We start from the raw sequence: 56,794 nt of genomic DNA, 5'->3' as shown, positions 1-56,794 counted from the left end.
TTCCGCGGCCAGCGTTTTTGGATCGGCCAGCAAAACAATATCCCCCATGATGGCATTCAGCTCGAAATTCTTGGGCGTATAGACTTTGGCAACACCCATCGATCTGAGGCGATCCGCATCCTCGTCCGGGATGATGCCTCCGACGACAACTGGAATATCACCCAGACCTGCTTCTCGAAGGCGTGTCATCACTTCTTGAACCAGCGGCAGGTGGCTGCCCGACAGGATCGACAGGCCGATCACATGGGCTTGCTGCTCGATGGCCGAAGCGACGATTTCGTCGGGGGTCAGGCGGATGCCGTCATAGGTGATGTCCATGCCGCAATCGCGGGCGCGGAAGGCGATCTGTTCGGCGCCGTTGGAATGACCGTCCAGACCCGGCTTGCCGACCAGGAATTTCAGGCGACGCCCCAGGCGGTCGCTGACCGCATCCACCGCCGCCCGCAGGTCGTCCAAGCCTTCGGTCTTGTTCGAGACCGACCCCGAAACGCCCGTCGGGCCGCGATAGGTGCCAAAGACGCGGCGCATCTCTTCTGCCCATTCGCCGGTGGTGACACCGGCCTTGGCCGCGGCGATCGAGGGCTCCATGATGTTGGCGCCCGATTGCGCGGCGGCGCGCAGATCGGCCAGCGCCGCGACCACGGCGGCGTCATCGCGGGCGGCACGCCAGACGTTCAGGCGATCGATCTGTTCCTGTTCGACCGCCGGATCGACGACCATGATCCCGCCATCCTCGGTCTGCAGCGGCGAGGGCTCACCCTCGGTCCAGCGGTTCACGCCGACGACGATGGTCTCATTGCGCTCGATCCGGTTGAGCCGCTCGGCGTTGGAATCCACCAGCCGCGATTTCATGTAGTCGATCGCCGCAACCGCACCGCCCATCGACTCCAGATTGGCCAGCTCGGCCCGGGCGCCCTGCTTCAGTTCCTCGACTTTGGCATCGACCACCGGGTTGCCGTCGAACAGGTCGTCATATTCCAGCAGGTCTGTCTCATAGGCCAGGATTTGTTGCATTCGCATCGACCATTGCTGGTCCCACGGGCGCGGCAGGCCCAAGGCCTCGTTCCAGGCGGGCAGCTGCACCGCCCGGGCACGCGCCTTTTTCGACAGGGTCACGGCTAGCATCTCGATCAGGATGCGATAGACGTTGTTCTCGGGCTGCTGCTCGGTCAGGCCCAGCGAGTTGACCTGAACGCCATAGCGGAATCGGCGGAACTTGGGGTTTTCCACCCCATAACGTTGTTGCAGGATTTCATCCCAGAGGTCGACAAAGGCCCGCATTTTGCACATTTCGGTGACAAACCGGATGCCCGCATTCACGAAGAACGAGATACGGCCGCACAGCGCCGCAAAGTCCTCGGCCGGAACGCGGGGGCGCAGCTCGTCCAGAACCGCGATGGCGGTGGCCAGCGCATAGGCGAGCTCCTGCTCGGGCGTCGCGCCGGCCTCTTGCAGGTGATAGGAACACACGTTCATCGGGTTCCATTTCGGTACGTTCGAATAACAGTACTCGGCAACATCCGCGATCATCTTGAGCGAGGGTTTGGGCGGGCAGACATAAGTGCCGCGGCTCAGGTATTCCTTGATCAGGTCATTCTGCACCGTGCCCTGCAGCTTGGACACATTCGCGCCCTGTTCCTCCGCCACCGCGATATACAACGCCAGCAGCCAAGGGGCTGTGGCGTTGATAGTCATCGACGTGTTCATCTGCTCCAGCGGGATCTGGTCGAACAGCACCCGCATGTCGCCCAGGTGGCAGACCGGCACACCGACCTTGCCGACCTCGCCCCGGGCCAGGGTGTGATCACTGTCGTATCCGGTCTGCGTCGGCAGATCGAAGGCCACCGACAGGCCGGTCTGCCCTTTGGCCAAGTTGGACCGGTACAGTGCGTTCGAGGCCTTGGCCGTGGAATGACCGGCATAGGTTCGGATGAGCCAGGGGCGGTCTTTCTGCGTCTGCGTCATGGTCAGAGCCTCATGCGTCAATGGGTAACAATATTTCTCTCATGGGTTCTAAAGCGCAATTTTCAGCACATGTCAATTCGCTGCGTTGCGGCATGTACGGCGTGCTGCCGATTGTGACAGCGGCGGTTTGATGGCACTGTGCGGGCATGACGCAGACCGTTGAGTTACCGATTTGGCTGTTTGTTCTGATCGTGGTGTTTGCCGCGGTCACCTTCGCCTCGCATTTCCTGTTCCCGTCGGTGCGCTGGTTCTTTCGCCGCCGGCTTGAACGGGCTGTTGAACGGTTGAACCAGCGCCTGCAACGGCCGATCCAGCCGTTCAAACTGGCCGAGCGTCATGACATGATCCAACGCCTGATCTATGACCCGCAGGTTGGTCAGGCTGTTCAGCACCACGCCGAAGAACATGGAATCCCCGAAGCGGTCGCGTTCGAGCAGGCCCGGCGATACGCCCGGGAAATCGTCCCGTCGTTTTCAGCCTTCATGTATTTCAGCTTTGCCATTCGGTTGGCACGGTGGTTGAGCAACGCGTTCTACGATGTCCGCCTCAGCCACGAGGACGAGGCCGCATTGAAGGAGATCGACCCCAAAGCAACCGTGGTCTTTGTGATGAATCACCGGAGCAACATGGATTATGTTCTGGTGACCTATTTGGCCGCGCAACAGTCGGCGCTGTCCTATGCGGTGGGCGAGTGGGCACGGGTCTGGCCGCTCAGCCGGTTGATCCGCGCGATGGGAGCCTATTTCATCCGGCGCAAGTCCGGCAGCGAACTCTACCGGCAGGTTCTGGCCAGCTATGTGCGCCTGGCCACCAATGCCGGTGTGACGCAGGCGATGTTCCCCGAGGGCGGTCTGAGCCTCACCGGGTCTTTGGGGCGACCCAAACTGGGACTGCTGAAATACATCATCGACGGCACCAGCCCCGATGGGCGGGATGTGGTGTTCGTGCCGGTTGCGCTGAACTATGACCGGGTGCTGGAGGATACGATTCTGACCGCCGCCGCCCTGGGCAGCGAACGGCGGTTCCGCGCGCGGATCGGCGTGATCACAAGGTGGAGCCTGAAACAGATATGGCGCCGTGTCATCGGGCGTTACAAACGGTTCGGTCTTGCCTCGGTTCGATACGGCCTGCCCATTTCGCTGCAGGAGTTCCGCGAACAAGCTGGCCCGGACTTGATGACGGATCTGGCCCGAGAACTGATGCGCCGGATTGGCCGGGCGATTCCTTTGGTTCCAGCGCCCGCCGCGTGTTGGCTCGTTCGAGAAAACGGCACCATCTCCGAGTCTGACGTTCAGTCACGGATCGCCGAGCTGATGCGCCGGGAGGGCGCCACGGACGAAGATCTGAAAGCCATCCCGCCAGCGATCGAACAACTGGTCGAACGTCGAATACTGAGCAGAAACAACGGTATGCTGTCGCCATCGGTCGAGCGGCTGGATTTGATGAAGTATTATGCGGCCTCAGCGCCCATCGGCGAAGACCCGGATGGTTCTGCGAGTGCAAAAGAAATTTCTGCGGCCGCTGGGTCATAAAATTTCAATAATGGTCCGAAATGGGTTGCAAAATTACTCGTAGGCCAATATTCCAGCCTATGAAGCGCGCGATTCTGCGTCGCGGCGAACATGTTTGACAGAGGAGGCCACAATGGCTTTGGACACCGACGGCGGCATCGCGTCCTACGAGGCACCGGAAAAAGACCTCTACGAGATGGGTGAAATCCCTCCGATGGGATATGTGCCCAAACAGATGTATGCATGGGCCATCCGCAAGGAGCGCCACGGTGAGCCCGACACTGCAATGCAGTTGGAAGTGGTCGATGTGCCCAAGCTGGACAGCCACGAAGTGCTGGTTCTGGTGATGGCGGCAGGCGTCAATTACAACGGCGTCTGGGCCTCGCTCGGCAAGCCGATCAGCCCCTTCGATGGTCACCAGGCCCCGTATCACATTGCCGGATCGGATGCTTCGGGCATCGTCTGGGCGGTGGGCGACAAGGTGAAACGCTGGAAGGTCGGCGACGAGGTCGTGATCCACTGCAACCAGGACGATGGCGACGATGAAGAGTGCAACGGCGGCGACCCGATGTATTCGCCCAGCCAGCGGATCTGGGGCTATGAAACGCCCGATGGGTCGTTTGCGCAATTTACCAACGTGCAGGCACAGCAGCTGATGCCGCGCCCCAAGCACCTGACCTGGGAGGAAAGCGCCTGCTACACGCTGACGCTGGCCACCGCCTATCGGATGCTGTTCGGGCATGAACCGCATGACCTGAAACCGGGCCAGAATGTTCTGGTTTGGGGCGCGTCGGGGGGGCTGGGCTCTTATGCGATCCAGCTGATCAATACGGCTGGCGCCAACGCGATCGGCGTGATCTCGGACGAAAGCAAGCGCGACTTCGTCATGGGGCTGGGCGCCAAGGGCGTCATCAACCGCAAGGACTTCAACTGCTGGGGCCAGTTGCCCACGGTAAACACGCCTGAATATGCCGAGTGGTTCAAAGAGGCCCGCAAGTTCGGCAAGGCGATCTGGGACATCACGGGCAAGGGCGTGAACGTCGACATGGTGTTCGAACACCCCGGCGAGAGCACCTTCCCGGTCTCGACCTTTGTCGTCAAAAAAGGCGGCATGGTCGTGATCTGCGCCGGGACCACCGGCTACAACCTGACCTTTGACGTTCGGTACATGTGGATGCACCAGAAGCGTCTGCAGGGTTCGCATTTCGCGCACCTAAAGCAGGCGTCCGCTGCAAACCGGCTGATGCTGGAGCGGCGTCTCGATCCCTGCATGTCCGAAGTGTTCACTTGGAAAGAACTGCCCGAGGCGCACATGAAAATGATGCGGAACGAGCACAAGCCGGGCAACATGTCTGTCTTGGTTCAGGCCCCGCGTACGGGCATGCGGACCTTGGAAGAGGTTCTGGACGCCCGCGGTTGATCACCGCGCTTTGAAAGCAAGCGCCCGCGAATCGCTTGGACGGTTCGCGGGCGTTTTGCGTTCGGAAGATGGGATATTGTTTTTCAATACCATGCACATTTGGGACCCGCTGTTTTTGGGGAGTAGAAAGCAGTGAATAGGCAAGAAAACAGCGTACATGTTATGGTTGTGTTAACCCTTCGTTAACTGTTTCGGAGAGACCATGATGGCGCGAAATGAGTGGATACTGGACGTATTGTCGGACCTCAACGCCTTCGCCGTTGCGAATGGGTTGACCGCGCTGGCCGAGCAGCTTGACGACACCAGGCTGATCGCCGCGGCCGAAATTGCGTCCCTGAACGATGAGGCAAAAGCGCCGTCGAATGGGAACACAGTTCGATTTGAGCCAGATCCTGGAGGATTTGGAAAACACCAGCACGCTTGACGAGCTGGGTGCGGTTGCTGTCCGCATCAGGGACAAACTGAAGGTCGATCACATCGTCTATCACTGGGTCGATGGCGCTGGCGATCAATATGGCTACACCACCTATCCGGATGCCTGGGCCGATCGATACCGTGAGCGCAACTATCACCGAATAGATCCCGTAATCCTGGGCTGCTTCCAGCGGTTTCATCCGGTCAACTGGAAATCTCTGAACTGGTCCGGCAAGGTCGCCAAAGCCTTTCTGCAAGATGCTTTGGATCATGGTGTCGGCAATCAGGGCTATTCGATCCCAATTCGTGGGCCGAATGGCCAGTTCGCGCTTTTTACTGTCAACCACAGTTGCAGCGACGAGGCTTGGGAAGCCTTCATCGTGACCTACAGCCGTGAGTTGATACTGTTCGCCCACTACTTCAACCGCAAAGCATTGGATTTCGAGCAGGACCGAAGACCTGAATCCGCGCGCGGCCTCTCTCCGCGCGAGATCGACGCGATGACGCTGCTGGCCTTGGGCTACAGCCGGGCGCAGGTCGCGCACTCCTTGTCTATTTCCGAGCACACATTGCGTGTCTATATTGAAAGCGCCCGGTCCAAGCTGGGTGCTCTGAATACAACCCATGCTATCGCCACTGCCCTCAGCAGAGGATTAATAGTGGTTTAAGGCCCGTGCGAGGGCCACACGGGAAATTAACCACGACTTTGTACCCCCTTCGTTCCAGCACTGGACGACAAGGGGAAAAGTCATGCTGCGTTATGTTTACGCTGACGAGCTTCATAAATATCCAAAATTGGCCGAGGGGATGTTTCGCGACCGCGCCGATCAATTCAAAACCCGCCTGGGATGGGATGTTCATGTCAATTTCAAAGGAGAGGAACGGGATCAGTATGATGATCTGAACCCGCTGTATGTCATCTGGGAAGAGCCGGACGGCAGTCACGGCGGATCGATGCGGGTATTGCCCACGACTGGCCCTGTCATGATAAACGAGGTGTTCGGGCATCTGACGGGCGGCAGCCCAATCCGCAGCCCGCTGATCTGGGAAGTGACACGGTTCTGCCTGTCCCGCACCGCTCATCCACACACGGCCGGGGCAATCATGCTGAGTGGGGGAGAGATCATGGAAGGCTTCGGTCTGACCCACATCGCCGGGGTCTTTGATGCAAGGATGATCCGTATCTATCGGCTGATCGGTTCCTCACCGGTGGTCTTGGGCTCGGAGGGGGCGGGCCGTGACCAGATCTCGGTCGGTCTTTGGCCCTATTCCGCTGACGATTGCAACCGCGTGGCCGAGCGGGCGGGCATCCCGCGTGAGCTGTCGCGATTGTGGTTCAAGACGGCGTTCGGGTCCGCCGCGCGGCATCGGTTCGCACTGTCTGCCTGACGTTGAATTCCGCATCTGGCGCAGGTTGGCGCGGCCCTGTAGGGTCGCGCCATGTCTCTGCCCAAGGTAACTTTTTCCGAAGATCAGGCTGCCGCGTTCGACAGCATTGCCCAGATGCTGAAAACCGCAGGCGTGGACCTGGAAGACGATGCGCTGCTCAAGCTGCCCGGCCAGGGCGAATCGGGCGTGATGGCGGTGATCGGCAAGGCCGGGTCGGGCAAAACCCTGCTGTTGGCCGAACTCTACAAGGCGCTGGCCGAGACCGGAGTTCAGATCGTCTCGGGCGATTATGAAAGCCGCAAATCGAAGGACAAGCGCAGCCTTGCCATTCTGGCCCCGACCAACAAGGCCGCCAGTGTGCTGCGGTTGCGCGGTGTTCCGGCCACCACCATTCACCGGATTCTCTACACACCCGTCTATGATCCGGAATACGAGCGGATCGCCGAATGGCTGGCCGGCAATGACGACCGCCCCGAGATCGAAGGCCTGACCGACGAGGCGCTGGACCGCGCGGCCGCGTTTTACGCCAACAACAAGTCCATCCCCGGTGCCCTTGCCGCCGCCGGCCTACGCGGATCGGATTTTATCACCGGCTGGAAACGGCGCGACGAGCCGTTGGATATCGGGTTCGTCGATGAGGCTTCGATGCTGGATGACCGGCAGTTCGAGGATCTCAAAGAGATCTTTCCCACCCTGCTGCTGTTCGGCGACCCGGCGCAGTTGGCACCGGTGAACCAGTCCGGGTCGATGGTGTTCGATGCTTTGCCGGAACCGCGCAAGCTGATCCTGCACCGGGTGCACCGGCAAGAGGCCGACAACCCCATTCTGGATCTTGCCCATGCGCTGGCCGATCCGGTCATGGGGTTCGAGGATTTCGAACGCCTTGTCGAGCAGACCGCCCGCACGGATGACCGCGTGGTCTGGGGCCAGCGGGTCGAGGTCGATCTTATGGCCCGCAGCCCGGTTCTGGTCTGGCGGAACGCGACGCGTATCCGGCTGATCCAGGCCTTCCGCCAGGTGCATGGGGCCCCCGAAACCGAGCTGTTGGAAGGCGAACCGTTGATCTGCGACGGGATCGAGCTGCCGCTGAAGCACCGCAAGAAGCGGCTCGACCTCGAGGCGCGCGGGCTGATCAAGGGGGCGCAGGTGATCTATCTGGGGCCGGGGCGCAAGCCGGGGTTCTCGCGGCTGCACGTCATGGGGGCCGAAGACCCACAGGTCAGCGCCGCCTCGATCGTGCAGATCGAAAAACCGGACGAGGAAGAGCCGTTCATCCCCTTTGCCGCGCGCATGGGGGCCACGTTTTTGCATGGGGCCGCCGTGACGATCCACAAGGCGCAAGGCTCGCAATGGGACACGGTGCAGGTCTTTGCCCCTGACCTTTATGCCGCCGCCCGCATGGGCCGGACCGAGGCCGGGCAACCCCTGTGGAAACGGCTGGCCTATGTGGCCATCACCCGCGCGCAAGAGCGGCTGATCTGGGTGGTGCGCAACCGGCTGTCCAAACCAAGCCACCCGTTGCGGGTTCACGACCTGCGCGCGGTCTCGGCCGCAAAACTTACGCTGGAGGCGGAGGAGACGTGAGGACGATCATTGTAACCGGGGCAAGTTCGGGCATTGGGCGGGCGACGGCCGAGCTGTTTCTGGACCAGGGTTGGAAGGTCGGCCTGCTGGCGCGCAGTGCGGACAAGCTGAGCCAGATGGCCGCAACGCGCAAAAACGCCATTCCCCTGGTGGCCGACGTAACCGACCCCCAAGCGGTGTCGGCGGCATTCGATGAATTTCAGGCGCAGGCTGGACGGTTGGATGTTCTGTTCAACAACGCGGGTATTTTCGCGCCCGCAGGCACGATCGACGAGATCGCGCTGGACGACTGGTATCAGAGCGTCAACGTGAACCTGAACGGGATGTTTCTGTGCGCCCGCGCGGCCTTTGGCCTGATGCGCAGACAGGTGCCCAAGGGGGGCCGCATCATCAACAACGGCTCGATCGCGGCACATGTATCGCGCCCGAATTCGGTGCACTACACCGCCACCAAACACGCGATAACCGGGCTGACACGAAGCCTGTCGCTTGACGGCCGAGCCCATGGGATCGCCTGTGGGCAGATCGACATCGGGAATGACAGAACCCAGATGGTGCAGACCCTGGTCGATAGGGCGGTTGCTGAAGGGCGAGAGCCTGATCCGACGATGGCGGTCGAAGATGCCGCGCGCTCGGTCCTGCACATGGCCAGCCTGCCGCCCGAAGCCAACGTCCAGTTCATGACCGTGATGGCAACGACGATGCCGTATATAGGGCGCGGGTAGCGGTCAGTTTTCGCGCAGCAGTCGGAAAGCCGTCGAAGCGCCCCAGCCTGCGGCGATGGCAATGACAAGGGACATCAACCCGTACCAGACCGGCTGTTGGCGCGACATGTTGTAGAGAAACCGCTCGAGCCCGACTTTCCGAACGTCGATAACCGTCTCGAACTGCGAAATGACTTCGCCATTCCGCATCAGGAAGATGCGGGTCAGGTAGTCGCCTTCGGTCAGGTCGGCCGGCATCTCGATGGAGGTGCGGAATAGCGTTTGCTCATCCACGGCAACCGTGTTCTCACGGATCGAATACAGGCCCTCATCCTCGCGGATCCTGACGACAGCCCGGGCGAAATTCTGCGCCTCCCGGATATGCATGGCCGCCCCGACGGACCGGATCGCGCGCCGGATCGAGATGCGATAGCGCAGGTCTTCGGTGTCGGTGATGATGTCCGTGAACGGCGCGCTTGTGGCGACTGCGTAGAAGCTGGGTGCGGAATCGACCAGAACGCTGTCGGTATTCACCCAGATGCCGAATTTCTTTTCCTTGCGCCGCACCATGACCGGCTCGGACGGGCCCGCGACTGCCACGATCACCTCAAGCGGAGGGCCGGGCGGGATCGGCGCTTCGCGCTTGACGGCGCCAAAGATCAGAATCTCGGATCCATCGAAATCGGCGGTGATGGCTACGCGATCCTGGCTGAGGCCAAGAACGACCTGCTCATCCGCAGCGTGGACGGGGATGGTCAGGAACACAAAGGCGATGAACCAGCGCAACACGTCAATGCCCCCCATCGGTGCCAAGCGAATAGAGCTCGGCTGGTTGCAACAAAAGATCCAGGGCCAGCTTGCCGCAAACCGCCAAAACAAGAGCGGCCAGCAGAACGCGCAGCTGCTCGGCCGGGATGCGTGCCCCCAGCACGGTCCCGATCTGAGCCCCGATCACCCCGCCAACCAACAGTAGGACAGCCAGCACGATATCGACCGTAAAGTTGGTCGTGGCGTGCAGCATGGTGGTGAAGCCAGTGACGAAAATAATCTGGAAAAGGGATGTCCCCACAACCACTTTGGTTGGCATTCCCAGCAGGTAGATCATGGCGGGCACCATGATGAACCCGCCGCCCACGCCCATGATCGCCGACAACACGCCGACGAACAGGCCGACAAGCACCGGCGGGATGACTGAGATATACAGCCCCGAGGTCCGGAACCGCATCTTGAACGGCAGGGCGTGGATCCACCCCCTCTGGCGCCGTTTGACAGGGACTGCACCGGCTTTTCGGGACCTGCGCAGTGCATTGAGGCTTTCAAAGAACATCAGCCCGCCAATGACGCCCAGAAAGACGACATAGCAAAGCTTGACCAGCAGATCGACCTGACCCAGGCTTTTGAGATAGTTGAAGAAGACAACGCCCACGGCGGCGCCAATCAGACCACCCACAAGAAGGACCGTGCCCATCTTCAGATCGACCGTCTTTCTTCGGAAATGCGCCAGCACGCCCGAGAATGACGAGGCAACGATCTGGTTCGCCTCGGTTGCCACGGCAACGGCGGGTGGAATGCCGATAAAGAACAGCAGCGGGGTCATCAAAAAGCCGCCACCGACACCGAACATGCCGGACAGGATTCCCACCATGCCGCCGAGGCCAAGCAGCAGAAAGGCGTTTACGGAAACTTCGGCGATAGGCAGGTAGATATGCATGTGGTCTAGCCGATCCGTGCTGCGGTGGACTGGTTACAACGATCAAAGGTGGGTGCGCTGCGTTGGGCGAGGGAATGCACTGGCGAGTACACGGCGGTTTCGAGGGAAAAACTGGTCACGGTCAAACCCCCGCCAATTCAGATAGCGAATAGTATTCTGTCGGAGCCACGATCAGTTCCAGCCCGACTTTTCCGGCCACGATCATGACCAGTACCGCCAGCAAAACCCGCAGCTGCTCAGCCTTCAACCGGGCGCCGACCATGCTGCCGAACTGGGCTCCAACGACACCCCCGATCAACAGGAACAAGGCCAGCACGATATCCACGCTGTAGTTGGTCGAAGCGTGTATCATCGTCGTGAACCCGGCCACGAAAATGATCTGAAACAGCGAGGTTCCGATCACCACCTTTGTTGGCATTCCCAGGATATAGATCATTGCCGGAACCATGATGAACCCGCCGCCAACGCCCATGATGGCCGACAGGATTCCGACGCCAAAGCCGACCAGGATGGGTGGAATGACCGAGATGTACAGGCTTGACTCGCGGAACCGCATTTTGAACGGCAGTGCATGAACCCAGGTGCGTTGGCGACGTGCGGTCGGTGGGGTGCCGCCCGCTGCTCGTGACCGGCGGATTGCACGCAGGCTCTCAACGAACATCAAGGTGCCGATGAGGCCAAGAAACACGACGTAACACAGCTGGACCGCCAGATCGACCTGCCCCAAATGCTTGAGATAGTTGAAGACGAGCATCCCCAGCGTCGCGCCCAGCAGGCCGCCACCCAGCAGAACCGATCCCATCTTCAGGTCTACGGTCCTGCGCTTGAGATGTGCCATCAGCCCCGAAAATGAGGATGCCACGACCTGGTTGGCCGATGTTGCCACGGCGACCGCCGGCGGAATACCGATCAGAAACAGCAGTGGCGTGATCAGAAAACCGCCTCCCACTCCGAACATGCCGGACAGAACGCCCACAGAAACACCAATCGCCAGCAGGACAAACGGGCTAACGGATACTTCGGCTATGGGAAGGTAGACGTGCATACCCTCTTAGAGCGCTTGCGGCATGCAAAATCAACTCTGCATGCCGCTTTGCAGCAAACAGGACTGAAAAGCAGTCCTGAACTGGCCTTATCAGCGCTCTTTCACATAGGGCTCGCCACCGGCCCTTGGCGGGACCGCTTTGCCGACGAAACCCGCCAGGATCACCACGGTCAGAATATAGGGCAGCGCGTCCATGACCTGAACGGGGATTATGATGCCGCCCAGGTCGATATTCTGGAACCGCAAAGCAACCGCCTGCAGCAGCCCGAACAGCAAACACGCCCACATGGCGTGCCACGGCCGCCACTTGGCGAAGATCAGTGCGGCCAGTGCGATAAAGCCCCGGCCGGCCGTCATGTCTTTGACGAACCCTGCCTGCAACGCGGTAGCCAAATAGGCCCCGGCGATGCCACATAGCACGCCACAGATGGCGACGGCCGCGTAGCGAAGCCCCACCACCGAGACGCCCGCGGTGTCCACTGCCGCCGGGTTTTCACCCACGGCGCGCAGGCGCAGGCCAAAGCGGGTGCGGAACAGCACCCACCAGGTGGCGGGCACCATCAGGAACGCCACGTAAACAAGAATCGAGTGGCCTGAGAGCAGCTCGGCATAGATGGGGCCGATGATCGGCACACCGCTCAGTGCCTCGGCGAAGGGGAAGTTGATTGGCTCGAACCGGCCGCCTCCGAACAGCGACGGCGTGCGGCCGCCTTGCTGGAACCAGTCCTGCGCCACCAGCACGGTCATGCCGGCAGCCAGAAAGTTGATGGCGACACCGGAAATCAGCTGGTTGCCCCGGAACGTGATCGAGGCAAGCCCGTGCAGGCCAGACAGCGCCAAGGACGATGCGATGCCGGCCAGCAGGCCCAGCCATACCGACCCGGTGACCGCGGCAACGGCGGCCGAAAAGAATGCCGCCATCAGCATCTTGCCTTCCAGCCCGATGTCGAAGATGCCAGCGCGTTCCGAATACAAGCCGGCCAGACAGGCCAGCAGCAGCGGCGTGGCCAGGCGAATGGTCGAGTCCAAAACCTGGACGATCGTCAGGAACAACTCCATCAGTTCGTCTCCTTCCGCAGGGCCAGGAACAGCTTTTCAAGCGGCATGCGGACCATGTTGTCCAGCGCCCCGGTGAAAAGGATCACCAGTGCCTGGATCACCACGATCAGTTCGCGCGGGATCGAGGTCCACAGGGCCAGTTCAGCGCCCCCCTGATAGAGGAAGCCAAACAGGATGGCCGCGAGGAATACGCCGAACGGGTGCGAGCGGCCCATCAGGGCCACCGCGATGCCGATGAAGCCCGCGCCCTCGGTCGAGTTCAGAACCAGCCGCTCGGCCTCACCCATGACGTTGTTGATTGCCATCAGGCCCGCCAGAGCGCCCGAAATCAGCATCGCCACGATGGTGATGCGCACCGGTGAGATACCGGCATAGACCGCACCGGTTTCCGAATGCCCATAAGCCCGAATTTCATAGCCCAGGCGAGTGCGCCAGATCAGCGCCCAGACTACGATGCAGGCGATGACCGCGATGATCAGCGAGATGTTGGCCGGAGCCGCCTTGGAGAAGTTGATCCCGATCGGGGCCAGCATCTCGTGCAGGGTGGGCAGATGTACCGCCTCGGCAAAGCGGGCGGTCGCCGGGTCCTGCGAGCCGGCCGGTCGCATCACGTTGACCAGCATGTAGTTCAGCAGCGCCGCAGCGATGAAGTTGAACATGATCGTGGTGATCACGATATGGCTGCCGCGCTTGGCCTGCAGATAGGCCGGTATCGCAGCCCAAGCCGCGCCGAACAGCATGCCGGCGGCCATCGCAGCCAGCAGAGCGATGCTCCAATGCGGCCACGGCACATAGAGGCACACCATGGCTACGCCCAGTCCGCCCAACATGGCCTGACCCTCGCCACCGATGTTGAACAGACGCGCGTGAAAGGCCACTGCAACCGCAAGGCCGGTGAACATGAAGTTGGTGGCATAATACAGGGTATAACCCCAGCCATAGGTCGACCCCAGCGCGCCGGTGACCATCAGGTTCACCGCCTCGACCGGGTTTTCGCCAATGGCCAGAATGACCAGTGTCGACAGGATTGCGGCCAGGATCAGACTGATGAGCGGGATCAGAATGACGTCGGCCCATTTGGGCATCTTATCCATGTTACGCGGCCTCCCCCGCAACACCGGCCATCAAAAGGCCCAGTTCTTTTTCATCCGTTTCATGGGGCAGGCGCTCGCCCATGATATGTCCGTCGAACATCACTGCAATCCGGTCGGACAGAGAGAAGATCTCTTCCAACTCGACCGAGACCAGCAGGATCGCCTTGCCCTGATCGCGCAGGGCGACGATCTGCTTGTGAATGAACTCGATCGCGCCGATGTCCACGCCGCGGGTCGGCTGGCCCACCAACAGCAAATCGGGGTTCCGCTCGATTTCGCGTGCAACCACGATCTTCTGCTGATTTCCACCCGAAAAGTTCTTGGCCGACAGCCAGCCATTAGGCGGACGCACGTCGAATTTCTCGATCTTGCGTTCTGTGTCGGCGCGCAGTGCGGCGTTGTTCATGAAAATCCCGCGCTGATAGGCGGGGTCGCGGTGATAGCCGAAGGCCACGTTTTCCCAGGCGTGGAAGTCCATGATCAGACCTTCGCGTTGCCGGTCTTCGGGCACATGGGCGATGCCTTGGGCGCGCCGGGCCTGACCGTCGGCCTCGGGTCCGCTGAGCGCCAGAGGCGTACCATTCAGTTTGATCACGCCTGATCCCGGGCGCATCCCGCCCAACACTTCGAGCAGCTCGGACTGCCCGTTGCCGGCGACGCCTGCGATGCCCACGATCTCGCCCGCGCGGACGGTCAGGTCGATACCTTTGACGCGCTCGACGCCCGCCGAATCCGTCACCCGCAGGTTCTCGATTTCCAATATGGGCTTGCCGGGTTTGGCCGGCACCTTGTCGACGCGCAACAGAACCTTGCGCCCGACCATCAGCTCGGCCAGTTCCTCGGGGTTGGTCTCGGCGGTCTTGACCGTTGCGGTCATCTGTCCGCGGCGCATCACCGACACTGTGTCGGTGGCTTCCATGATCTCGCGCAGCTTGTGGGTGATCAGGATGATGGTCTTCCCTTCGGCGCGCAGCCGGTCGAGGATGCGGAACAGCTGGTCGGCCTCGGCCGGGGTCAGCACCCCGGTGGGTTCGTCCAAAATCAGGATCTCCGCCTTGCGATACAGCGCCTTGAGGATTTCGACCCGCTGCTGCATTCCCACGCCGATCTCGTCGATGCGCTTGTCGGGGTCCACGAACAGCTCGTATTCTTCCTCGAGCTCTTTCAGCTCTTTTCGGGCCTTGGCCAGCGAGGGGGCCAGCAGCCCGCCATCTTCCGCGCCCAGAACGATGTTTTCCAGAACGGTGAAATTCTCGACCAACTTGAAATGCTGAAAGACCATGCCGATGCCCGCGGCGATCGCGGCCTGGCTGTCGGGGATGTCGGTCTTTTTACCGTTGATCCAGATTTCACCTTTGTCGGCCTTGTAGAAGCCGTACAGAATGCTCATCAGCGTGGATTTGCCCGCACCGTTTTCACCGATGATCCCGTGGATCGTGCCGGGGGCGACGCTGATCGAGATGTCCTTGTTCGCTTGAACTGGCCCAAAGGCTTTGGAAATCCCTTTGAGCTCGATGGCGGGGACTGTCATGTCTTGTCCTCGATTGCCGTAGAAGCTGCGCTGATTTCGCAATAATTCGGTCGTGGCGAAACAGCGGCATGAGTGGATGCGGGACGGGAGGTTTCCCCCGCCCTGCGCGATATCAGAACTGCAGTGCCGGGCAGCTGTCGTTCTCGTAGTAGCTGACGACGGTGACATTGCCGTCGATGATGTCGCGGCGCGCCTTTTCGACGGCGGCCTTCATCTCGTCGCTTACCAGCGAGGCGTTGTTTTCATCCATGGCAACGCCGACACCGTCCTGTGCCAGCCCCATGGTGAACTTGCCGGTCTCGACATCTTCGCCTGCTTTCATGGCGTCATAAACGGCCACATCCACGCGCTTGAGCATCGAGGTCAGGACCTTGCCCGGGTGCAGGTGGTTCTGGTTGCTGTCCACGCCGATCGACAGGATGCCTTCGTCGACCGCGGTCTGCAGAACACCGACGCCGGTACCGCCTGCGGCGGCGTAGATCACGTCAGCGCCTTGGCTGATCTGAGCTTTGGTCAGCTCAGAGCCCTTCACCGGGTCGTTCCATGCGGCCGGGGTGGTGCCGGTCATGTTGGCGACGACGTTGATGTCAGGGTTTACGGCCTTTGCGCCCTGGGCGTAGCCGCAACCAAAGTGCCGGATCAGCGGAATGTCCATGCCGCCGATGAAGCCGACGGTACCCGACTTGGATGCCATCGCGGCCATCATGCCGACCAGGTACGAGCCTTCATGCTCGGCGAACGAGACCTGGCGGATGTTCGGCGCGTCCAGCCAGCTGACGTCGACGGCGACGAACTTGGTGTCGGGATAGTCAGGTGCGACGGCGGCCAGCGGATCAGCCATGGCAAAGCCCATGGTGATGATCGGGTTTGCACCGGCTTCAGCGAAACGACGCAGGGCTTGTTCGCGCTGCGCTTCCGACTGCAGCTCGATTTCGCGATAAGACTTGCCGGTCTGGTCGGCCCAGCGCTTGGCGCCGTTATGGGCTGCTTCGTTGAACGATTTGTCGAACTTGCCGCCCAGATCGAAGATGATCGCTGGTTCGGCCAGCGCCGCTCCTGCGGTCAGTGCAAACGCGGCGGCCGCGCCCATCAAGGATTTCATCAGGGTCATCATATACTCCCGTTGTTTTTTATGGCTTCGGGGCAGGGGCTTTTGCCCAGCCCCGCTCAGAGCGAGCAGAACTGCTGTGATAGCGGCAATTAAGGCCGTCTGAAACAGCCATGGTCAACCGCTTTTTGACCATTTGGTCTCAGAAATGCCCGGCTTTCGTCAGGGTAGCGCGCGCTCCATCAAGATTGCATCTACTTTGTCAGCCTTGCCGCGTCGGTAATATCCCGGCCGAAGACCGCAGCGCGCATAGCCGCAACTTTGGTAGAGTGCAATGGCGGCCGCGTTGTCCGATGCCACCTCAAGAAACGCCCGGCGCGCACCCAGATCGCGAGCCCTGTCGTGCCATGCCTGCATGCAGACGCGGCCCAGACCCTGCCGCTGGTGATCGGGGTGCGTCGCGATGGTCAGCAGCTCGGCCTCGTCGCCGATGACCTGGATCAAGGCAAATGCTGTTTTGTTTCCAACGACATGGATGAAGCGGTTGGTAAGAAGCTCAGCAAATTCATCAGCGGTCCATGGGCGGGACTGGGTGAAAGCCGCGCCGTGGGTCTCGGCCATTTCCTGTGGGGTCATGGGTCCAGCAAAGGCGGCGGCGTATCGCGCGACGGGGCGGCGTCTGCTGCACGAACGTACAGGGGGGCAGGGGGATCTGACACAAGGTCAACACGTCCAGAAGCAATCCGGGCGATGGCCCGGACGACTGCATTCGCATCGTCGCACAAAAACAGGGCGCCAAGTGATTCTGCCTCTTCCTGCGTCATCAGTTGCGGCGTCCTGTCGGGCGCTTGCACATAAACTTGGTCGCGGGGGGCTGGAATGGCTGGGATCTGCCCTTCGGGTGCCAAGGCCGCCAAGGCTTCAAGGCCCGAAACGCCGATTGCCGGCTTGTTCAATCCAAGCGCCAGCCCTCGGGCGGCAGAGACCGAGATGCGAATTCCTGTGAAATTGCCCGGACCCGTCCCGACACCGATCGCGTCGATATCCGCCCAAGAAACCCCGCCTTCTGCCAGGATGTCCTGAAGCAGAGGCATCAGGCATTCCGCCTGGCCGCGGGTCATGGTTTCGGCGCGGCTCACGACGATGTCTGGCCCGCGCAGCAAAGCGGCCGCGCAATGCGCGGCCGATGTGTCAAATGCCAGAATTGTTTGATCAGACGGCAACAGGGCGAACCTCGGTCACCTCGGGGATGTAATGGCGGAGCAGGTTCTCGATTCCCATCTTCAGGGTCAGCGTTGAGGACGGGCACCCAGCGCAGGCGCCTTGCATATGCAGGTAGACGACGCCGCGGTCAAAGCCGTGGAAGGTGATATCACCGCCGTCCTGCGCCACGGCGGGGCGCACGCGGCTGTCCAGCAATTCCTTGATCTGGTTGACGATTTCCGAGTCCTCACCCGAATGTTCAGCATGACCGGACGCGGTTTCCACCCCGGCCCCCATCACCGGCTGGCCGGACTGGTAGTGCTCCATCACGGCGCCCAGGATGGCGGGTTTGATGTGGTCCCACTGCACGCCGTCGTCTTTGGTGACGGTCACGAAGTCATTGCCGAAGAAAACTCCGGTCACACCGCTGACCGCAAAGATGCGCTGCGCCAGAGGCGAGTTCTGCGCGGCTTCGGCAGTCGGGAAATCCGCTGTACCGGCCTCGAGCACGGTCTGACCGGGCAGGAATTTCAGCGTGGCCGGGTTGGGCGTGGATTCGGTCTGGATGAACATGGCGCGCTCCGTATCAGTTGGCTCTGATATGCGCGTCAGTGGCCGGGAAGTCAAGATTTGGAACGGTTCTAAATAGCTGCGGCCTGTCGGATTGCCATGTCCAGCCGGTCATCGCCCCAATAAAGCTCCTCATCCACGACAAAACTGGGGGCGCCGAAGATCCCCAGCGATTTGGCGCGGGCAACCTGTTCAAACAGAGAACTCTTGATGTCAGCGTCTGCGGTTCGGTCGATCATGTCCTCGGGGACGCCGGCGGCGGACAGGGCGCTGCGCAGGACAGGCTCTTCCGAAACATTAAGGCCTTGGCCAAATTGTGCGGCGAAAACGGCGCCGGAGAATGCCGCGCGCGCTTCACCTTGTGGGATGGCAAGGGCAAGGCGTGCAGCCTTCAGGCCGTTTTGCGGAAACTCGGCAGGTTGGGTCAGGGGCAGGTCACGCTGCCGGCATAGCCGTTCCATGTCGCGCCACATGTACCGCCCCTTGGCCGGATAGATGTTGAACGGCGAGGTTTTCCACCCCTGCTCGGCAAAAATGGGACCCAGAAGGAATGGCTGCCAGTCCACCTGCACGCCGCAGGCTGCCGCGTCCCGTTCGACCCGCATGGCGCTGAGGTAGGAATAGGTCGAGGCGAAATCGAACCAGAAGTGCAGGGTGGCGGGCATCAGGTGATCTCTTCGAGCTTCTCCTTGCTCAGGTCGCCCGGAACGATGGTGATCGGAATCGGCAAGCTGCCGGAATTCCGCGTCAACTGAGTGACCAGTGGACCCGGGCCCTTCTTGTCGGTACCCGCACCCAGAACAAGGACGCCGATCTCGGGATCCGAGCGGACATGCTCGATGATCTGCGGAACGGGCTCACCCTCGCGGATCGCCAGTTCCGGCTCGATCCCCTGCTTGTCGCGCATCCACTTTGCAAATACCTCGAAATGCGCATGGATACGCTCGCGGGCTTCCTCCCGCATCACTTCGGCCACGCCGATCCAGTGATTGAACTCGTCCGGAGGAATGACCGAGAGGATGGTCACCCCCCCGCCCGTATGCGCAGCACGCATCGCGGCGAAACGCATGGCGTTCAGGCACTCGCGGCTATCGTCAAGAACTACAAGGAACTTGCGCATGAATGTCCTCTTCGGTTTTCGGGATCATGCCCGAGCATTCGGTGTCTGGCAACTCGGGCCGCGACGGGCCTTCGCTTATTGGTTGCTGGCCGCCCAGTCCCAGTAGAGCGCGCGCGTGCGGCGCGTGATAGGGCCAATCTGATATTGCGTGTCGTCCAGTGCGGTCACGGGCGTGACCTTGTTCATGTTGCCGGACATGAACACTTCGTCCGCGTCGTGAAAATCGTCGAAGGTCAGAACAGTTTCGTGAACCGTCACACCGTCGCGCCGCAGATTGTCGATGTGCCGCGCACGGGTGATGCCTGCAAGGAAGGTGCCGTTCGGTGCCGGAGTAAACACCTCGCCATCCTTGGCCATGAAGATGTTGGCCGTTGCGGTTTCTGCCACGTTGCCCATGGCATCGGTCACCAATGCGTTTGAGAACCCCTTGGATCGTGCTTCCGCCAGCATTCGGGCGTTGTTTGGATAAAGGCACCCGGCCTTGGCGTTGACTACCGCGCTTTCCAGAACCGGGCGGCGGAAGCGGGTGGTCGTCAGCGTGACCGAGGCCGCCTCGGGCGCCATCGGGATTTCTTCGAGGCAGATGGCAAAGCCTGTGCTGTCAGCCTGCGGCACGATCGCCGTCGCGTCTCCGTCGATCCCCCAGTACATAGGGCGAATGTAGACGGCGGCCTCGGTCGGGTAAGCTTCAAGACCTTCGCGGATCAGTTCGACCATCTGTTCGGTGGTCACGGTCGGAGTGAGCATCAGCGCCTCGGCCGAGCGGTTCACCCGGTCGCAATGAGCGGCCAGATCCGGGGTCATGCCATCAAATCGGCGGGCTCCGTCAAACACTGACGAACCCAACCAGGCCCCGTGGTCCGCAGCCCGCATGATCGGGGCATCGCCATCGTGCCATTTGCCATCGAAATAAGTGCGGATATTCTTGCCGACTGCCATTTTGCCCTCCGTCAATTCCGCCGAACCGTAGGAGCGCGCGCGCCTGAGGTCCAGCAGATTATCCCGTCGCCATAGGCAACACGTCGCGCTTGACCATTGCGCGCAGGGCGAAGTTGGAGCGCAGGTTGCGGATGCCGGGAATCTGCATTAACCGGTTTTCCAGAAACGCGTCAAAGGCGGTCAGGTCACGCGCCACGACGCGCAGCAGGATGTCGCGCGAGCCGGTCATGAGGTAACACTCCATCACTTCATCACAGCGCAAAATGGCGCGTTCGAAAGCGTCGATGGCGTTGCGGTCCTGTTTCTCAAGTTCGACAGACACGAAAATCGTGACGCCAAAGCCCAGCTTCTCGGGGTCGACCTGCGCCGAATATCCGGTGATCACCTCGTCGCGGCGCAGGCGGTCCAGGCGTCGCGCGCAGGGTGTGGGCGAAAGGCCCACCTTTTCGGCCAGGTCCAGAACGGTTATGCGCCCGTCCTGCTGCAGCGCGCGCACGATCTTGCGGTCGATCTGATCCATGGGGAAAATCCCTAAAATTGTCGGCTCAGATTATTATTATCGCCAAGAGCAATGTGTTGGCCAGCACGTATTGGCGAAAATCGCTCGGTCGGATGTGGCAGACTCGATCTGTCATTCCGGAGGAGCAAAATGGAAATAACCACGATTGACGCGCCAGATCACGAGCGTGTGGTCGAATTCAAAGACGCCGCCAGCGGGCTTTCGGGCTTTGTGGCGATCCACTCCACGCAATTGGGGCCTGCAGCGGGTGGCGTGCGGATGCGCACCTATGGCCACCCGTCCGAGGCGCTGGACGATGCGCTGCGCCTGTCGCGGGGCATGACCTACAAGAACGCCGCGGCCGATCTGCCGCTGGGCGGGGGCAAGGCCGTGATCATCGGCGACCCGAGTGCGGACAAGACGCCCCGGTTGCTGCAGGCCTTCGGGCGCGTGGTCCAAAGCCTTGGCGGCCAATACTGGACTGCCGAGGACATGGGGATGACCCCGGCCGACATGGCCCAGATCGGCACCGAAACCGAATATGTCGCCGGTCTGCCCGATGGCCCGTTCGCCAGCGGCGACCCGTCGCCCATCACCGCCCGCGGGATCTTCAACGCCATCCGCGTGACTGCGCGGCATCGGTTCGGGTCCGCGGACCTGAGCGGCAAGACCGTCTCGGTGCAGGGGCTGGGCCATGTGGGCGAACATCTGTGCGCGCTGCTGAATGATGCCGGGGCGAAACTGGTGATCACCGACATCGATACGGGCCAGACCGCCCGGCTGGCGGACCGGTTCGCGGCGCAGGCCGTCGCGCCCAATGCGATCTATGCGGCCGAGGCGGATATTTTCGCGCCCTGCGCGATCGGTGGCATTCTGAACGAAACCAGCATTCCGTTGCTGAAGGTCGGCGCGGTGGCCGGTGGAGCCAACAACCAGCTGGCGACCGATGCCGACGCGCAGCGCCTGCATGACCGCGGCATCATCTACGCCCCGGATTTCGTGGCCAATGGCGGCGGGATCGTGAACGTCGCGACCGAGATCCTGAAGATCAAGGACCGCGAAGCCTGGGTCGGTCAGCGGCTCGAGGCGCTGGAGCGGACGATGGACCGCATCCTGACCCGCGCCAAGGTCGATGGCGTCAGCCCCCATGCGGTGGCCGAATCCATCGTCGAGGAAAAACTGCACCCGCAGGCCGCCTGACCTGCAACGAAAAACGCCGCCCCGGATAAGGGGCGGCGCTGCAGTTTCTGTCTGGTGCTCAGGCGCGGCCGGCGCCCACCATCCCCACGATCTCGTAGGTGCGGCTGAGGATCGGAGCCGCGATCTCCCGCGCCCGTTCGGCGCCACGGTCCAGGATCCTGTCGATCTCGGCCTGATCGCCCATCAGCCGCGCCATCTCGGTCGAGATCGGCGACAGCTTAGCGACCGCCAGATCGGCCAGCATCGGCTTGAATTCACCGAACTGCTTGCCACCGACCTCGGCCAGAATCTGCTCGACCGTCTGATCGCTGAGCGCGGCATAGATGTTGACCAGGTTGCGCGCCTCGGGGCGGCCTTCCAGCCCGTCCACCTCCGAGGGCAGGGCATCAGGGTCGGTCTTTGCCTTGCGGATCTTCTTGGCGATGGTGTCGGCATCGTCGGTCATGTTGATCCGGCTCATGTCGGACGGATCCGACTTGGACATTTTCTTGGCCCCGTCGCGCAGGCTCATCACGCGCGTCGCCGCGCCCTCGATCACCGGCTCGGTAGTCGGGAAGAAATCGACGCCATAGTCGTGGTTGAACTTGATGGCGATGTCGCGGGTCAGCTCAAGATGCTGTTTCTGGTCGTCGCCCACCGGGACATGGGTCGCGTGATAGACCAGAATGTCGGCGGCCATCAGCGAGGGATAGGCGAACAGGCCCAGCGAGGCGTTCTGCTGGTTCTTGCCCGCCTTGTCCTTCCACTGGGTCATGCGCTGCATCCAGCCCATGCGCGCGACACAGTTGAAGATCCAGGCCAGTTGCGCGTGCTCGGGCACCTGGGACTGGTTGAACAGGATCGACTGTTCCGGGTCGATGCCGGCGGCGATGAAGCCCGCGCACAGCTCGCGCGTGGAATGCGCCAGTTCCTTGGGATCCTGCCAGACGGTGATCGCGTGAAGATCGACCATGCAGTACACGGTCTCCATCTCCGGCCCCTGCATGTCCACAAAACGCTTGAGCGCACCAAGGTAGTTGCCAAGATGCAGGTTTCCCGAGGGTTGGATGCCGGAAAACACGCGCGGCGTGAACTTGGTCTCGGTCATGGAAGGGAACTCCCGTCTGGAAAAATAAGCCTCCGTCGCTTACCCATGAGGCAAAGGGACGTCAACAGCCGCGAAAGGCCCGCCCAATGAGCAGCGAGCATTACACACCCCCCGTGAACCCCCTGCCACCCGTGGTGGTGGCGCTGGTTTTGTTCATCATGGGGATCGAACTTGCCTTCACCCTCGGCACGCGGGGCCTGGTCGGCGGACCGGGCGCGGTAGGCTGGCGGCTGGAGGCGATCCAGCGCTATTCCTTCTCGGCGGACATCTTCGACTGGATGGTGATGAACGGGCGTTGGCCGGTCGAGCATGTGATCCGGTTTTTCACCTACCCCTTCGTGTCAGGCAGCTTTACCCAGGCGCTTTTTGTCTGCGTCTTTGTTTTGGCGATGGGCAAGATGGTGGGTGAGGTCTTTGGCGGTTTTGCGATGCTGGTGATCTTTGTGCTGTCCGGCGTGGGCGGGGCGCTGGCCTATGCGGTGCTGCTGGACCCGCGCTATCCGCTGGTCGGGGGCTTCCCGCCGGTCTACGGCCTGATCGGTGCGTTCACCTGGCTGCTATGGCGCAGGCTGTCGCTGGTCGGAGAGAACCAGGCGCGGGCGTTCCAGTTGATCGCGGTGCTGATGGGCATCCAACTGCTGTTCGGGCTGATCTTCGGCGGCACCTCGGATTGGGTGGCCGATCTGGGTGGGTTCGCGACCGGGTTCGGGCTGTCGTTTTTCGTGGCGCCGGGCGGATGGGCGCGGCTGGTGGGGCGTATCCGGCGGGACTGAGGTGGTCAGGACCTTCGCAGGGCGGACCGGAACTCGGGCAGACGGAACGCGCCCAGCAGGTGGCCCAGAAGGAAGTAAGATGCCGCGGCGACAACGATCAGGCCCAGCAAGGCCAGATAGCGCCAGCCCGGAACCTCGAACGTCCAACCGAACAGCTGCATCGATGCGATCAGCACCACGCCCATTCCGATTGAGGCGGCCAATATCCTGGGCGCGCGGCGTTTGAACCGGTCGTCGAAACGGGCTTCGTCGCCCATGCGCCGGGCGCCCAGTGCCAACAGCGCCACCATGCCCCACCCGGCGGCTGAGGCCGCGATGGCCGGGGCGATCCAGCCGACGATTGGGTACAGCCCAAAGGCCAGAACGGCGTTGATGACCATCGCCACCATGGCATACCGGAAGGGCGCGCGGGTATCCTCGCGGGCGAAGAACAGCGGTTGCAGCAGCTTTTGCAGCATGAAAGCCGGCAGTCCGATGCCATAGACCGCCACGGCCAGAGCGGTGGCAGCCGTGTCTTCGGGGGTGAACTGTCCACGTTCGAACAGGACCGAGACCAGCGGAACCGGGATGAGCACGAAAGCCACGGTGGCCGGAATGGTCAGCAACAGGGTGAACTCTCCGGCGCGGGAAAAGGCGTTGCGCGCGCCATCGCCGTCCCCCGCGCGCAGGCGGCGTGACAGGTCGGGCAACAGCACGATGCCCACGGCGATGCCGACCACGCCCAACGGCAGCTGATACAACCGGTCGGCGGCAAAGAGCCAGCTGATGGCCTTTTCGGTCTTTGATGCGACCAACTGCCCAACAACGAGATTCACCTGCGTCACACCCATGGCAAGTGCCGCCGGTACCGCGATCCGAACCATGTTGCGCATTTCAGGGCTGAGCTTCGGCCGGCCGAACCGGATGCGAATTCCGGCGCGTTCGGTGGCGACCCAAACCAGCGCCAGTTGAGCGACCCCGGCAATGGGTATGACGGCGATGAGCCAACGGATGACCTCGCCACCGGTTGCCGCGCCCACGATCAGTGCCGTGCAGGCGAAGATGTTCAGCAGGACCGGCGCCGCCGCCGCGGCCGCAAAGCGCCCCGTGGCATTGAGAACCCCGGAAAACAGCGCGGCCAAGGACATGAACAGGATGTAGGGAAAGACGACATATCCGTAGTCGACCGCCAGATCGAAACGTTCGTCGCCATAGAACCCCTCGGCCGTCAGCCAGACCAGCCCCGGCATGAACACCATGGCCAGCCCGACCAGCGCCAGAACGGCCGCCGCCAGCAGGTTGAACGCATCCTGCGCAAACCCTTGCGCGTCTTCGCCGCCCTCCAGCCGTTTCGAGAACATCGGAACAAAGGCCGCATTGAAAGCGCCCTCGGCGAAGAACCGGCGGAACATGTTGGGCAGGCGGAAGGCTGCGACAAAAGCATCCATGACCGGCCCCGGCCCGATATAGGCTGTCAGCAGAATTTCCCGCAGAAAGCCCAGAATACGGCTGGCAAGGGTCCAGAACCCGACCGTGAACAGGCCCGAGAACAGGCGGATCTGCTTCATGAGGCCGCTCGCTCGGCGCCTTCGGTGATCGCGGTGCGCAGCTTGGCTTCCAGCGTCCTCTGCTTGGCCTCCGAGTGGTATTTGAGCCCGAACATGTCCTTGACGTAGAACGTATCCACCACCTGCTCGCCATAGGTCGCGATCACGGCATTGGCGATATAGACATTGGCGGCGGCAAGGGTCCGGGCCAGATCATAGAGCAGGCCGGGCCGGTCGCGGGTATCGACTTCGATGATCGTGTAGATCTCGGACCCTTCATTGTCGAAGATGATGTGCGTCGGGACGTTGAACGCCTTTTCCCGCTTCTTGATCTTGTCGCGGGACCTGAGCGCCTCGCGGGCCACCACTTCGCCCTTGAGGGTGCGGTGGATCATCTGGGTCAGGCGCGGCAGACGCGACAACTCGAACGGGTGTCCGTCAGCGTCCTGAATCCAGAACGCGTCGGTCACGTAGCCGTCCTTGGTGGTATAGCTGCGGGCATCAACCACGTTTGCGCCCACGAGCGCCAGTGCGCCGGCGATGCGGGCAAAGATACCTGGGTGGTCGGCCATCGCGAAACAGGCGCGGGTGGCGTCGCGATCCTCGTCTGGTTGCAGGCGGATCTCCATCGCGCCAGGGTCACCATCGGCTTCCAGTGCGCGCAACATCTCAGCGAATTCGACATGGGTCGAGAGGTTGAGCCCCTGCCAATACGGATCATAGTGCCGCCCGGTTTCCGTCTTGAGATCGGCCTTGGACCAGGCAGACAACGCGTCACGCAGCGCTTTCTTGGCCTCGGCGCCACGATTGGCACGGTTGAGGTCCTCCATGCCGGTTTCCAGCGCGCGCTTGGTTTCCGCATGCAAGGCCCGTAGCAGGGTGGCCTTCCAGTTGTTCCAGGTGTTCGGCCCAACGCCGCGGATGTCGCAGACTGTCAGGACAGTCAGCAGATCCAGCCGTTTGACGGTCTGAACCGCCTTGGCAAAGTCGCGCACCGTGCGTGGGTCCGAGATGTCGCGCTTCTGTGCCATGTCCGACATCAGCAGGTGATAGCGCACCAGCCATTCGACGGTTTCGCATTCTTTCTTGTTCAGCCCCAGCCGAGGCGCGACCGTCCGTGCGATTTTGGCCCCCAGGATCGAGTGATCCTCGGGGCGGCCCTTGGCGATGTCGTGCAACAGCAAAGCGACGTAAAGCACACGCCGGTTCACTCCGCCCTCGAGGATCGACGAAGCCAGCGGCAGCGCTTCGACAAGTTCGCCCCGTTCGATCTGCGCCAGGTTGATGATGCACTGGATCGTATGCTCGTCCACCGTGTAGCTGTGGTACATGTTGAACTGCATCATCGCCACGATGGGCTCGAACTCGGGGATGAAGGCCGACAGAACGCCCAACTCGTTCATGCGGCGCAGCGCGCGTTCGGGATTGCCGTGTTTCAGCATCAGATCCAGAAAGATGCGCCTCGCCTCTTTGTCGTTGCGCATTTCGTCATCGATCAGGTGCAGGTTGGCCGTGACCAGCCGCATCGCATCGGGATGGATCAGCATTCCCGTGCGCAGACCTTCCTCGAACAGACGCAGTAGATTCAGCTTGTCGGACAGAAAGCTTTTGGGGTCGGCCACATCCAGCCGGCCATGTACAACCCTATAGCCCGCCTTGACCCGTGGCTTGCGGCTGAAGATGCGTTCCAGCAACGGCGCGTTTTTCATATGTGCTGCTTCAAGCTTGGTCAGGAAGATCCGTGTCAGCTCGCCCACTTGAGTGGCTTCTCGGAAATAGCGCTGCATGAAGATTTCGACGGCCCGGCGGCCCGCTCGGTCTTCGTAACCCATCCGGTCGGCCACCTCGACCTGCAGATCAAAGGTCAGCTGTTCGGTTGCGCGCCGTGTCACCAGATGAAGATGCGAACGTACGGCCCAAAGGAAGTCTTCGGCCTGCACGAACGTGTTGAATTCGTCTTGGGTGAACAGCCCCAGCGGGACAAGTTCAGCCACGTCGTGAACGCCGTAGATGTATTTGGCGATCCAATACAGCGACTGCAGGTCACGAAGGCCGCCTTTGCCTTCTTTCACGTTCGGTTCGACCATGTAACGCTCGCCCTGCTTGTGGTGGCGTTCGTCGCGTTCATGCAGTTTGGCTTCGATGAATTCGCGTTCGGTTCCTTTGAACAGCTCGGATTTCAGCCGGCTTTCCAGCTCATCGGCCAGGTCCCGATCACCGGCCAGATAGCGCTGTTCCAGCATCGCTGTCCGGATCGTGAAATCCTCGTCTCCCAGACGCAGGCAATCACGGATCGTGCGCGAGGAATGGCCGACTTTCAGCCGCAGATCCCAGAGAATGTACAGCATCGACTCGATCACGCTCTCGGCCCAGGCCGTGATCTTGTAGGGAGTCAGAAACAGCAGATCGACATCCGAAAACGGCGCCATCTCGCCGCGCCCATAGCCGCCCACCGCCAAAACCGCCATCTTCTCGCCCTGGGTCGGGTTGGCCAATGGATGCAGATGCTGTCCGGCCACAGTCATCGCGGCGCAGACCAGCCCATCGGTCAGATAGGTGTAGGATCGCGTCAAAGGCCGGGCGTCGAAGGGCCGGGCGGTGAACGCCTCCTCGATGGCCTGACGCCCGGATTTCTGAGCATCCCGCAGAATCCGGACGGCCTCGTTTCGGGCTGCGGCCGTCTCCGGAATGTCTTTCAGGGCCTTCGACAGCAGCGCGTTGACCTTTTCGCCATCGAAGATTTCGCTGGCGTCGCAGATCAATGCGCCAGCCGGCGCGGGGATCGTCACAAGCTGATCAGAAACCGGCGCCAGAGAAGCTTTGCGGGGCAGGGTCAATCACAACTACCTGTTTGTTCTGGATCGTGGCCACGGCCAGACCTCGTTCATTCGTACCGTTCGGGCGCAGACGGAAAATTCCGCCAACACCCTGGAACCCGGCATTCTGGGTCAGGGCCGCGGCGGAAAGGGCATTGGACTTCCCTTGGCTGGCCAGAGCGCCGATGGCGGCGATGCCGTCATAGGCCAGGCCGCTGATCGGATGCGGTGCCTCGCCATAGGTCGCGTTGTAGCGCACGCGATAGGCCTGGGCCTTGGCAGGGTCGGGCAAGGCAAACCACCCGCCTTGCACGCCCGGTAGTTCCAGCGTCTGGGCCGGAATATCCCAGCGGGTCAGGCCAATATATTGCACGGTTGCCGGTGAGACACCGGCCTCGGGCAGCAACTGGCTGAAGAGCGGCAGCGCGCCGGCGGTCGTGGCGGTCAAAAAGAGCGAATCCGCCCCCGTCGAGTCCACAGTTGCCTTGATTGCAGGGATGGCGTCGATCACACCCTGCTGAGATCGATCAAAACCGACCACACCCGCATTCGCCACACGGCTGTTGCCAAGTGCGTTCGAGATTGCCGCCTGGCCCAATTGGCCTGCCGCATCATTGCTGTGCACGATGACTGTGCTTTTCTTTCCCTGTTTGCCGGCGTAGCTGACAAGCCGGTTGGCCGTGTTGTCGAAGGTCGGGCCAAGGACAAACACGTTTCCGCCGGCAATGCTTGTATTGTTCGAGAAGGATAGAACGTTCACGTTCTTGCTCAGAACCGCAAGGCCCGCAGCATTTGCAGCCTGCGCGTAGACCGGCCCCAGAATGACCTTTGCGCCGTCGGCAACGGCCTGTTGTGCAACTGCGGCTGCCGTGTTCGGATTGCCGGCAGTGTCATAGACGCGAAGATCGATCTTGACGTTGTTCAGATCGGCCATGGCCAGCCGGGCAGCGTTCTCAAGGCTTTGCGCCAACGCGGCGTCGCCCGATTTGGGCACCAGCAGGGCTACGGGGATCGGCTCTGACGTATCTATCGACGGTCCGCGCCCGGTGGCGCCGGGTTCGCAGGCGGCCAAAAATGCCGCCGCGGTCAGGCCGATGGCGATTTTCGCCAGTTTGCGAACGGGCTTGCAAACGGTAAACATCTAAATGAAAACTCCCTGATCCGGCGGCAAAGAACGCTGCTGTTCTATCACGCCGCGATAATAAACGTCACGCTGCGAGGGTCCAGCTTTGAATTTCCAAAAGGTAAGATTGGCTGGGGGGCTGTATTTTGTTGCCACTCCGATCGGAACGGCGCGCGACATTACGCTCAGGGCGCTGGACGTTCTGGCCTCGGCGGATGTGATTGCGGCGGAAGATACACGCAGCCTGCGCAGACTGATGGAGATTCACGGTGTACCCCTCGAAGGGCGGCGCATCCTGGCCTATCACGACCACAGCGGCACGGCTGCGCGTGAAAAACTGATTGCCGAACTGTCAAAGGGCAAGTCCGTGGCCTACGCGTCCGAGGCCGGCATGCCCCTGATCGCCGATCCGGGATACGACCTGGGCAAACAGGCGGCCGAGGCCGGATTCACCGTGACCTGCGCGCCGGGACCCTCGGCGGCGCTGACCGCCCTGACGCTTGCCGGGTTGCCGACCGATGCCTTCTTCTTTGCAGGGTTCCTACCGAATGCGGCCGGCGCGCGCCGGTCGCGGATCGAGGCGCTGCGGGACATTCCGGGGACACTTGTGTTTTACGAATCCCCCAAACGCCTGGCGGCGTGCCTGGCGGACCTGGCGCAGGTTCTGGGCGGTGATCGGCAGGCGGCCATGTGCCGGGAACTGACCAAGAAGTTCGAGGAAGTCCGGCGGGGTAGCCTGGCAGAGCTGTCCGAACAGTATCGAGATGCCACTGTGAAGGGCGAGATCGTCTTGCTGGTGGACCGTGCCCATTCACAAGCCGTTAACGATTCAGATGTAGAAGAAGCGTTGCGACAGGCTCTGGAAACGCACTCGGTCCGGGATGCGGCAGATCTGGTGTCCAGGATGTATGATTTGCCAAGGCGGCCGATTTACCAGAAGGCCTTGCAACTGGGAAAGGGATGACATGGCGCGACGGTCGGTCCAAGGCTCGGTTTCCTATCACGCCGGGCAGGCGGCCGAGCACAGCGTCGCTGCCGACTACGAAAGCCGAGGGTTCAAGGTCTGTCACAGGCGCTGGCGCGGCGCCGGGGGCGAGATCGACCTGATCGTTCGGGATGCGCAGGGCCTTGTTTTCGTCGAGGTCAAGAAAAGCCAAAGCTTTGACACTGCCGCCGCGCGGATCAGCAAGCGTCAGATCGACAGAATATATGCCTCGGCGGCGCAGTATTTGGCGCAGGAACCGGGCGGGCAGCTGACCAATGTCCGGTTCGATGCGGCGCTGGTGGATGCAACAGGCGCAGTGCAAATCGTCGAAAACGCCTTTGGTCAGGGCTGATCGCCATTGAACACCCGTCCCCGCTGGGCCATGTATCTGGCGTGACTACGAGGGACACGCCATGAAAATCGCCTTTCAGATGGACCCGATCGGGGCCGTGGACATCAATGCCGACAGCTCGTTCCGGCTGGCCGAAGAAGCCCAGGCCCGTGGGCACCAGCTGTTTTACTACGGACCTGATCAACTGGCCTATCAAGAAGGGCGCATCACCGCCCGCGGTCACGACATGACGGTGCAGCGGGTTGCGGACCAGCCGGCGGTTCTGGGACCTGAGCGCGAGGTTGACCTGGCGGATTTCGATGTCGTCTGGCTTCGGCAGGACCCGCCGTTTGACATGCACTATATTACCTCAACGCACCTGCTGGATCAGTTGCGCGGTCAGGCGCTGGTGGTGAATGATCCGTTCTGGGTGCGAAACTACCCGGAGAAGCTGCTGGTTCTGGATTTTCCCGACCTGACACCGCCCACCACGATCGCCCGCGATCTGCGGACCATCAAGGCGTTCAAGGAAAAGCACGGCGACATCATCCTCAAGCCGCTCTATGGCAATGGAGGGGCTGGCGTGTTCCGACTGGATGCCGATGACCGCAACCTGACCTCGTTGCACGAGCTGTTCACGGGCTTCTCGCGAGAGCCGCTGATCGTTCAGAAATTCCTGCCGGATGTGCGCAACGGCGACAAGCGGGTGATCCTGGTCGATGGTGAGCCGGTCGGCGCGATCAACCGCGTTCCGGCCGAGGGTGAGACCCGGTCGAACATGCATGTGGGCGGCCGTCCCGAAAAGATCGGCCTGACCGACCGCGATCTTGAAATCTGCGCGGCCATCGGACCGCTCTTGAAGGAAAAGGGCCAGATCTTCGTGGGTATCGACGTGATCGGAGACTATCTGACCGAAATCAACGTGACGTCGCCCACCGGAATCCAGGAATTGGAGCGGTTCAACGGCACAAATATCGCCGAAAAGATCTGGCAAGCGATCGAGGCCAAGGTCTAAGCCGCAACCCGGGCGCTGATCCTGTAGCTCAGCGCCTCGGCCACATGGGGGCGGCGCACATCGGGCGCGCCCTCGAGATCGGCAATGGTGCGGGCCACGCGCAGAATGCGGTGGTAGGCCCGCGCCGACAGGCCGAACCGCTCGGCCGCCTTGACCAGCAGGTCCTTGCCCTCGGCGTCTGGTGTGGCGACCTCTTCCAGCAGATTGCCTTCGATATCGGCATTCTGGCGAATGCCGGGCGTGTCCTGAAAGCGCCGGGCCTGAACAACGCGCGCCTGCTGCACCCGCGCGGCGACGGTGGCCGAGCTGTCTCCGGATGGCGGCAGGTCAAGGTCGGTAAAGCCCACGGGAGGCACTTCGATCCGCAGGTCGAACCGGTCCATCAGCGGCCCCGAGATGCGGCCCAGATAGTCCTCGCCGCAGACGGGTACGCGCGAGCAGGCGCGTGACGGATCGCTGAGATATCCGCATTTGCACGGGTTCGCCGCCGCCACCAGCATGAACCGGCAGGGGTATTTCACATGGGCGTTGGCGCGGGCGACCATGACTTCGCCGGTCTCGATGGGCTGGCGCAGGGTTTCCAGAACCGTGCGTGGAAATTCGGGGAATTCGTCCATGAACAGGACGCCATTGTGGGCCAGGGAAATCTCGCCGGGTTTCGCGCCTTTTCCGCCGCCCACGATCGCCGCCATCGACGCCGTATGATGCGGTTCGCGGAACGGGCGGGTCCGGCTGATGCCGCCTTCGTCCAGCATGCCGCACAGCGATTGGATCATCGAGGTCTCGAGCGCTTCGGTGGGCGTCAGCGGCGGCAGAATGCCGGGCAAGCGGGCGGCGAGCATGGATTTGCCCGATCCCGGCGTGCCGATCATGATCATGTGGTGACGGCCGGCCGCTGCGATTTCCAGTGCGCGTTTTGCCCGTTCCTGCCCTTTGACGTCGCGCAGGTCGCGGGTCGAGGGTTCCAACCTGACCTCGCCGGGCTGGGCGACCGGCAGGGCCGACTGGCCGGTAAAATGGCGCACGACGTCGGCCAGGGACGCGGCCCCGATCACCTGGGTCGCGTCGACCCAGGCCGCCTCGGCACCTGACGCGCGCGGGCACAGCAGCGTGCGGCCCTCGGCCGCGGCGGTCATCGCGGCGGGCAGGGCGCCGGCCACGGGTACCAATGAGCCGTCCAGCGAAAGCTCGCCCAGAGCCATGGTGCCTTCTGCGGCGTCGGCGGGCAGGATGTCGATGGCACAGAGCAGGGCCAGCGCGATCGGCAGGTCGAAATGGCTGCCTTCCTTGGGCAGGTCAGCGGGCGACAGGTTGATCGTGATGCGTTTGGAGGGCAGCGCGATGGCCATTGCGCTAAGCGCGCTGCGCACGCGTTCGCGGGCCTCGGACACGGCCTTGTCCGGCAGACCGACGATTGAAAAGGCGGGCAGCCCGGGGGAGACGGCGCATTGCACCTCGACCGGGCGGGCCTCGACCCCCTGAAAGGCAACGGTATGAGCGCGGGCGACCATGGCGATCCTGTTCGTGGTTAACAGGACCTTGCTGCCATGGGGCCGGTTTAGGAATGGTTAACGGTCACACCGCTTGCCGGATCATTTGCGTGAATTTCGGCCACGCTCCGGGGTCGGCCACAGTTTCGTCGCGGCATAAGGTGTTGCAGAAGCCCCATCGATTTCCATCCAGCTCCAGAAATGCGGTCACCGGTTTGCCGGAATAGGGGCAGAGGTCATTGATCGACGGCCCCGCCTCAACTGCGCGGGCTGTCGAGGCTCCGCCGATCGGCCAGGGCTCGGCGTCGAGCGGCTGGTCATAGGGAAACGGGTCGTAGTCGACAGTCAGACCCATCGCGCGCCATTGTCGAACCGCCGGGTCCGACAACAATTCCATGCAGTAGTCGTGGTTCTGCACGGACACGGGCAGACCGTAGCCGATGATCCGGGCCGCGACCGGCGTATAGAACACATCGGCCAGGGAATAGCTGCCGAGCAATGGGCCGGACGTCGTGCCCGAGATCTTGCGCGCATGCGCCCATAGGGTCTCGATCCGGGTCAGATCGGCGCGGGTTTCGCCGGACGGCTCGAACCCTTTCCAGCGGTGCTTGAGTTGCATGGGGCAGGCAGACCGCAGCGCCTGGAACCCGGCGACCATCTCGGCACACAGCCAACGGGCGGTTGCGCGGGCGGCAGCGTCTTGCGGCCACAGCCCGGCATCGGGGTGGCGTTCGGCGAGCGTCTCGGCCATGGCGAGGCTTTCGCCGACCACCGTGCCGTCGGGCAGGCGCAGCGCAGGGACCAGACGGGCCGGGGCCAGCGGCTGCATATCCCGGGCCATCGTGCCCGAATACAGGCCGATCATGTGGGTCGTGTGGGGCAGGCCGGATTTTTCCAGCATCAGCCAGCCGCGCATGGACCAGCTTGAAAACAGGCGGTCCCCGATGAAAAGGTCATATGTCATGGCCCGAGGATGGTCGACCGCCCGATATCAGTAAAACGCTGAATTGTGCGCGCCGTGTTCACGGAAGATGATTGATCCGGCCGGCCGACCAGGTTTTGCCGTCAAAGGCCAACTCGGTCACCGAGAGGTTGTCGATGCGATGGGCGAAGGTCTGTTGCGCGTCCAGGTCAAGGGCGCGCTGTACTTGGGTCAGGATCACGCCGAAATGGGCCACGATGACCAGATCGGCGCCTGTATGCATACCGATCAACCCGTCGATCGCCGTGTCGACCCGGGCGCGGACCGCGTTCCAGCTTTCGCCGTTGGGCGGGCGCACGTCGCCGGGGCTGTCCCAATAGGCAAAGGCCAGTCCGGGGTCTTCGGCCTCGATCTCGGCGAAGGCGCGCATCTCCCATGTCCCGAAATGGATCTCGCGCAGATCGGGATGGTGCGGCAGCCGGCGGCGCCTGCCCTGAATGGCCGTGGCCGTATCCGCGGCGCGCGTCAGGTCCGATGAAATGACCAGCGCATCCCGCGGCAGGTGATCGTGCAGGCGCGCGAGGGCCGCGTGGTCGCTCAGGTCGGCGGGAATATCGGACCAGCCCACCATCGTCTTGGCATGGGTCGGGCCGTGGCGGACAAGATGCAACCGGGTCACGGCAACTGACCTTTCAAAACCTGCGGCAGTCCCGCGATGACCTGAACCACAAGGTCGGCTTGGGCGGCGAGGGCGATGTTCAACCGCCCCTGCGCCTCGCGGAATTTGCGGGCCAGTGCATTGTCGGGAACGATACCGAGCCCCACCTCGTTCGAGACGATCACGATCTGCGCGGGGCAGGCCCGTAGCGCGGCCAAAAGGGCGGCCTGTTCCTGTTCAAGATCGCTGTCGGCCAGCAGGTGATTGCTGAGCCACATCGTTGCGCAATCGATCAGACAGACCTGATCCGGGCTCAGCCCCGCCAGCGCCGGGCGCAAGTCCATCGGGGCTTCGATCGTGGCCCAGCCGTCGCCTCTTTGGTCCACATGGCGCCTGATTTTTAGGCGCATCTCATCATCAAACACTTGTGATGTTGCCAAGTATATCCGGGTTTTTCCTGTTGAAACAATGATTTGCTCGGCAAATGCAGATTTTCCCGATGCCGCGCCACCCAGGACAAAGGTTAAATCGGGATGCATTTTTTACTACCTTTACAGTGATCCACCCGGTGCGCCCTTGCGTATCGACCATACGTCGGCAAGGCAAGACCGGCGGCGCCTACGACAGATGGGAGAGCTGCATGGCACTGGATAACCCGAACGACTTCTCGATGTCCCGGCAGGCTATGAAAGCCGAATTGCTGGATGCGGAAACCGAATTGCGCCTGGCGTATGCTTGGCGCGACGAACGCGACGAACAGGCCCTTCACCGGTTGATAACGGCTTATATGCGGCTGGCAATTTCAATGGCGGCCAAGTTCAAACGCTATGGCGCGCCGATGAATGACCTGATCCAAGAGGCCGGGCTGGGCCTGATGAAGGCCGCTGACAAGTTCGACCCGGATCGCGGGGTCCGCTTTTCGACCTATGCGGTGTGGTGGATCAAGGCCAGCATTCAGGACTACGTGATGCGCAACTGGTCGATGGTACGGACCGGTTCCACATCGTCCCAGAAATCCCTTTTCTTCAACATGCGTCGCGTTCAGGCCCGGCTGGAGCGCGAAGCCGCGACCGATGGCGTAGAATTGGACCGTCATCAGCTGCACCAGATGATTGCGGCCGAGATCGGTGTACCGCTGCGCGATGTTGAGATGATGCACGGCCGGTTGGCCGGCTCAGACTTTTCCCTGAACGCCGTTCAATCGGCTGACGAGGATGGTCGCGAGTGGATCGACGCGTTGGAGGATGATCGCGAGCAGGCTGCGGAAACTGTCGAGAACAGCCATGATACCCGCCAATTGCGGGAATGGTTGATCACGGCGATGCAGGCGCTCAACGATCGGGAGCGGTTCATTGTGCGCGAGCGCAAGCTGCGCGAGCCGGCGCGCACATTGGAAAGCCTGGGTCAGGAACTGGGTTTGTCTAAGGAACGCGTGCGACAGCTTGAGGCAGCGGCGTTCGTGAAGATGCGCAAGAACCTTGAAGCTCAATCGCGCGAGGTGCAACACTTCTTCGCATGAGACATCTTGCGATTCTGACGGCGGCCGTGCTGTCGCTGACACTTTTGACCCGGCCAGTTCTGGCCGGGGACCTTATCCCCGACGATATTTTGGCACAGATGAAGGATGCCGATGTCGTGATCCTTGGCGAAGTTCACGACAACCCGCTGCATCACTTGGTCCAGACCGAAGCGATTGCGGACATCGACCCGTCTGCGATGGTCTGGGAAATGGTGACCGAGGAAGGGGCTCAGAGACTGGCGCAGACTGCCGCCTCGAATCCCGAGGAGCTGTCACGCATCCTGAGATGGGCCGAAACGGGATGGCCTCCGCTCAGCATGTATTACCCTGTTTTCCAAGCATCAGAGGCCCCGGTATACGGAGCGATGGTGCCGCGCGCGGCTGCGCGGGCGGCGATGGAACGCGGTGCCGCAACGACTCTGGGCGCGGATGCGGCGCGGTACGGGTTGAACATTCCGCTGGCGCCCGAGGATCAAGCGGCGCGCGAGGCCGAGCAATTGGCGGCGCATTGCAACGCACTTCCGGCGGAGGCCTTGCCGCAACTGGTGGCGATCCAGCGTTTGCGCGATGCTGTTCTGACCCGGGCCATTCTGCGTGCAATTGATGAAACCGGCGGTCCAGTGGCGGTGATTACCGGAAACGGGCACGCGCGCAAGGATCAGGGTATTCCGACCTTTCTGTCGCGGCTGCGTCCGGGCCTGAAGGTCTTTGTTCTCGGTCAGTCCGAAGACGGTGTCGTGACGGGTGAATTTGACGCGGTGATTGACAGCCCTGCGGCCGAACGCGAAGACCCCTGCAAGGCCTTCGAGACTCAGAATTAAGCGCTGGAACTCGGGACATGGGTTGCATAGTGTCGAGGCCGAGCACGACCGGGAAGGGCTGAACATGCTGGCATCCAAACGGATCCTCCTGATCCTTGGCGGTGGGATCGCGGCCTACAAATCGCTGGATCTGATCCGAAGGTTGAAGGAGCGCGGGGCGGCGGTGACCCCGGTCCTGACCCGCGCTGCCGAGGAATTCGTAACCCCCTTGTCCGTGTCTGCACTTGCCGGTGAAAAAGCTTATCGTGATCTGTTCGACCTGACGGACGAGGCCGAGATGGGGCATATCCAACTGTCGCGTTCAGCTGATCTGATCGTCGTGGCTCCGGCGACCGCAGACTTGATGGGCAAGATGGCCGGGGGTCTGGCCAATGATCTGGCATCCACCCTGTTGATGGCCACGGATACCCCTGTTTTATGTGCCCCGGCGATGAACGTGCGGATGTGGAACCATCCGGCAACTCGCCGGAACCACAAGCAGCTGATCGCGGACGGCGTCCGGTTTGTCGGACCCAATGACGGTGACATGGCTTGTGGCGAGTTCGGTCCCGGCCGCATGTCGGAACCTCTCGAGATCGTGGCGGCGGTCGAGTCTGCCTTGTCGGATGGCCCACTGAAGGGAAAGCGGATTCTCGTGACGTCGGGGCCGACGCATGAGCCGATTGATCCGGTTCGGTACATTGCAAACCGATCCTCGGGGGCGCAGGGGACGGCGATTGCCAACGCTTTGGCGGCCCTGGGGGCCGAAGTTGTTTTCGTAACCGGCCCCGCGGATGTGCCACCACCCCAAGGCGTCCAGGTTGTGCGGGTTGAGACTGCGCAACAAATGTCGGATGCGGTGGACGCGGCTCTGCCGGTGGATGCGGGCGTTTTTGCCGCAGCCGTGGCCGATTGGCGGATAGACGGGGCATCAGACCGCAAGTTGAAGAAAAGCCGCGACGGAATGCCTGCCCTACAATTTGCCGAAAACCCGGACATCCTCAAACGGATTTCGCATCTGGAGACCGGCCGACCCTCCTTGGTCGTGGGTTTCGCCGCTGAAACGGATGATGTGATCGCCCACGCAACCGCCAAGCGGGCGCGTAAAGGGTGCGATTGGATCCTGGCCAATGATGTCAGTCCGGTGACCGGCATCATGGGTGGGGCCGAAAATGCGGTCGTGCTGATATCGGATGCGGGTGCCGAGGAGTGGCCGCGCATGGGCAAGGACGCAGTGGCCGCGCGGCTGGCGGAAAAGATCGCAGCCGCGCTGGCGCGGTGATGCGGCAGTTGGACAGAGGATGAAGGTTGGGATGCGCTGATGGTGGCAATCCGGGTGATCCGAGAAGACGGGGCCGATCCGGCCATTGCATTGCCGTCCTATGAAACGGCCGGTGCGGCCGGCGCCGACATACGCGCCAACCTGCCTGATCGAGGGTCGATTACCCTTCAACCCGGTGAGCGCGCCTTGGTCCCGACCGGCCTGCGGGTAGAAATTCCGGATGGATATGAGATCCAGGTGCGTCCGCGCTCGGGACTTGCGTTGAAACACGGGATCACGCTGCCGAACGCACCGGGCACGATCGACAGCGACTATCGCGGCCCGCTGGGGGTGATCGTGCTGAATGCGGGGCAGGAAGCCTTTGAAATCGGACATGGCGACAGGATTGCGCAGTTGGTCGTGGCCCCGGTGATCCAGGCGCGGTTCGAGATGGCGGACAGCTTGCAGGAATCCCGGCGCGGTTCCGGTGGGTTCGGATCCACGGGGCGTGCCTGATGGTTCTGGTACTGGCACTGGCAGCGGGGCTGTGGGGGCTTGGCTACCTCGCTGGTGCCTCGCGTACTGCCCGTTGGGTGTCGGTTTTGGTTTTGCTGGCAGGGGTGGTTCTGTCGCATCTGGTTTTGCCCGACGGGAACCCGCTGCGCGAAGCCACAGGCGGCTCGGCCGCGATGTGGCTGATCCTGGGTGGTTTCGTTCTGCTGGCCATGGGTTATGGCGCTGTGGTGAAAGCCCTGAGGCGTCGGGCCAATCCATCGTCGGATATTCGGCAGAACAGCCCATCTGACCAGTTCAGCGAAGCCGAACTGGAGCGCTATGCCCGACACATCGTCCTGCGCGAGCTTGGTGGACCCGGGCAAAAACGGATGAAGGCCGCTCGTGTATTGGTGATCGGGGCAGGTGGATTGGGCGCACCGGCGCTGCAGTACCTTGCAGCCGCCGGCGTGGGCACGATTGGCGTCATTGACGATGATGTCGTCGAGAATGCCAATCTGCAGCGGCAGGTCATCCATCGCGATGCAGACATCGGTATGCCCAAAGTCTTTTCTGCGCAGCAAGCAATGGAGGCGCAGAACCCCAATGTCATCGTTCGCCCCTATCACCGCCGCCTGACGGACGACATCGCGGCCGACCTGTTCGCGGATTATGACCTGATCCTCGACGGTACAGACAATTTCGAAACCCGGTATCTGGCCAACCGCACCGCGGTGGCTTTGGGCAAGCCCCTTATCTCAGGCGCGCTGTCGCAATGGGAAGGCCAACTGAGCGTGTTTGACCCCGCCAAGAACGCCCCCTGCTACCAATGCATTTTTCCCGAAGCGCCTGCTCCGGGTCTGGCGCCCTCCTGTGCCGAGGCTGGGGTGGTCGGGCCTTTGCCGGGCGTGGTGGGGGCGATGATGGCGGTTGAGGCGGTCAAGGTAGTCACGGGTGCAGGTCAGGCCTTGCGTGGCGAGATGCTGATCTATGACGCGCTTTATGGCGAAAGCCGCAAGATCACCCTGACCCGGCGGGACGATTGCCCTGTTTGCGGGCAACCCGTTTGATCGCGGCCACTGGACGATCTTGCCTGGCATTCCTAGCTTGACGCTTGAAGGAGACCCCAATGACCAATCCGATCCTGTCCGACTGGACGACCCCGTTCGAAATCGCGCCCTTTGCCGAAATCTCGGATGACGATTTTGCCCCGGCACTGGAAGCTGCTCTGCAGGCCCATGCCGACGAGATCGACACCATCGCGACGAATACCCAGCCCGCGAGTTTTGCCAACACGATCGAAGCGCTGGAAGCGGCGGGCGAGGCCGTGAACAAGGTTCTGTCGGTGTTCTTCACGGTCGCTGGCGCAGACAGCAACCCGAAGCGCGAAGCGTTGCAGCGGGAATTTTCGCCCAAGCTTGCAGCCCATTTCGCCGCGATTTCCTCGAACAAGGCGCTGTTCCAGCGTGTGGACGACCTTTGGGCGAAACGAGATACGCTGGATTTGACCGAGGAACAGGATCGGGTTTTGATGCTCACCCATCGCGGGTTCGTCCGCTCGGGCGCGGCGCTGCACGGGGCGGAAGATGCCCGGATGCAGGAGATCAAGGCGCGTCTGGCGTCATTGGGCACCGCGTTCACGCAAAACCTGCTGGCGGACGAGCGTGGCTGGTTCATGGAGCTGACCGAAGATGATCTGGCGGGACTGCCGGGTTTCGTTGTCGATGCGGCACACGCGGCCGGTCGGGAAAAAGGGGCCAAGGGGCCGGTTGTCACGCTGTCGCGGTCTCTGATCGTGCCGTTTCTGCAGTTCTCGCCACGTCGTGACCTGCGCGAAAAGGCTTACCGCGCCTGGGCGTCACGCGGGGCAAACGGAGGCGAGACCGACAACCGCGCGATTGCCGCCGAAATCCTTCAGCTACGCGAGGAACGGGCCAAGCTGCTGGGCTATGACAGCTTTGCGGCCTTCAAGCTGGAGACCGAGATGGCCCGAACCCCCGAACGGGTGCGCGACTTGCTGATGCAGGTCTGGGCACCCGCCAAAGCCCGGGCCGAGGCCGACGCGGAGATCCTGACGCGGATGATGCAGGAGGATGGTGTCACCGGTCCGCTCGAACCTTGGGACTGGCGGTACTATGCCGCAAAACGGCGCAAGGCCGAGCATGATCTGGATGAGGCAGAACTCAAACCCTACCTGCAGCTAGAGCGCATGATCGAAGCCGCCTTTACCTGCGCCAACCGCTTGTTCGGGCTGGAGTTCGCGCCGTTGGACGTGCCGCTGTACCATCCGGATTGCCGAGCCTGGGAGGTGACCCGGCGCGGCAAACATGTTGCCGTATTCATCGGAGATTATTTTGCGCGCGGATCGAAACGGTCGGGTGCGTGGTGCAGCGCGATGCGGGCGCAGGCCAAGTTTCCCAAGGTCCAGACGCCAATCGTCATCAATGTTTGCAACTTTGCCAAGGGCGATCCGGCGCTGCTGTCATATGACGACGCACGGACCCTGTTTCATGAATTCGGGCACGCACTGCACCAGATGCTGTCGGATGTGACCTATGACAGCATCTCGGGGACCAGCGTTGCGCGGGATTTCGTGGAACTGCCCAGCCAACTGTATGAGCATTGGCTGGAAGTGCCGGAGGTTCTGGCCGAGTTCGCAACTCATGCCGAAACCGGAGCTCCGATGCCACCGCAACTGCTGGACAAAGTTCTGGGTGCCGCCAATTTCGATCAGGGTTTTCAGACGGTCGAATACGTCGCCTCAGCGCTGGTCGATCTGGCTTTTCACGACGGTCCGGCCCCGGCTGACCCCATGGCGAAGCAGGCTGAGGTTCTGGCCGAGATCGGGATGCCGCATGCCATCGGCATGCGCCACGCGACGCCGCATTTCGCCCATGTATTTGCGGGTGATGGCTACAGCTCGGGTTACTACAGTTACATGTGGTCCGAAGTGATGGATGCCGACGCATTTGCTGCCTTCGAAGAGGCAGGAGGCGCGTTTGATCCCGAGCGGGCGCGGGCTCTGGAGGACAACATTTTGTCCAAAGGAGGCTCGAAGGAGGCCGAGGATCTGTACCTGGCGTTCCGGGGCCGGTTGCCGGGTGTCGAAGCCCTGCTGAAAGGTCGGGGACTGGTGGACGCGTAGCGGTCGAATTGCGCTCGGCAAGACGGGGGTGGCGGCCCCCGATGGCCCTAGTACCCGAGTGCGCGGTCGACGAGATGCAGCAGCGGCCGTCCGGCTTCGCTGCGCTGGATGTTCTCGCAAATCACCTGCGCAGCCGTTTCGGGCCGGGTTTCCGACGCGATATGCGGCGTGACGGTCACATTTGGATGCGCCCAGTACGGATGATCAGGGGGCAGCGGTTCGGTGCGGAACACATCCAGCGTGGCATGCCCCACGTGGCCGGTACTCAGCGCCTGCAACAGCGCTTCGTCGTCAATCAGTGGGCCGCGGCCGGGGTTCAGAATGCGCGCACCTTTTGGCAGAAGTGCCAGAGTGTCCGCGTTCAGGGTGTTCTCCGTGGCTGCCGTTTCAGGCAGCAGCAGGACGAGTAACTCAGCCTGGCTCAAGGCCACGCGCAGCCCGTCCGGTCCGTGCAGGCACGTGACACCAGACACGTCCTTGGCCGAACGGCTCCACCCTGTCACGTTGAAGTTTAACGCCGCCAGCGCCTGTGCCGCAGCCTGACCCAGGGCGCCAAGCCCCAAAACGCAGACCGATCGCTGTGTGGCGAGCGGAGGCGGATCCGGGGCCCATACCCCATCCTGGACCGTGATGTGTCGATCCATGCCCAGATGGTAGCGCAGAACGTGCCCCACGACCCATTCGGTCATACCCTGGGTCAGACCGTGATCGACCATCCGGGCCAGCGGCACGGTCAGCGTGTCGTTCGAGGCTATCTTTTCGACACCGGCCCATAGGCTGAGCACGGCCTTTGCGCGCGTGTAGGGCGTGAAATCAAGCAGCCCTCCATTGGGTGCATAGACGATGTAATCCACCTGATCGGGCGGCAGGTCGGTGGTGATAGTGGCTTTGATCCCTGCATCGGCCAGCCCGGTGTTCAACAAGGGCTCGTAAACCGGCCAAAGCGCCGGGCGAGCGGAAAACAGGACGTTCACGGACATGGTCGGCCTTTCGGATCAACGAGGACGGTGAATATGAGCGCTTTGCACGATGCCGAAGGCGGCCATCAGAACCAACATGGCCGAGCCCCCATAGCTGACCATCGGCAACGGGACACCGACCACCGGTGCCAGCCCCATGACCATCGACATGTTGACGGCGAAGAACAGGAAGAAGTTCAGCGAAATACCCAGTGTCACCAATGACGAGTACCTGTCCTTGGTCGACAGCGCCGTGACGAGGCAGAAGATCAGGATCAGTCCGTAAAGCAGCAACAAGGTTGTGCCCCCGACAAAACCGAACTCTTCGGCCAGCGTCGTGAAGATGAAGTCGGTGTGCTTTTCGGGCAGGAAGTTCAGGCGCGACTGGGTGCCTTGCATGAAGCCTCGACCGTTCCAGCCGCCGGATCCCAAGGCAATCTTGGACTGGGTGATGTGATACCCCGCGCCCAGCGGATCGGTCGAGGGGTCAAGGAATGTGTCGATGCGCCGGAATTGATAGTCCTTTAGCAATTGCCAATCGGTGCCACGGCTTTTGAACACCGTTGAAATCAAGCCGACACCCGCCGCGATGACCGCTGCGAAATAGGCCCAATGCACGCCCGCCAGAAACATCAGGCCTCCTCCGGCCGCCAACAGCAGGATTGCAGTTCCCAGGTCGGGCTGGCGCAGCACCATGAAGGTCGGGATCAGGGTCAGGACAACCGGGATCAAGACCCAAACCGGGCGCGAGGTTTTGTAGGAGGGAAGCCAATCGTAGTAGGCCGCCAGCAACATGACCAAAGTCACCTTTGCCAGTTCGGAGGGCTGCAGACGCATGAACCCCAGGTCGATCCAGCGTTGCGCGCCCATCCCGATGGTGCCGAACAGTTCGACGAACAGCAGAAGCCCCAAAGATACAAGATAGGCGACGACGGACATGTTGCGCCAGAACCAGATCGGAACTAATGCGACGATGAACATGACCGTCAGGCCCAGGCCAAACCGTTCCATCTGCGGTTCCGCCCACGGCGACCACGAGCCGCCGGCAACCGAATACAGCATCAGAAAACCGGCACTTGCGACGCTGATCAGCAAAAGCGTCAGTGGCCAGTTCATGTACAGAACTTTGCGGATCCCCGTCGGCGTGGTCTTGACCGCATATTCAAGATAGCTCATGCGCGGTCCTTTTCGTCAGGGCGCGCTTTCGGGCGGCGATCGCCTTCCAGACGTTTCTGCTGTTCCTTGATGCGGTCGCGGTCGGCCACGGGATATGCTTCCAGCGGCGGGGTGCCGTTGTACAGAGCCTGCAGCATCACGTCCCGAGCCACGGGGGCTGCAGCCTTCGAACCGCCGCCGCCATGTTCGACCACGACGGCCACCGCATATTTCGGGTTGTTGTAAGGGGCAAAGCTGACATACAGCGCGTGGTCCCGCCGTTCCCAGGGCAGGTCTTCGTTGCGGATGACCCCGGCGGCCCGTTCGGCCTTGGTGATGTTGCGCACCTGGCTGGTGCCGGTCTTGCCGGCCATCCGGAATTCGTCTGCGATGATCCGGCTGCGATAAGCGGTTCCGCGACGGTCGTTCGAGACCTTGTACATCGCCTTGCGCACCTGATCCAAGTTGGCCGGATTGACGTCCAGCGGCTCGCCCGCGCCCGAAGGCTGTTCGACCCCGTCGACACTGCGGATCAGACGCGGTGTCACCGATCGGCCGGTCGCGATGCGCGCAGTCATGACGGCCAGTTGCATCGGCGAGGCCAACATGAAGCCCTGCCCAATCGAGGCATTTGCCGTGTCGCCGACCAGCCAGTCCTGTCCGTGGGTGGTCTGTTTCCATTCCTGGTTCGGCGCCAGGCCGGCCGCCACGGCAGACATCGGCAGGTCGTGTTTGATGCCCAAACCGAACTTGCGCGCCATGTCCGAAATCTTGTCGATCCCGACCCGCAGGGCCACGTCGTAATAGTAGACGTCGCAACTGCGCTTCAACGAGGTCTCCAGATCGACCATCCCGTGTCCGCCGCGCTTCCAGCAGTGGAACCGCCGGCTGCCCACCTTCAGGTAGCCGGGACAATAGACGGTGTTGCCCGGACCGACCACGCCGGCCTCGAGCGCGGCCAGCGCGGTGATCATCTTGAAGGTCGAACCGGGCGGGTAGGTGCCCTGAACCGTCTTGTTGGCCAGCGGGCGGTGGTTGTCCTGGGTCAGGGCTTGGTAATCCGCCACCGAGATTCCGCGCACGAACAGGTTGGGGTCGAAGCTGGGGGTCGAACTGATGGCCCGCAGATCGCCCGTCTCACAGTCGATCACGACAACGGCGGCGCTTTCGCCGGCCAGCCGGGCCTGCGCGTATTCCTGCAGGTCGGCGTCGATGGTCAATTGCAGGTCAGCGCCGGGCTGGCCTTCGCGGCGGTCAAGTTCCCGCATCACTCGGCCAGTCGCGTTGACCTCGACCCGCTTGGCGCCCGCCTTGCCGCGCAACAGGTCTTCCTTCTTGGCCTCAAGCCCGACCTTGCCGATCTGAAAGCGCGGGATCATCAGAACCGGCTCGGGGTCTTCCATCTTGCTCAGGTCGTAGTCGCTGACAGGTCCGACATAGCCGACCACATGGGCGAAATCCTCGTAGCGGGGATACTGACGGGTCAATCCGACCTCGGGCGTGACGCCGGGAAGGGCGGGGGTATTGATAGCTACCTTCGAGATATCTTCCCAGGTGACCTGGTCGGCCAGCGTAACGGGCAGAAACGGCGCCGTGCGTTTCATCTCGGCTTTGGCCCGCTCAATCTCGTCTTCGTTCAGCGGGATCAGCTGTGACAGTTTGGCAATGACCTTATCGACGTCTCCGGCATCCTCGCGCACGATCACGATGCGGTAGGACGGCGCATTCTGCCCGATGATCTGACCATTGCGGTCATAGATGCGCCCACGGGTCGGCGGAATGAGCCGGATGTTAATGCGGTTTTCTTCGGCCAAAAGGCGATATTGGTCGGCCTGATCGACCTGCATGTAACGCATGCGGGCAGCCAGACCGCCGACAAATGCGAATTGCATACCCCCCAGCACCAGCGCGCGCCGGGTCAGCCTTTTGTATGCGGCACCTTGTGTTTTGGGTGTGCGTTTCATGAGCGTGTTCCCACAGTGGCAACATCTACCGCAGATGGCCTGCGGACGCCAAATATGGTTTGGCTGAATGCAACGACAAGCGGGTAGGCGAGGACCGTAAAGACCACTTGGACAAACACCGGGCCAATGCTGGCCTGACTGACGGACAGCAGGGCCAGAACCGTCCGGTTGAAGGTAAAGATCGCCGCGATGACGACGCCCACCGTCGTCCACTCGCCTACAAATCCGACGTCGCGCATTCCGGGGCCTGCCGACCGCAGATAGGCGGAACCGATGACGACGGATGCCGCCAGCAGCCCCGGCGGCCGTTGCAGCAGCAGGTCGGCCATCAGCATGACCGCCGCGATGCTGAGTGTCGGTACATATTCGGGCCGCCTGAGGACCCATGCAAAGGTCAGGCAGATCAGGAAGTCAGGAAAGGGCAGACGACCCGGTTGCGTGTTCAGAGGCAACAGGTGAAAGAACATCACCGTCAGAGCGAGGAACAGATACAGGCCCCGCATCAGCCACAGACGTGACGTGGCACTATCCATCGGCGGCCTCCTCGGTCGGGAGAAGAGCCTCGGGGCGCGGAGGTCCGACGATGCCGCCCGGGCCTCGGATCGGGGCGGCCGAGTGGTAGCGCAGGACGCGCAGGAATTCCAAGCGTTCGAAATCCGCGGACAGTCGGACGCGCAGACGCCCCCCCGGATCGGCGGCGATCTGGCCGATCAGAAGGCCCGCAGGAAATACGCCGCCATCGCCTGAGGTCACCACACGGTCGCCGGGCCGCACCAGTTCGCGGCTTTCCAGAAACTCGACGGCTGGGGCAGGGGTATTGTCACCGGTAATCAACGCGGTCTGGCCCGAGGGCTGGATGGTGGCGGGAATGGCGCTGGAGGCGTCGGTCAACAGGATGACCCGCGCGGTATCCGGACCAACGCCAGAAATCCGGCCCACCAGCCCGATGCCGTCCATGGCGGCCCAACCGTCGACGATCCCGTCACGCTCGCCGACATTCAGCAAGACAGACTGCCGAAACGGCGAGCCACTGTCGGCCATGACGACCCCGGTAATATAAGTCAGACGCGGATCCAACCGAACATTGTTCAGGTCCAGAAGCCGCGCGTTTTCCTGCTCCAGCTGCAGGGCCGCCTCTTTCCAGGCGCGCATGCGGCGCAGTTCGCTGCGCAGTTCCTGGTTCTGCTCGCTCAGCCTTTGGTAGCTTTGGAAATCCCGTACAAGGTTTATGGCGGCCGTGACCGGAACCATCGCCCATTCCATCGAGGGCACAACGGCATCCACCACTTGGGCCCGGAACCTTTCGACCCGCGGGCTGTCGATGCGCCAAATCAGGAATATGCCAAGCAGGCACAGAACAACGATCCCCATGAACAAGCGGCGCAGGGGGGTGGTGTAGTCGTCGCGCTGTGCTCGGTCTTTTGCCACAGGACTCCTTCCCGTGCTGCTCGTGCCCGATCTTGAACCCTCAGATCAGAGGGTGCGCGCCTTAGCTTTCGTAGTCAATCGCGTGGCGCAGCTGTTTTTCGTATTCCAGTGCCTTGCCAGTGCCCAAAGCCACACAATTCAGGCTTTCGTCGGCAATCGACACGGCCAATCCAGTCTGTTCGCGCAGGGCCAGGTCCAGATCACCCAGCAGCGCGCCGCCACCGGTCAGCATCACCCCCCGGTCCACAATGTCCGCGGCCAGATCCGGCGGGGTGGTTTCCAGTGCGGTCATCACCGCCTCGCAGATCTGCTGGACGGGTTCCGACAGAGCCTCGGCCACCTGGGCCTGGCTGATCTCGATTTCTTTGGGAACACCGTTCAGCAGGTCGCGTCCGCGGATGTGCATTGACTGCCCGCGCCCGTCATCGGGCATCCGGGCGGTACCGATCGTGGTCTTGATCCGCTCGGCGGTGGATTCCCCGACCAGCAGGTTTTGCTGACGGCGCAGGTACGAGATGATCGCCTCGTCCATGCGATCGCCACCCACGCGGACCGAGCGGGCATAGACGATGTCGCCCAGCGACAGAACGGCCACTTCGGTGGTGCCGCCGCCGATATCCACGACCATGTTGCCGGTGGGATCGGTGATGGGCATCCCAGCGCCGATGGCGGCGGCGATCGGCTCGGCGATCAGACCCGCGCGACGCGCGCCCGCCGACAGAACCGACTGACGGATCGCGCGTTTCTCAACCGGCGTTGCGCCATGCGGTACGCAGACGATGATCTTGGGCTTCGAGAAGGTCGAGCGCTTGTGCACCTTGCGGATGAAGTGCTTGATCATTTCCTCCGCGGTGTCGAAATCGGCGATCACGCCCTCGCGCATGGGGCGGATGGCCTCGATCGAGCCAGGGGTACGGCCCAGCATCAGCTTGGCATCCTCGCCCACAGCCAGAACCTTCTTGACCCCGTCTTTGACATGGTAGGCGACAACCGAGGGCTCCGACAGGATCACGCCGCGCCCCTTGACATAGACCAGCGTGTTGGCCGTCCCGAGGTCGATGGCCATATCCGCTGTGAACAGGCCGCCCAAACTGTCAAAGATGCCCATATTCCCCTGATCCTGTCTGTCAGATGTTTTCTACTGCCCGCGACTCGACGGTTCCGGGACGGATGACTTATAGGGTGCCATGACGCCCGGTTAAAGGCCTGATTCCGCGTAAATCAGCACCTTTCCGCCTCTTTGACAGGGACTTTAGAAGGCAACATGCTCTCATATCAACACATTTACCACGCGGGAAATCTGGCGGACGTGCAAAAGCACGCTTTGCTGGCATGGATGCTGGACTACATGACCCGCAAGGACAAGCCGATCAGCTATCTCGAGACCCATTCGGGGCGTGGTCTGTACCACCTCGATGCGGCCGAGGCCGTGCAGACCGGAGAGGCAGCGGCGGGGATCGGCCAGGCGCTGCGCAACGGGTGGTTTGCCGACGGTCACCCGCTGGCACGCGCGTTGCGCTCGGTGCAGGCGGAGTTTGGCGAAACGGCCTACCCGGGCTCGCCGCTGATTGCGGCAAGCCTGCTGCGTCCGCAGGACAGTCTGCATTTCGCCGAGCTTCATCCGCAGGAATACGCGGCGTTGAAAAAAGCGCTGACCGGGCGTGGGGCGAGGACCTACAGGCAGGACGGGTTCGAACTCGCCCAGTCTGTCCTGCCGCCCACACCTCGGCGCGGGATGATGCTGATTGACCCCAGCTACGAGGTAAAGGCGGATTATGGCCGCCTGCCGGGGCTGATCGCCAAGTTGCACCGCAAGTGGAACGTGGGTCTCATTGCCCTGTGGTACCCGATCCTGACGGACGATCGGCACGTTTCGATGGTGTCGGCACTGAAGGGCTTGGACCTGCCCAAAACGTTTGTGCACGAAGTTCGGTTTCCGCCTGCGCGTGAGGGTCATCGGATGATCGGTTCGGGCATGTTCGTGGTCAACGCACCCTTCGGGATCGAAGACGAGGCGGCGCGCCTTTCCGACCTGTTCGCAAAGATCTGACGGTGCTTCAGGGGCGAAGGCCTCCCGCCCCGTCTGACAGCATCAAAGATGCCGCTAAACGTGTTGGGCCCGGCACCGCGCCTTGGCGCGGTGCCGGGCCCAAGTCCATCAGGCTGCGCGGCGAAGCCGGGCTGCCGCGGGCGCGGGAGCCTTGCCTGCCATGTCTGATCAGGTCAGATCCTTGTAGCTGATCTCGCGCGCATCCGCGCCGGGGCCGGCCTTTTCGCGGCGCATGATCAGACGGTTCAGCGCGCTGATATAGGCCTTGGCCGACGCCACCACGGTATCCGTGTTCGCGGATTGGCCCGTGGCAATCATGCCGTCTTCCTCCAGGCGGACAGAAACCGTGGCCTGTGCGTCGGTGCCTTCGGTCACGGCATGCACCTGGTACAGCTGCAGATGCGCCTTGTTCGGGTAGATGGCCCGGATCGCTTTGAAGGTGGCGTCGACCGGTCCGTCGCCGTGCTCGGTGGCGATCACATCCCTGCCGTCGACCTCCAGTTCGACCGTCGCTTCGGCCTGACCGCCGGTGCCGCAGGTGACTTTCATCGAGACCAGTTGCAGGTGGTCGTTAGCCTCATCATCTGCACTCATCAACGCGATCAGGTCGTCGTCGAACACCTCTTTCTTGCGGTCGGCCAGATCCTTGAACCGCACGAAGATGTCCTTGAGCTGGTTGTCTCCGATCTCGTAGCCCAGCGTTTCCAGCTTGTCGCGGAGCGCGGCCCGGCCGGAATGCTTGCCCAACGGAAGCGAGGTGCCTGAAAGGCCGATATCCTCGGGGCGCATGATCTCGAAATTCTCGCGGTTCTTCAGCATGCCATCCTGATGGATGCCGCTTTCATGCGCGAAGGCGTTCTTGCCGACGATCGCCTTGTTGAACTGCACCGGAAAGCCCGAAACCGTCGCCACCCGACGCGAGATGTGCATGATCTTGGTGGTGTCGATGCCCGTTTTCCACGGCATGATGTCATTGCGGGTGCGCAGGGCCATCACGACCTCTTCCAGCGCGGTATTGCCCGCGCGTTCGCCCAGGCCGTTGATCGTGCATTCGATCTGCCGGGCCCCGCCTGCAACGGCGGCCAGTGAGTTGGCAGTCGCCATGCCAAGGTCGTTGTGGCAATGGGTGGCGAAAATCACTTCGTCTGCGCCCGGAACGGTTTCGATCAGTCGTTTGATCAGGTCCGCGCTTTCAATCGGGGCGGTGTAGCCTACCGTATCGGGTATGTTGATCGTGGTCGCGCCGGCCTTGATCGCAATCTCGATCACGCGGCACAGATAGTCCCATTCGGTCCGGGTCGCATCCATCGGCGACCATTGCACATCTTCGCACAGATTGCGGGCGTGGCTGACGGTCTCGTGGATCTTTTCGGCCATCTCGTCCTGCGTCAGGTTCGGAATGGCCCGGTGCAGCGGAGAGGTGCCGATGAAAGTGTGGATCCGGTTCTTTTCGGCGTGTTTCACCGCCTCCCAGCAGCGGTCGATATCAGCAAAATTCGCACGGGCCAGGCCGCAGATGCGGGCGTTCTTGGATCGCTGCGCGATTTCCGATACGGCCTTGAAATCACCCTCGGAGGCGATCGGAAAGCCGGCCTCGATGATGTCGACGCCCATGTCATCCAGAAGCTCGGCGATTTCCAGCTTTTCGTCATGGGTCATGGTTGCGCCGGGGCTTTGCTCGCCGTCGCGCAAAGTGGTGTCGAAGATCAAGACGCGGTCTTGGTCGGTCACGTTGGTCATGGGGTCACTTTCTTGTCTGTCCTAAAGCCATTGGCGCGCAGGCGTCCTCCTCTGAGCGGGCGCGCCGGATGGCACGCTCAGAGGCGGATTAGGATCAGTAGGCCACGCAGAGCAGCGCCGGCGGACGCGGCGAAAGCAAAAGGGATATCTGCGCGGTTGATCATGGGTCCGAGGTTATACACCCCGAACCGGGAATGAAAAGAAGGAAAATGCGCGGCCGTCCGATTTCGCGAAAGGATTGGAAACGGGGATTGATTGCGTGGGCAACTCCGCTAGCTGGAGGGCGATGAGAAACGCATTGGTCATAGGTGCGAGCGGCGGGATCGGCCGGGCCGTCTGCAATGAACTGCTGTCGCGGTCGGTTCACGTGGTTGGTCCGTCGCGGTCGGGGAACGGGCTGGATCTGATGCAGCCGGAACTGGCCGATGAGATGCTGGGCCGGATCGAAGGACCGTTCGACCTTGTTCTGGTCGCGTCCGGCGCGCTCGAGATCGACGGGGCGGAACCGGAAAAGACAATTCGGGCGGTTTCGGCCAAGGCCATGATGGATCAATTCGCCCTGAACGCGGTGGGACCGGCCCTGGTGCTGAAACACGCGCATCGCCTGTTGCCGCGCAACGGGCGGTCGGTTTTTGCCGTGCTGTCTGCGCGTGTGGGTTCGATCGGGGACAATCGTCTGGGCGGTTGGGTCAGCTATCGCGCGGCCAAGGCGGCGGTGAACCAGATCGTGCACACGGCCGCAATAGAACTGGCCCGAACCCACAAGGATGCGATCTGCGTCGCCCTGCACCCCGGAACGGTCAAGACCCCGTTCACGCAGAAATACCTGGGCCGCCATCCCTCGGTCGAGCCGAGTGACGCCGCCCAAAACCTTCTGCGGGTTGTGGATGGTCTGACGGCTGATCAGACCGGCCAGTTTTTCGACTGGGCCGGTCAACCGGTTCCCTGGTAGCGGGCTATCCGTCCGATGGGGTGACTTCCGGGTCCTGTTCGGCCTCCGGCGTCTGCGGCTCGTTGCCCGATGGTTGCGCCGCGCCTGCTTCCGACAGAGCGCCGTTTTCCCAGGTGCCGCTTTCCTCTTCGCCATTGGCATAGCGCATTGTTCCAGAGCCCTGACGTTTGCCGTTCACGAAGTTGCCTTCATAGACATCGCCATTTGCATATGTCGCGACACCTGAGCCGGTGATTTTGCCCTCGGTCCACTGGCCGGAATACTTGAAGCCATTTGCCATCACGACCTCGCCCTGGCCATGGCGCTGACCGTTCTGGAAATCACCGGTATAGACCGTCCCATCCGCGTAGGTGGCGGTACCCTTGCCTTGACGCACGCCGTCTACCCACTCGCCATCGTAGCGAGAGCCGTCGGCCCGGGTCAGAAAGCCGGTGCCATGCGTTCGGGCATTCTTGAACTGCCCTTTGTAGATCGTGCCATTCGTGTAGGTCGCGGTGCCCTGACCTTCGATCACCCCCGCAACCCAGTCGCCGTCATAGGACGAGCCGTCGGGATAGGTGATCCGGCCTTTGCCATCGGCGAGGTCCGCCTTGAAGTCACCGACATAGACCGAGCCGTCGGGATAGGTCAGTTCGCCCAACCCTTCGATCTGACCGTTTTTCCAGTCTCCGGTGTAGACATAGCCGTCGGTGCCAGTGAACGTACCCTTGCCGTGTCGGCGGTCGTCGACGAAATCGCCTTCGTAGGTATCGCCGTTCGCGTAGGTTGCCTTTCCCTTGCCTTGCCGGCGCCCGTCCACCAAGGCGCCTTCGTAAACGTCACCGTTGGCCTGTTTCAGTACGCCGGTTCCGGTGATCCGGTCCTCGGTCCATTCGCCGGAATAGATCATGCCGTCGGGCAAGGTCAGCGATCCGTTGCCCTGACGCTGGCCAGCAACGATGTCGCCTTCGTAAACGGCGCCGTCCGCATAGGTGATCTTGGCCTTGCCCTGGCGAACGCCGTCCACCCAGTCGCCATCATAGACATAGCCGCCGGGGTCGGTCATGACGCCTTTGCCGTCATGCTGGGCGTTCTTGAAGCCACCTTCGTAGCGCATTCCGTTTGCGTATTGCGCGATGCCGGTTCCGTTTATCGCGCCGTCGGTCCAGTCGCCCTCATAGGTGCCGCCGTCGGCAAAGGTGATCTTACCCTTGCCGTGCGGGCGACCTTTGACGAAATCGCCCTCGTAGACCGATCCATTGGCGTAACGTGCCACGCCCTTGCCCTGAATTTCTCCTTCGACCCACTCGCCGGTGTATTCAAAGCCGTCTGGCAGGCGATAGGTGCCGGTTCCGTGACGCAGCCCGTTTTCAAAGGTGCCTTCGTAGACTCCGCCCACGTCGTCATCGGAGGTGATGATCTGGCCCTGCTGCGCGGACGCGCTCTGTGCGGCGATGCCCATTGCGGCAACGGCAATCGTTGTACGAAAAGCGTTCATGGTGGTCCCTGCCTGCCCGATTGTCCCGTGGTGCATTGGTTCGTGCAAAACTATGACACTGATGAAGGTCGGGCAACGGGTTTTGCCGCATTGGCCTTTCACTTGCGGCCTGATCTGCTAAATGCCTTTTCAGGTGACGAGGGCAAGAGGGCAAAGATGGCCGACCATTTCCGCATCACGCTGGCGCAGCTGAACCCGACGGTGGGCGACATTGCAGGCAACGCCGCAAAAGCCCGTTCCGCATGGGAGCAGGGCCGCGCTGCGGGGGCCGATCTGGTGGCTCTGCCCGAGATGTTCATCACCGGCTACAACACTCAGGACCTGGTTCTGAAGCCGCCGTTTCACAAGGCTGCCATGGCGGCCGTGCAGCAGTTGGCGGAATCCTGCGCGGATGGTCCGGCGATGGCCATCGGCGGGCCCTGGGTCGAGGGTGGCAACCTCTACAACGCCTATCTGATCCTCAGCCGGGGGCGGATCGTCAGCAAGGTGTTGAAACACCATTTGCCCAACGAGACTGTGTTCGACGAGGTTCGGTTGTTCGACGCCGGGCCGTTGGGTGGCCCCTATGCGGTGGGCAACACCCGCATCGGCAGCCCGATCTGCGAGGATGGCTGGCACGAGGATGTCGCCGAGACGCTGCAGGAGACGGGCGCCGAGTTTCTTCTGATCCCCAACGGATCACCCTATTTCCGCGACAAGCACGATGTGCGCCTGAACCAGATGGTGGCCCGTGTGGTCGAAACCGGGCTGCCGGTGATCTACCTCAACATGGTGGGCGGGCAGGACGATCAGGTTTTCGATGGTGGGACATTTGGCCTGAATCCCGGCGGCGAACTGGCCTTTCGAATGCCGGTCTTCGACGAGGCGGTGATGCAAATCGATCTGCGGCGCGGTGATGAAGGATGGGCTATCGTCCCCGCCGAAATCGCCGAGCAGCCGCACGCGTGGGAGCAGGACTATCGCGCCATGGTGCAGGCGCTGCGCGACTATATGGGCAAGACCGGATTTTCCAAAGCACTGCTGGGACTGTCCGGAGGGATTGATTCCGCGCTTGTTGCCGCCATCGCGGTTGACGCTCTCGGAGCAGACAATGTGCGTTGTGTGATGCTGCCGTCGGAATACACCAGCGCCGAGTCGCTGGAGGATGCCGAAGCCGTCGCCAAGGCGCTGGGTGTGCGATACGACTATGTTCCGATCAGCCAGTCCCGCGCCGCCGTCACCGAGACCCTGGCGCCGCTGTTTGACGGTCTTCAGGCCGACATTACCGAGGAGAACATCCAGTCCCGTCTACGCGGTCTGCTGTTGATGGCGATGTCCAACAAGTTTGGCGAGATGCTGCTGACCACCGGCAATAAATCCGAAGTGGCGGTCGGCTATGCCACGATCTATGGCGACATGAATGGCGGCTACAATCCGATCAAGGATCTGTACAAGACCCGGGTGTTCGAAACCTGCCGCTGGCGCAATGCCAACCACCGCGACTGGATGAAAGGACCTGCCGGCGAGGTCATTCGCCCCTCGGTCATCAACAAACCACCCAGTGCCGAGCTGCGCGAGGATCAGAAAGACAGCGACAGCCTTCCCGATTACCCGGTCCTGGACGGTATTCTCGACATCCTGGTTGATCAGGATGGCTCGATCGCGGATTGTGTTGCAGCCGGGTACGACGAGGCTGATGCCCGCCGGGTCGAGCACCTGATCTATATCAGCGAATACAAACGCTTTCAGTCCGCGCCGGGCACGCGCCTGACACCTCGGGCCTTCTGGTTGGACCGGCGCTATCCGATCGTGAATCGCTGGCGCGATCCGAGTTGACGGAAACTACGGCTGAGCGGCCTTTGTCCGGGTCCGGGTGTTTGTTTGCAAATCGGCAGCAATGAGGGGACTTCACCCTGACTGTTCTGCAGGTGGGGCGGTATCGATGACAGCACTTGGCCGCGCCCTTGTTTTTTGGACATTTTTTTGCCATAGTTTAGGGCCGATCTTGCCACATATTTTGAAAGATCGGCGCGCGGGGGCCGGGCATTGATCTGTCGGCCGAAGCGCAGTTGAAGACCAAGTTTTCTGGTGACGCATCCGTGGTGGGGTGCCGGTTATAAGGTTTAGGTGGTCCGATGGTTGATGGATATGACAAACCGCTGCATGCGCCGTTGAGGTACAAGACAATGGAGACGCCGGCGCGCGAATTGGATGAGGCGCGTCTGGAAGCGGCAATCGCCGGTGTGTTGGCCGAGGCTGATGCAGAGAGCGAGGAACCGTCCGAGGAGTTCTCAGCCAAACACCCGGAATTGCCCGAGCTTCAACCCGACGAGACCGAGACAGAGACCCAAAACTCGGGTGTCGCAGCTTTGTTGCGTCAGAAATGGGCCGAGTTCTCGGGCGCGGCCTGAACCGCGTGCCGGTCTGGTTCCATTGTGGCGTTTGCATCGACGCCACACAGCCGAACAAAGTGATGCTTTTTCTGTTATTCAGGATTGCCGGATGACGTTTGCCAAGGCTCGATGAAGCTCGTGTCTGACTAGCAAGTTCCGTTGATGCCCGGCCCCAAGCCCAACCCTGTTGAATCCGATCTTTGCCTGCCCAGATCCGTTGACGTTGTGATCGTCGGCGGAGGGATTATCGGTGTCTCAACCGCGCTGGAACTGGCGGAACGTGGCAATTTCGTCCTCTTGTGTGAAAAGGGCCAGATTGGCGCCGAACAGAGTTCAAGGAACTGGGGCTGGGTCCGCCTGGGGCTGCGCGACCCGCGCGAAATACATTTGATGACCGAGTCGCTTAGGATCTGGCAATCACTTGATGAGCGGATCGGGCGCAAAACCGGCTATGTGCAATCCGGCATTCTGTTCGGTGCGCGGACCGACCGGTCCGCAGCTGATATGGAACGCTGGTTGCGAAACCTCGAAGGCTACCAGACCGGAGCGCGCATGGTTTCCGGATCCGAGTTGGAACAGCACATGCCCGGCCTCAAGACCAAGCTGAAGGCCGCGCTTTTCACGCCGCAGGACGGACGGGCCGAGCCGCAATGGGTTGCTCCGGCGTTGGCCGAGGCGGCGCGCGACCAAGGCGCGGTCATTATGACGAATTGCGCGGTACGCTGCCTCGACCTGCAAGCTGGTCGTG

The 56,794-nt window shown here is 62.0% G+C and carries 53 protein-coding genes (2 of these 53 running past the window's edge); 22 read left to right on the top strand and 31 right to left on the bottom strand.

The features are described from left to right. Nucleotides 1–1,965 carry the 5' portion of a protein meaA gene (locus tag AC2FNL_RS01495; RefSeq protein ID WP_496831921.1) on the bottom strand. Its footprint begins 3 nt before the window's first position, so the window shows 1,965 of its 1,968 coding nt (coding positions 1–1,965); the start codon lies at nucleotides 1,963–1,965; its stop codon lies off the left edge, out of view. Between the two features lie 146 nt (nucleotides 1,966–2,111). Between AC2FNL_RS01495 and AC2FNL_RS01490 the strand changes: the two genes are divergently transcribed. The 6 genes from AC2FNL_RS01490 (at nucleotide 2,112) to AC2FNL_RS01465 (ending at nucleotide 9,008) form a co-directional block, all read left to right on the top strand. Further along, nucleotides 2,112–3,497 carry a 1-acyl-sn-glycerol-3-phosphate acyltransferase gene (locus AC2FNL_RS01490; protein WP_496831919.1) on the top strand — a complete coding sequence of 462 codons (1,386 nt, stop codon included), beginning with the start codon at nucleotides 2,112–2,114 and terminating at the stop codon, nucleotides 3,495–3,497. Between the two features lie 112 nt (nucleotides 3,498–3,609). Beyond that, on the top strand, nucleotides 3,610–4,896 hold the full coding sequence (gene ccrA, locus AC2FNL_RS01485) for a crotonyl-CoA carboxylase/reductase (protein WP_093963466.1): 1,287 nt from the start codon (nucleotides 3,610–3,612) through the stop codon (nucleotides 4,894–4,896). A 362-nt stretch (nucleotides 4,897–5,258) separates the two neighbouring features. Next, the gene (locus AC2FNL_RS01480; protein WP_093963464.1) at nucleotides 5,259–5,978 is read left to right on the top strand and encodes a helix-turn-helix transcriptional regulator; all 720 of its coding nucleotides are present in this window, start codon (nucleotides 5,259–5,261) and stop codon (nucleotides 5,976–5,978) included. Nucleotides 5,979–6,060: 82 nt separating this feature from the next. Beyond that, complete coding sequence (locus AC2FNL_RS01475; RefSeq protein ID WP_496831916.1) at nucleotides 6,061–6,699, top strand: acyl-homoserine-lactone synthase; 639 nt, start codon at nucleotides 6,061–6,063, stop codon at nucleotides 6,697–6,699. A 51-nt stretch (nucleotides 6,700–6,750) separates the two neighbouring features. Then, the gene (locus AC2FNL_RS01470; protein WP_496831914.1) at nucleotides 6,751–8,283 is read left to right on the top strand and encodes an ATP-dependent DNA helicase; all 1,533 of its coding nucleotides are present in this window, start codon (nucleotides 6,751–6,753) and stop codon (nucleotides 8,281–8,283) included. Further along, nucleotides 8,280–9,008 (top strand): SDR family oxidoreductase, encoded by a 729-nt coding sequence (locus tag AC2FNL_RS01465; RefSeq protein ID WP_496831912.1) that lies wholly within the window; start codon nucleotides 8,280–8,282, stop codon nucleotides 9,006–9,008. The genes AC2FNL_RS01470 and AC2FNL_RS01465 overlap by 4 nt, the downstream gene beginning before the upstream one ends. 3 nt (nucleotides 9,009–9,011) lie before the next feature. Here the strand turns inward: AC2FNL_RS01465 and AC2FNL_RS01460 are convergent, their stop codons facing one another. The 14 genes from AC2FNL_RS01460 to AC2FNL_RS01395 all read right to left on the bottom strand — a co-directional run bounded on the left by AC2FNL_RS01460 (nucleotide 9,012) and on the right by AC2FNL_RS01395 (nucleotide 20,827). Then, entirely contained in the window at nucleotides 9,012–9,791 is a 780-nt protein-coding gene (locus tag AC2FNL_RS01460; RefSeq protein ID WP_170342165.1) for a TIGR02186 family protein, read from the bottom strand. Continuing rightward, complete coding sequence (locus tag AC2FNL_RS01455) at nucleotides 9,778–10,698, bottom strand: sulfite exporter TauE/SafE family protein (RefSeq protein WP_093963459.1); 921 nt, start codon at nucleotides 10,696–10,698, stop codon at nucleotides 9,778–9,780. Before AC2FNL_RS01455 ends, AC2FNL_RS01460 begins: the two co-directional genes overlap by 14 nt. Nucleotides 10,699–10,819: 121 nt before the next feature. Then, a complete protein-coding gene (locus tag AC2FNL_RS01450; protein ID WP_496831909.1) occupies nucleotides 10,820–11,743 on the bottom strand; it encodes a sulfite exporter TauE/SafE family protein in 924 nt (307 codons plus the stop codon). A 90-nt stretch (nucleotides 11,744–11,833) separates the two neighbouring features. Continuing rightward, the gene (locus tag AC2FNL_RS01445) at nucleotides 11,834–12,802 is read right to left on the bottom strand and encodes an ABC transporter permease (RefSeq protein WP_093963457.1); all 969 of its coding nucleotides are present in this window, start codon (nucleotides 12,800–12,802) and stop codon (nucleotides 11,834–11,836) included. Next, on the bottom strand, nucleotides 12,802–13,896 hold the full coding sequence (locus AC2FNL_RS01440) for an ABC transporter permease (RefSeq protein WP_093963456.1): 1,095 nt from the start codon (nucleotides 13,894–13,896) through the stop codon (nucleotides 12,802–12,804). Before AC2FNL_RS01440 ends, AC2FNL_RS01445 begins: the two co-directional genes overlap by 1 nt. Before the next feature lies 1 nt (nucleotide 13,897). After that, a complete protein-coding gene (locus AC2FNL_RS01435; RefSeq protein WP_093963455.1) occupies nucleotides 13,898–15,427 on the bottom strand; it encodes an ABC transporter ATP-binding protein in 1,530 nt (509 codons plus the stop codon). A 112-nt stretch (nucleotides 15,428–15,539) separates the two neighbouring features. Next, nucleotides 15,540–16,538: a BMP family lipoprotein gene (locus AC2FNL_RS01430; RefSeq protein ID WP_496831906.1), complete on the bottom strand. Its 999-nt coding sequence runs from the start codon at nucleotides 16,536–16,538 to the stop codon at nucleotides 15,540–15,542. Between the two features lie 159 nt (nucleotides 16,539–16,697). Then, on the bottom strand, nucleotides 16,698–17,111 hold the full coding sequence (gene rimI, locus AC2FNL_RS01425; RefSeq protein WP_093963453.1) for a ribosomal protein S18-alanine N-acetyltransferase: 414 nt from the start codon (nucleotides 17,109–17,111) through the stop codon (nucleotides 16,698–16,700). Beyond that, nucleotides 17,108–17,698, bottom strand: coding sequence for a tRNA (adenosine(37)-N6)-threonylcarbamoyltransferase complex dimerization subunit type 1 TsaB (gene tsaB, locus AC2FNL_RS01420; protein WP_496831904.1), 591 nt, complete (start codon nucleotides 17,696–17,698; stop codon nucleotides 17,108–17,110). Before tsaB ends, rimI begins: the two co-directional genes overlap by 4 nt. Continuing rightward, nucleotides 17,688–18,251, bottom strand: coding sequence for a NifU family protein (locus tag AC2FNL_RS01415; protein WP_093963451.1), 564 nt, complete (start codon nucleotides 18,249–18,251; stop codon nucleotides 17,688–17,690). The genes tsaB and AC2FNL_RS01415 overlap by 11 nt, the downstream gene beginning before the upstream one ends. Nucleotides 18,252–18,319: 68 nt before the next feature. Further along, nucleotides 18,320–18,913 (bottom strand): 2-hydroxychromene-2-carboxylate isomerase, encoded by a 594-nt coding sequence (locus tag AC2FNL_RS01410; protein ID WP_496831902.1) that lies wholly within the window; start codon nucleotides 18,911–18,913, stop codon nucleotides 18,320–18,322. After that, on the bottom strand, nucleotides 18,913–19,368 hold the full coding sequence (locus tag AC2FNL_RS01405) for a universal stress protein (RefSeq protein WP_170342153.1): 456 nt from the start codon (nucleotides 19,366–19,368) through the stop codon (nucleotides 18,913–18,915). Before AC2FNL_RS01405 ends, AC2FNL_RS01410 begins: the two co-directional genes overlap by 1 nt. A 75-nt stretch (nucleotides 19,369–19,443) precedes the next feature. Further along, nucleotides 19,444–20,307 (bottom strand): branched-chain amino acid aminotransferase, encoded by an 864-nt coding sequence (locus tag AC2FNL_RS01400; protein ID WP_496831899.1) that lies wholly within the window; start codon nucleotides 20,305–20,307, stop codon nucleotides 19,444–19,446. A 58-nt stretch (nucleotides 20,308–20,365) separates the two neighbouring features. After that, entirely contained in the window at nucleotides 20,366–20,827 is a 462-nt protein-coding gene (locus AC2FNL_RS01395) for an Lrp/AsnC family transcriptional regulator (RefSeq protein WP_093963447.1), read from the bottom strand. A gap of 129 nt (nucleotides 20,828–20,956) precedes the next feature. Between AC2FNL_RS01395 and AC2FNL_RS01390 the strand changes: the two genes are divergently transcribed. Then, nucleotides 20,957–22,006, top strand: coding sequence for a Glu/Leu/Phe/Val family dehydrogenase (locus tag AC2FNL_RS01390; RefSeq protein WP_496831897.1), 1,050 nt, complete (start codon nucleotides 20,957–20,959; stop codon nucleotides 22,004–22,006). A gap of 58 nt (nucleotides 22,007–22,064) precedes the next feature. On the opposite strand, the gene trpS is transcribed toward AC2FNL_RS01390, so the two are convergent. Further along, the gene (trpS, locus tag AC2FNL_RS01385) at nucleotides 22,065–23,093 is read right to left on the bottom strand and encodes a tryptophan--tRNA ligase (protein ID WP_496831895.1); all 1,029 of its coding nucleotides are present in this window, start codon (nucleotides 23,091–23,093) and stop codon (nucleotides 22,065–22,067) included. Nucleotides 23,094–23,179: 86 nt separating this feature from the next. On the opposite strand from trpS, the gene AC2FNL_RS01380 reads away from it, so the two are divergent. Continuing rightward, nucleotides 23,180–23,866 (top strand): rhomboid family intramembrane serine protease, encoded by a 687-nt coding sequence (locus AC2FNL_RS01380; protein WP_170342144.1) that lies wholly within the window; start codon nucleotides 23,180–23,182, stop codon nucleotides 23,864–23,866. Nucleotides 23,867–23,871: 5 nt separating this feature from the next. On the opposite strand, the gene murJ is transcribed toward AC2FNL_RS01380, so the two are convergent. The 3 genes from murJ to AC2FNL_RS01365 are packed head-to-tail and all read right to left on the bottom strand — an operon-like array spanning nucleotide 23,872 to nucleotide 29,349. Then, nucleotides 23,872–25,413: a murein biosynthesis integral membrane protein MurJ gene (gene murJ, locus AC2FNL_RS01375; protein ID WP_496831892.1), complete on the bottom strand. Its 1,542-nt coding sequence runs from the start codon at nucleotides 25,411–25,413 to the stop codon at nucleotides 23,872–23,874. Beyond that, complete coding sequence (locus AC2FNL_RS01370; protein WP_496831890.1) at nucleotides 25,410–28,229, bottom strand: [protein-PII] uridylyltransferase; 2,820 nt, start codon at nucleotides 28,227–28,229, stop codon at nucleotides 25,410–25,412. The genes murJ and AC2FNL_RS01370 overlap by 4 nt, the downstream gene beginning before the upstream one ends. After that, entirely contained in the window at nucleotides 28,189–29,349 is a 1,161-nt protein-coding gene (locus tag AC2FNL_RS01365) for a penicillin-binding protein activator (protein WP_496831888.1), read from the bottom strand. Before AC2FNL_RS01365 ends, AC2FNL_RS01370 begins: the two co-directional genes overlap by 41 nt. An 88-nt stretch (nucleotides 29,350–29,437) precedes the next feature. Here AC2FNL_RS01365 and rsmI point away from each other — a divergent pair, with 88 nt between their 5' ends. The 3 genes from rsmI to gshB all read left to right on the top strand — a co-directional run bounded on the left by rsmI (nucleotide 29,438) and on the right by gshB (nucleotide 31,662). Beyond that, a complete protein-coding gene (rsmI, locus tag AC2FNL_RS01360; protein ID WP_496831886.1) occupies nucleotides 29,438–30,295 on the top strand; it encodes a 16S rRNA (cytidine(1402)-2'-O)-methyltransferase in 858 nt (285 codons plus the stop codon). A gap of 1 nt (nucleotide 30,296) precedes the next feature. Continuing rightward, nucleotides 30,297–30,668, top strand: coding sequence for a YraN family protein (locus tag AC2FNL_RS01355; protein ID WP_170342137.1), 372 nt, complete (start codon nucleotides 30,297–30,299; stop codon nucleotides 30,666–30,668). A 61-nt stretch (nucleotides 30,669–30,729) separates the two neighbouring features. Continuing rightward, complete coding sequence (gene gshB, locus AC2FNL_RS01350) at nucleotides 30,730–31,662, top strand: glutathione synthase (protein WP_496831884.1); 933 nt, start codon at nucleotides 30,730–30,732, stop codon at nucleotides 31,660–31,662. Here gshB and AC2FNL_RS01345 read toward each other — a convergent pair. From AC2FNL_RS01345 to cobU, 4 genes are all read right to left on the bottom strand, one after another. Continuing rightward, complete coding sequence (locus tag AC2FNL_RS01345; RefSeq protein WP_496831882.1) at nucleotides 31,659–33,173, bottom strand: YifB family Mg chelatase-like AAA ATPase; 1,515 nt, start codon at nucleotides 33,171–33,173, stop codon at nucleotides 31,659–31,661. The genes gshB and AC2FNL_RS01345 overlap by 4 nt on opposite strands. A 64-nt stretch (nucleotides 33,174–33,237) precedes the next feature. Then, complete coding sequence (locus AC2FNL_RS01340) at nucleotides 33,238–34,116, bottom strand: glutathione S-transferase (RefSeq protein ID WP_496831881.1); 879 nt, start codon at nucleotides 34,114–34,116, stop codon at nucleotides 33,238–33,240. A gap of 58 nt (nucleotides 34,117–34,174) precedes the next feature. Next, entirely contained in the window at nucleotides 34,175–34,753 is a 579-nt protein-coding gene (locus AC2FNL_RS01335; protein ID WP_496831879.1) for a histidine phosphatase family protein, read from the bottom strand. Next, nucleotides 34,750–35,271: a bifunctional adenosylcobinamide kinase/adenosylcobinamide-phosphate guanylyltransferase gene (cobU, locus tag AC2FNL_RS01330; RefSeq protein ID WP_496831877.1), complete on the bottom strand. Its 522-nt coding sequence runs from the start codon at nucleotides 35,269–35,271 to the stop codon at nucleotides 34,750–34,752. The genes AC2FNL_RS01335 and cobU overlap by 4 nt, the downstream gene beginning before the upstream one ends. Nucleotides 35,272–35,372: 101 nt before the next feature. Here cobU and AC2FNL_RS01325 point away from each other — a divergent pair, with 101 nt between their 5' ends. From AC2FNL_RS01325 to AC2FNL_RS01300, 6 genes are all read left to right on the top strand, one after another. Continuing rightward, on the top strand, nucleotides 35,373–36,251 hold the full coding sequence (locus tag AC2FNL_RS01325; RefSeq protein ID WP_093963433.1) for an RNA polymerase factor sigma-32: 879 nt from the start codon (nucleotides 35,373–35,375) through the stop codon (nucleotides 36,249–36,251). Continuing rightward, entirely contained in the window at nucleotides 36,248–37,072 is an 825-nt protein-coding gene (locus AC2FNL_RS01320) for a ChaN family lipoprotein (RefSeq protein WP_496831875.1), read from the top strand. Before AC2FNL_RS01325 ends, AC2FNL_RS01320 begins: the two co-directional genes overlap by 4 nt. Before the next feature lie 64 nt (nucleotides 37,073–37,136). After that, on the top strand, nucleotides 37,137–38,333 hold the full coding sequence (gene coaBC / locus AC2FNL_RS01315) for a bifunctional phosphopantothenoylcysteine decarboxylase/phosphopantothenate--cysteine ligase CoaBC (RefSeq protein WP_170407212.1): 1,197 nt from the start codon (nucleotides 37,137–37,139) through the stop codon (nucleotides 38,331–38,333). Between the two features lie 39 nt (nucleotides 38,334–38,372). Further along, nucleotides 38,373–38,828 (top strand): dUTP diphosphatase, encoded by a 456-nt coding sequence (gene dut / locus AC2FNL_RS01310; RefSeq protein ID WP_496831872.1) that lies wholly within the window; start codon nucleotides 38,373–38,375, stop codon nucleotides 38,826–38,828. Beyond that, entirely contained in the window at nucleotides 38,828–39,874 is a 1,047-nt protein-coding gene (locus tag AC2FNL_RS01305) for a HesA/MoeB/ThiF family protein (RefSeq protein ID WP_496831870.1), read from the top strand. The genes dut and AC2FNL_RS01305 overlap by 1 nt, the downstream gene beginning before the upstream one ends. A gap of 59 nt (nucleotides 39,875–39,933) precedes the next feature. After that, a complete protein-coding gene (locus AC2FNL_RS01300; RefSeq protein ID WP_496831868.1) occupies nucleotides 39,934–41,949 on the top strand; it encodes a M3 family metallopeptidase in 2,016 nt (671 codons plus the stop codon). A gap of 47 nt (nucleotides 41,950–41,996) precedes the next feature. Here the strand turns inward: AC2FNL_RS01300 and AC2FNL_RS01295 are convergent, their stop codons facing one another. From AC2FNL_RS01295 to AC2FNL_RS01270, 6 genes are all read right to left on the bottom strand, one after another. Further along, nucleotides 41,997–42,929, bottom strand: coding sequence for a 2-hydroxyacid dehydrogenase (locus AC2FNL_RS01295; RefSeq protein ID WP_496831866.1), 933 nt, complete (start codon nucleotides 42,927–42,929; stop codon nucleotides 41,997–41,999). Between the two features lie 15 nt (nucleotides 42,930–42,944). Beyond that, nucleotides 42,945–44,084, bottom strand: a complete 1,140-nt coding sequence (gene rodA, locus AC2FNL_RS01290) for a rod shape-determining protein RodA (protein WP_496831864.1) — start codon at nucleotides 44,082–44,084, stop codon at nucleotides 42,945–42,947. Next, on the bottom strand, nucleotides 44,081–46,027 hold the full coding sequence (gene mrdA / locus AC2FNL_RS01285) for a penicillin-binding protein 2 (RefSeq protein WP_496831862.1): 1,947 nt from the start codon (nucleotides 46,025–46,027) through the stop codon (nucleotides 44,081–44,083). Before mrdA ends, rodA begins: the two co-directional genes overlap by 4 nt. Beyond that, nucleotides 46,024–46,560, bottom strand: coding sequence for a rod shape-determining protein MreD (locus tag AC2FNL_RS01280; RefSeq protein ID WP_093963425.1), 537 nt, complete (start codon nucleotides 46,558–46,560; stop codon nucleotides 46,024–46,026). Before AC2FNL_RS01280 ends, mrdA begins: the two co-directional genes overlap by 4 nt. Beyond that, nucleotides 46,553–47,455: a rod shape-determining protein MreC gene (gene mreC, locus AC2FNL_RS01275; protein ID WP_496831860.1), complete on the bottom strand. Its 903-nt coding sequence runs from the start codon at nucleotides 47,453–47,455 to the stop codon at nucleotides 46,553–46,555. Before mreC ends, AC2FNL_RS01280 begins: the two co-directional genes overlap by 8 nt. 61 nt (nucleotides 47,456–47,516) lie before the next feature. Beyond that, nucleotides 47,517–48,563, bottom strand: coding sequence for a rod shape-determining protein (locus tag AC2FNL_RS01270; RefSeq protein WP_093963423.1), 1,047 nt, complete (start codon nucleotides 48,561–48,563; stop codon nucleotides 47,517–47,519). Nucleotides 48,564–48,719: 156 nt separating this feature from the next. Here AC2FNL_RS01270 and AC2FNL_RS01265 point away from each other — a divergent pair, with 156 nt between their 5' ends. Further along, a complete protein-coding gene (locus AC2FNL_RS01265; RefSeq protein ID WP_496831857.1) occupies nucleotides 48,720–49,505 on the top strand; it encodes a 23S rRNA (adenine(2030)-N(6))-methyltransferase RlmJ in 786 nt (261 codons plus the stop codon). A gap of 168 nt (nucleotides 49,506–49,673) precedes the next feature. On the opposite strand, the gene AC2FNL_RS01260 is transcribed toward AC2FNL_RS01265, so the two are convergent. After that, complete coding sequence (locus tag AC2FNL_RS01260) at nucleotides 49,674–51,245, bottom strand: 2-isopropylmalate synthase (protein ID WP_170589600.1); 1,572 nt, start codon at nucleotides 51,243–51,245, stop codon at nucleotides 49,674–49,676. 286 nt (nucleotides 51,246–51,531) lie between these two features. On the opposite strand from AC2FNL_RS01260, the gene AC2FNL_RS01255 reads away from it, so the two are divergent. Continuing rightward, nucleotides 51,532–52,197: an SDR family NAD(P)-dependent oxidoreductase gene (locus tag AC2FNL_RS01255; RefSeq protein ID WP_496831855.1), complete on the top strand. Its 666-nt coding sequence runs from the start codon at nucleotides 51,532–51,534 to the stop codon at nucleotides 52,195–52,197. Between the two features lie 4 nt (nucleotides 52,198–52,201). Here the strand turns inward: AC2FNL_RS01255 and AC2FNL_RS01250 are convergent, their stop codons facing one another. Next, nucleotides 52,202–53,674, bottom strand: a complete 1,473-nt coding sequence (locus AC2FNL_RS01250; RefSeq protein WP_496831853.1) for an MORN repeat-containing protein — start codon at nucleotides 53,672–53,674, stop codon at nucleotides 52,202–52,204. Nucleotides 53,675–53,830: 156 nt separating this feature from the next. Here AC2FNL_RS01250 and AC2FNL_RS01245 point away from each other — a divergent pair, with 156 nt between their 5' ends. The 3 genes from AC2FNL_RS01245 to AC2FNL_RS01235 all read left to right on the top strand — a co-directional run. Continuing rightward, nucleotides 53,831–55,489, top strand: coding sequence for an NAD+ synthase (locus AC2FNL_RS01245; protein ID WP_496831851.1), 1,659 nt, complete (start codon nucleotides 53,831–53,833; stop codon nucleotides 55,487–55,489). A 299-nt stretch (nucleotides 55,490–55,788) separates the two neighbouring features. Continuing rightward, nucleotides 55,789–56,064, top strand: a complete 276-nt coding sequence (locus tag AC2FNL_RS01240; protein ID WP_496831849.1) for a hypothetical protein — start codon at nucleotides 55,789–55,791, stop codon at nucleotides 56,062–56,064. Nucleotides 56,065–56,208: 144 nt separating this feature from the next. Then, on the top strand, nucleotides 56,209–56,794 hold the 5' end (the start) of the coding sequence (locus tag AC2FNL_RS01235; RefSeq protein ID WP_496831847.1) for an NAD(P)/FAD-dependent oxidoreductase. 746 nt of this gene lie beyond the right edge of the window; the window shows 586 of its 1,332 coding nt (coding positions 1–586); the start codon lies at nucleotides 56,209–56,211; its stop codon lies beyond the right edge, outside the window.

The organism is Ruegeria sp. CRTD044, assembly GCF_059613485.1.
The sequence above is the reverse complement of the archived record's forward strand: the minus strand, read 5'-3'. Positions and strand labels throughout refer to the sequence as shown.

Coding starts and splice junctions, on each gene's coding strand:
- AC2FNL_RS01490 (WP_496831919.1), top strand. CDS start 2,112: ATGACGCAGACCGTTGAGTTACCGATTTGGCTGTTTGTTCTGATCGTG.
- ccrA (WP_093963466.1), top strand. CDS start 3,610: ATGGCTTTGGACACCGACGGCGGCATCGCGTCCTACGAGGCACCGGAA.
- AC2FNL_RS01480 (WP_093963464.1), top strand. CDS start 5,259: ATGGGAACACAGTTCGATTTGAGCCAGATCCTGGAGGATTTGGAAAAC.
- AC2FNL_RS01475 (WP_496831916.1), top strand. CDS start 6,061: ATGCTGCGTTATGTTTACGCTGACGAGCTTCATAAATATCCAAAATTG.
- AC2FNL_RS01470 (WP_496831914.1), top strand. CDS start 6,751: ATGTCTCTGCCCAAGGTAACTTTTTCCGAAGATCAGGCTGCCGCGTTC.
- AC2FNL_RS01460 (WP_170342165.1), bottom strand. CDS start 9,791: ATGGGGGGCATTGACGTGTTGCGCTGGTTCATCGCCTTTGTGTTCCTG.
- AC2FNL_RS01455 (WP_093963459.1), bottom strand. CDS start 10,698: ATGCATATCTACCTGCCTATCGCCGAAGTTTCCGTAAACGCCTTTCTG.
- AC2FNL_RS01450 (WP_496831909.1), bottom strand. CDS start 11,743: ATGCACGTCTACCTTCCCATAGCCGAAGTATCCGTTAGCCCGTTTGTC.
- AC2FNL_RS01445 (WP_093963457.1), bottom strand. CDS start 12,802: ATGGAGTTGTTCCTGACGATCGTCCAGGTTTTGGACTCGACCATTCGC.
- AC2FNL_RS01440 (WP_093963456.1), bottom strand. CDS start 13,896: ATGGATAAGATGCCCAAATGGGCCGACGTCATTCTGATCCCGCTCATC.
- AC2FNL_RS01435 (WP_093963455.1), bottom strand. CDS start 15,427: ATGACAGTCCCCGCCATCGAGCTCAAAGGGATTTCCAAAGCCTTTGGG.
- AC2FNL_RS01430 (WP_496831906.1), bottom strand. CDS start 16,538: ATGACCCTGATGAAATCCTTGATGGGCGCGGCCGCCGCGTTTGCACTG.
- rimI (WP_093963453.1), bottom strand. CDS start 17,111: ATGACCCCACAGGAAATGGCCGAGACCCACGGCGCGGCTTTCACCCAG.
- AC2FNL_RS01415 (WP_093963451.1), bottom strand. CDS start 18,251: ATGTTCATCCAGACCGAATCCACGCCCAACCCGGCCACGCTGAAATTC.
- AC2FNL_RS01410 (WP_496831902.1), bottom strand. CDS start 18,913: ATGCCCGCCACCCTGCACTTCTGGTTCGATTTCGCCTCGACCTATTCC.
- AC2FNL_RS01405 (WP_170342153.1), bottom strand. CDS start 19,368: ATGCGCAAGTTCCTTGTAGTTCTTGACGATAGCCGCGAGTGCCTGAAC.
- AC2FNL_RS01400 (WP_496831899.1), bottom strand. CDS start 20,307: ATGGCAGTCGGCAAGAATATCCGCACTTATTTCGATGGCAAATGGCAC.
- AC2FNL_RS01395 (WP_093963447.1), bottom strand. CDS start 20,827: ATGGATCAGATCGACCGCAAGATCGTGCGCGCGCTGCAGCAGGACGGG.
- AC2FNL_RS01390 (WP_496831897.1), top strand. CDS start 20,957: ATGGAAATAACCACGATTGACGCGCCAGATCACGAGCGTGTGGTCGAA.
- trpS (WP_496831895.1), bottom strand. CDS start 23,093: ATGACCGAGACCAAGTTCACGCCGCGCGTGTTTTCCGGCATCCAACCC.
- AC2FNL_RS01380 (WP_170342144.1), top strand. CDS start 23,180: ATGAGCAGCGAGCATTACACACCCCCCGTGAACCCCCTGCCACCCGTG.
- murJ (WP_496831892.1), bottom strand. CDS start 25,413: ATGAAGCAGATCCGCCTGTTCTCGGGCCTGTTCACGGTCGGGTTCTGG.
- AC2FNL_RS01365 (WP_496831888.1), bottom strand. CDS start 29,349: ATGTTTACCGTTTGCAAGCCCGTTCGCAAACTGGCGAAAATCGCCATC.
- AC2FNL_RS01355 (WP_170342137.1), top strand. CDS start 30,297: ATGGCGCGACGGTCGGTCCAAGGCTCGGTTTCCTATCACGCCGGGCAG.
- gshB (WP_496831884.1), top strand. CDS start 30,730: ATGAAAATCGCCTTTCAGATGGACCCGATCGGGGCCGTGGACATCAAT.
- AC2FNL_RS01345 (WP_496831882.1), bottom strand. CDS start 33,173: ATGGTCGCCCGCGCTCATACCGTTGCCTTTCAGGGGGTCGAGGCCCGC.
- AC2FNL_RS01340 (WP_496831881.1), bottom strand. CDS start 34,116: ATGACATATGACCTTTTCATCGGGGACCGCCTGTTTTCAAGCTGGTCC.
- cobU (WP_496831877.1), bottom strand. CDS start 35,271: ATGCATCCCGATTTAACCTTTGTCCTGGGTGGCGCGGCATCGGGAAAA.
- AC2FNL_RS01325 (WP_093963433.1), top strand. CDS start 35,373: ATGGCACTGGATAACCCGAACGACTTCTCGATGTCCCGGCAGGCTATG.
- AC2FNL_RS01320 (WP_496831875.1), top strand. CDS start 36,248: ATGAGACATCTTGCGATTCTGACGGCGGCCGTGCTGTCGCTGACACTT.
- coaBC (WP_170407212.1), top strand. CDS start 37,137: ATGCTGGCATCCAAACGGATCCTCCTGATCCTTGGCGGTGGGATCGCG.
- dut (WP_496831872.1), top strand. CDS start 38,373: ATGGTGGCAATCCGGGTGATCCGAGAAGACGGGGCCGATCCGGCCATT.
- AC2FNL_RS01305 (WP_496831870.1), top strand. CDS start 38,828: ATGGTTCTGGTACTGGCACTGGCAGCGGGGCTGTGGGGGCTTGGCTAC.
- AC2FNL_RS01300 (WP_496831868.1), top strand. CDS start 39,934: ATGACCAATCCGATCCTGTCCGACTGGACGACCCCGTTCGAAATCGCG.
- AC2FNL_RS01295 (WP_496831866.1), bottom strand. CDS start 42,929: ATGTCCGTGAACGTCCTGTTTTCCGCTCGCCCGGCGCTTTGGCCGGTT.
- rodA (WP_496831864.1), bottom strand. CDS start 44,084: ATGAGCTATCTTGAATATGCGGTCAAGACCACGCCGACGGGGATCCGC.
- mrdA (WP_496831862.1), bottom strand. CDS start 46,027: ATGAAACGCACACCCAAAACACAAGGTGCCGCATACAAAAGGCTGACC.
- AC2FNL_RS01280 (WP_093963425.1), bottom strand. CDS start 46,560: ATGGATAGTGCCACGTCACGTCTGTGGCTGATGCGGGGCCTGTATCTG.
- AC2FNL_RS01270 (WP_093963423.1), bottom strand. CDS start 48,563: ATGGGCATCTTTGACAGTTTGGGCGGCCTGTTCACAGCGGATATGGCC.
- AC2FNL_RS01265 (WP_496831857.1), top strand. CDS start 48,720: ATGCTCTCATATCAACACATTTACCACGCGGGAAATCTGGCGGACGTG.
- AC2FNL_RS01260 (WP_170589600.1), bottom strand. CDS start 51,245: ATGACCAACGTGACCGACCAAGACCGCGTCTTGATCTTCGACACCACT.
- AC2FNL_RS01255 (WP_496831855.1), top strand. CDS start 51,532: ATGAGAAACGCATTGGTCATAGGTGCGAGCGGCGGGATCGGCCGGGCC.
- AC2FNL_RS01250 (WP_496831853.1), bottom strand. CDS start 53,674: ATGAACGCTTTTCGTACAACGATTGCCGTTGCCGCAATGGGCATCGCC.
- AC2FNL_RS01245 (WP_496831851.1), top strand. CDS start 53,831: ATGGCCGACCATTTCCGCATCACGCTGGCGCAGCTGAACCCGACGGTG.
- AC2FNL_RS01240 (WP_496831849.1), top strand. CDS start 55,789: ATGGTTGATGGATATGACAAACCGCTGCATGCGCCGTTGAGGTACAAG.